Annotated in this window: 49 protein-coding genes and 2 tRNA genes (2 of these 51 cut by a window edge); 37 read left to right on the plus strand and 14 right to left on the minus strand. The window is 68.2% G+C overall.

The annotated features are described in order from the left end of the window. From tgt to secF, 4 genes are all read left to right on the plus strand, one after another. Window positions 1-902: the 3' portion of a tRNA guanosine(34) transglycosylase Tgt gene (tgt, locus tag CSC65_RS03480; protein ID WP_162408597.1), read on the plus strand. It extends 235 nt beyond the left edge of the window; 902 of the gene's 1137 nt are visible here — the last part of the coding sequence; its start codon lies beyond the left edge, outside the window; its stop codon occupies window positions 900-902. A gap of 120 nt (window positions 903-1022) precedes the next feature. After that, on the plus strand, window positions 1023-1364 hold the full coding sequence (gene yajC / locus CSC65_RS03485; RefSeq protein ID WP_162408598.1) for a preprotein translocase subunit YajC: 342 nt from the start codon (window positions 1023-1025) through the stop codon (window positions 1362-1364). A 58-nt stretch (window positions 1365-1422) separates the two neighbouring features. Further along, window positions 1423-3264: a protein translocase subunit SecD gene (gene secD, locus CSC65_RS03490; RefSeq protein WP_162408599.1), complete on the plus strand. Its 1842-nt coding sequence runs from the start codon at window positions 1423-1425 to the stop codon at window positions 3262-3264. Between the two features lie 18 nt (window positions 3265-3282). Beyond that, window positions 3283-4248, plus strand: coding sequence for a protein translocase subunit SecF (secF, locus tag CSC65_RS03495; protein WP_162408600.1), 966 nt, complete (start codon window positions 3283-3285; stop codon window positions 4246-4248). Window positions 4249-4367: 119 nt separating this feature from the next. Here secF and CSC65_RS03500 read toward each other — a convergent pair whose 3' ends face one another. Next, the gene (locus CSC65_RS03500; RefSeq protein ID WP_162408601.1) at window positions 4368-5192 is read right to left on the minus strand and encodes an inositol monophosphatase family protein; all 825 of its coding nucleotides are present in this window, start codon (window positions 5190-5192) and stop codon (window positions 4368-4370) included. A gap of 92 nt (window positions 5193-5284) precedes the next feature. Between CSC65_RS03500 and CSC65_RS03505 the strand changes: the two genes are divergently transcribed. The 3 genes from CSC65_RS03505 to CSC65_RS03515 all read left to right on the plus strand — a co-directional run bounded on the left by CSC65_RS03505 (window position 5285) and on the right by CSC65_RS03515 (window position 9179). Next, a complete protein-coding gene (locus CSC65_RS03505) occupies window positions 5285-6085 on the plus strand; it encodes an RNA methyltransferase (RefSeq protein WP_162408602.1) in 801 nt (266 codons plus the stop codon). Between the two features lie 98 nt (window positions 6086-6183). Continuing rightward, window positions 6184-7053 (plus strand): phosphate/phosphite/phosphonate ABC transporter substrate-binding protein, encoded by an 870-nt coding sequence (locus CSC65_RS03510; RefSeq protein ID WP_162408603.1) that lies wholly within the window; start codon window positions 6184-6186, stop codon window positions 7051-7053. Then, entirely contained in the window at window positions 7050-9179 is a 2130-nt protein-coding gene (locus CSC65_RS03515; RefSeq protein WP_162408604.1) for a putative bifunctional diguanylate cyclase/phosphodiesterase, read from the plus strand. The genes CSC65_RS03510 and CSC65_RS03515 overlap by 4 nt, the downstream gene beginning before the upstream one ends. A 7-nt stretch (window positions 9180-9186) precedes the next feature. On the opposite strand, the gene CSC65_RS03520 is transcribed toward CSC65_RS03515, so the two are convergent. Both CSC65_RS03520 and CSC65_RS03525 read right to left on the minus strand, forming a co-directional pair. Further along, window positions 9187-9852: an exopolysaccharide biosynthesis protein gene (locus CSC65_RS03520; RefSeq protein ID WP_162408605.1), complete on the minus strand. Its 666-nt coding sequence runs from the start codon at window positions 9850-9852 to the stop codon at window positions 9187-9189. Then, on the minus strand, window positions 9836-11155 hold the full coding sequence (locus CSC65_RS03525; RefSeq protein WP_162408606.1) for a hemolysin family protein: 1320 nt from the start codon (window positions 11153-11155) through the stop codon (window positions 9836-9838). The genes CSC65_RS03520 and CSC65_RS03525 overlap by 17 nt, the downstream gene beginning before the upstream one ends. A gap of 245 nt (window positions 11156-11400) precedes the next feature. Here CSC65_RS03525 and CSC65_RS03530 point away from each other — a divergent pair, with 245 nt between their 5' ends. Beyond that, complete coding sequence (locus CSC65_RS03530; RefSeq protein ID WP_162408607.1) at window positions 11401-12027, plus strand: DUF47 domain-containing protein; 627 nt, start codon at window positions 11401-11403, stop codon at window positions 12025-12027. Window positions 12028-12039: 12 nt separating this feature from the next. Beyond that, window positions 12040-13161 (plus strand): inorganic phosphate transporter, encoded by a 1122-nt coding sequence (locus CSC65_RS03535; protein ID WP_162408608.1) that lies wholly within the window; start codon window positions 12040-12042, stop codon window positions 13159-13161. Between the two features lie 105 nt (window positions 13162-13266). Here the strand turns inward: CSC65_RS03535 and CSC65_RS03540 are convergent, their stop codons facing one another. Then, on the minus strand, window positions 13267-13680 hold the full coding sequence (locus CSC65_RS03540; RefSeq protein WP_162408609.1) for a hypothetical protein: 414 nt from the start codon (window positions 13678-13680) through the stop codon (window positions 13267-13269). 39 nt (window positions 13681-13719) lie between these two features. Between CSC65_RS03540 and CSC65_RS03545 the strand changes: the two genes are divergently transcribed. Continuing rightward, window positions 13720-14067, plus strand: a complete 348-nt coding sequence (locus tag CSC65_RS03545; protein WP_162408610.1) for an MGMT family protein — start codon at window positions 13720-13722, stop codon at window positions 14065-14067. A gap of 121 nt (window positions 14068-14188) precedes the next feature. After that, window positions 14189-14863 (plus strand): rhomboid family intramembrane serine protease, encoded by a 675-nt coding sequence (locus CSC65_RS03550; protein WP_162408611.1) that lies wholly within the window; start codon window positions 14189-14191, stop codon window positions 14861-14863. Between the two features lie 162 nt (window positions 14864-15025). On the opposite strand, the gene CSC65_RS03555 is transcribed toward CSC65_RS03550, so the two are convergent. Further along, entirely contained in the window at window positions 15026-17029 is a 2004-nt protein-coding gene (locus CSC65_RS03555) for a M13 family metallopeptidase (protein ID WP_162408961.1), read from the minus strand. Between the two features lie 215 nt (window positions 17030-17244). Beyond that, a complete protein-coding gene (locus tag CSC65_RS03560) occupies window positions 17245-19311 on the minus strand; it encodes a M13 family metallopeptidase (protein WP_162408963.1) in 2067 nt (688 codons plus the stop codon). Window positions 19312-19480: 169 nt separating this feature from the next. Between CSC65_RS03560 and CSC65_RS03565 the strand changes: the two genes are divergently transcribed. Further along, window positions 19481-20866: an MBL fold metallo-hydrolase RNA specificity domain-containing protein gene (locus CSC65_RS03565; RefSeq protein WP_162408612.1), complete on the plus strand. Its 1386-nt coding sequence runs from the start codon at window positions 19481-19483 to the stop codon at window positions 20864-20866. Here the strand turns inward: CSC65_RS03565 and CSC65_RS03570 are convergent. Further along, a complete protein-coding gene (locus CSC65_RS03570; RefSeq protein WP_162408613.1) occupies window positions 20831-22399 on the minus strand; it encodes a CHASE2 domain-containing protein in 1569 nt (522 codons plus the stop codon). The two genes, CSC65_RS03565 and CSC65_RS03570, sit on opposite strands and share 36 nt — an antisense overlap. 148 nt (window positions 22400-22547) lie before the next feature. On the opposite strand from CSC65_RS03570, the gene CSC65_RS03575 reads away from it, so the two are divergent. Beyond that, window positions 22548-24149, plus strand: coding sequence for a phytoene desaturase family protein (locus CSC65_RS03575; RefSeq protein WP_162408614.1), 1602 nt, complete (start codon window positions 22548-22550; stop codon window positions 24147-24149). Between the two features lie 411 nt (window positions 24150-24560). On the opposite strand, the gene CSC65_RS03580 is transcribed toward CSC65_RS03575, so the two are convergent. From CSC65_RS03580 to CSC65_RS03605, 6 genes are all read right to left on the minus strand, one after another. Further along, complete coding sequence (locus CSC65_RS03580) at window positions 24561-28163, minus strand: M1 family aminopeptidase (protein WP_162408615.1); 3603 nt, start codon at window positions 28161-28163, stop codon at window positions 24561-24563. A 3-nt stretch (window positions 28164-28166) separates the two neighbouring features. Next, window positions 28167-29063: an ABC transporter ATP-binding protein gene (locus CSC65_RS03585; protein WP_162408616.1), complete on the minus strand. Its 897-nt coding sequence runs from the start codon at window positions 29061-29063 to the stop codon at window positions 28167-28169. A 120-nt stretch (window positions 29064-29183) separates the two neighbouring features. Further along, on the minus strand, window positions 29184-30251 hold the full coding sequence (locus CSC65_RS03590; RefSeq protein ID WP_162408617.1) for a serine hydrolase domain-containing protein: 1068 nt from the start codon (window positions 30249-30251) through the stop codon (window positions 29184-29186). Between the two features lie 40 nt (window positions 30252-30291). Continuing rightward, window positions 30292-32166, minus strand: a complete 1875-nt coding sequence (locus CSC65_RS03595; RefSeq protein WP_162408618.1) for a DUF885 domain-containing protein — start codon at window positions 32164-32166, stop codon at window positions 30292-30294. Between the two features lie 241 nt (window positions 32167-32407). Beyond that, a complete protein-coding gene (locus CSC65_RS03600) occupies window positions 32408-33190 on the minus strand; it encodes a queuosine precursor transporter (RefSeq protein WP_162408619.1) in 783 nt (260 codons plus the stop codon). Further along, entirely contained in the window at window positions 33187-33864 is a 678-nt protein-coding gene (locus CSC65_RS03605) for a DUF502 domain-containing protein (protein WP_162408620.1), read from the minus strand. The genes CSC65_RS03600 and CSC65_RS03605 overlap by 4 nt, the downstream gene beginning before the upstream one ends. 68 nt (window positions 33865-33932) lie before the next feature. On the opposite strand from CSC65_RS03605, the gene CSC65_RS03610 reads away from it, so the two are divergent. Beyond that, window positions 33933-35318, plus strand: coding sequence for a hypothetical protein (locus CSC65_RS03610; protein ID WP_162408621.1), 1386 nt, complete (start codon window positions 33933-33935; stop codon window positions 35316-35318). On the opposite strand, the gene CSC65_RS03615 is transcribed toward CSC65_RS03610, so the two are convergent. Continuing rightward, on the minus strand, window positions 35294-35773 hold the full coding sequence (locus CSC65_RS03615) for a DUF4442 domain-containing protein (protein WP_162408622.1): 480 nt from the start codon (window positions 35771-35773) through the stop codon (window positions 35294-35296). The two genes, CSC65_RS03610 and CSC65_RS03615, sit on opposite strands and share 25 nt — an antisense overlap. Window positions 35774-35929: 156 nt before the next feature. Here CSC65_RS03615 and accD point away from each other — a divergent pair, with 156 nt between their 5' ends. The 23 genes from accD to nusA form a co-directional block, all read left to right on the plus strand. After that, window positions 35930-36823, plus strand: a complete 894-nt coding sequence (gene accD / locus CSC65_RS03620; RefSeq protein WP_162408623.1) for an acetyl-CoA carboxylase, carboxyltransferase subunit beta — start codon at window positions 35930-35932, stop codon at window positions 36821-36823. Continuing rightward, on the plus strand, window positions 36820-38178 hold the full coding sequence (gene glmM, locus CSC65_RS03625; protein WP_162408624.1) for a phosphoglucosamine mutase: 1359 nt from the start codon (window positions 36820-36822) through the stop codon (window positions 38176-38178). Before accD ends, glmM begins: the two co-directional genes overlap by 4 nt. Window positions 38179-38275: 97 nt before the next feature. Then, window positions 38276-39229, plus strand: coding sequence for an isopenicillin N synthase family dioxygenase (locus tag CSC65_RS03630; RefSeq protein ID WP_162408625.1), 954 nt, complete (start codon window positions 38276-38278; stop codon window positions 39227-39229). A 97-nt stretch (window positions 39230-39326) separates the two neighbouring features. Continuing rightward, window positions 39327-40085, plus strand: a complete 759-nt coding sequence (tpiA, locus tag CSC65_RS03635) for a triose-phosphate isomerase (RefSeq protein ID WP_162408626.1) — start codon at window positions 39327-39329, stop codon at window positions 40083-40085. A gap of 32 nt (window positions 40086-40117) precedes the next feature. Further along, window positions 40118-40570: a preprotein translocase subunit SecG gene (secG, locus tag CSC65_RS03640; protein WP_162408627.1), complete on the plus strand. Its 453-nt coding sequence runs from the start codon at window positions 40118-40120 to the stop codon at window positions 40568-40570. 43 nt (window positions 40571-40613) lie between these two features. Beyond that, window positions 40614-40698 (plus strand) — tRNA-Leu (locus CSC65_RS03645). Between the two features lie 299 nt (window positions 40699-40997). Then, a complete protein-coding gene (locus CSC65_RS03650; protein WP_162408628.1) occupies window positions 40998-41354 on the plus strand; it encodes an NADH-quinone oxidoreductase subunit A in 357 nt (118 codons plus the stop codon). Beyond that, complete coding sequence (locus CSC65_RS03655; RefSeq protein WP_162408629.1) at window positions 41345-41920, plus strand: NuoB/complex I 20 kDa subunit family protein; 576 nt, start codon at window positions 41345-41347, stop codon at window positions 41918-41920. The genes CSC65_RS03650 and CSC65_RS03655 overlap by 10 nt, the downstream gene beginning before the upstream one ends. A gap of 32 nt (window positions 41921-41952) precedes the next feature. Continuing rightward, window positions 41953-42708, plus strand: a complete 756-nt coding sequence (locus CSC65_RS03660; protein ID WP_162408630.1) for an NADH-quinone oxidoreductase subunit C — start codon at window positions 41953-41955, stop codon at window positions 42706-42708. Between the two features lie 8 nt (window positions 42709-42716). Beyond that, complete coding sequence (locus CSC65_RS03665; RefSeq protein ID WP_162408965.1) at window positions 42717-44033, plus strand: NADH-quinone oxidoreductase subunit D; 1317 nt, start codon at window positions 42717-42719, stop codon at window positions 44031-44033. Beyond that, entirely contained in the window at window positions 44030-44557 is a 528-nt protein-coding gene (gene nuoE / locus CSC65_RS03670; protein WP_162408631.1) for an NADH-quinone oxidoreductase subunit NuoE, read from the plus strand. Before CSC65_RS03665 ends, nuoE begins: the two co-directional genes overlap by 4 nt. Before the next feature lie 11 nt (window positions 44558-44568). After that, the gene (nuoF, locus tag CSC65_RS03675; RefSeq protein ID WP_162408632.1) at window positions 44569-45939 is read left to right on the plus strand and encodes an NADH-quinone oxidoreductase subunit NuoF; all 1371 of its coding nucleotides are present in this window, start codon (window positions 44569-44571) and stop codon (window positions 45937-45939) included. Beyond that, entirely contained in the window at window positions 45936-48185 is a 2250-nt protein-coding gene (gene nuoG, locus CSC65_RS03680; protein ID WP_162408633.1) for an NADH-quinone oxidoreductase subunit NuoG, read from the plus strand. Before nuoF ends, nuoG begins: the two co-directional genes overlap by 4 nt. Then, window positions 48182-49273 (plus strand): NADH-quinone oxidoreductase subunit NuoH, encoded by a 1092-nt coding sequence (nuoH, locus tag CSC65_RS03685; protein WP_162408634.1) that lies wholly within the window; start codon window positions 48182-48184, stop codon window positions 49271-49273. The genes nuoG and nuoH overlap by 4 nt, the downstream gene beginning before the upstream one ends. A 3-nt stretch (window positions 49274-49276) precedes the next feature. Beyond that, the gene (gene nuoI / locus CSC65_RS03690; protein WP_162408635.1) at window positions 49277-49765 is read left to right on the plus strand and encodes an NADH-quinone oxidoreductase subunit NuoI; all 489 of its coding nucleotides are present in this window, start codon (window positions 49277-49279) and stop codon (window positions 49763-49765) included. Window positions 49766-49772: 7 nt separating this feature from the next. After that, entirely contained in the window at window positions 49773-50417 is a 645-nt protein-coding gene (locus tag CSC65_RS03695) for an NADH-quinone oxidoreductase subunit J (protein ID WP_162408636.1), read from the plus strand. Between the two features lie 2 nt (window positions 50418-50419). Beyond that, a complete protein-coding gene (nuoK, locus tag CSC65_RS03700; RefSeq protein WP_162408637.1) occupies window positions 50420-50731 on the plus strand; it encodes an NADH-quinone oxidoreductase subunit NuoK in 312 nt (103 codons plus the stop codon). A 247-nt stretch (window positions 50732-50978) separates the two neighbouring features. Beyond that, on the plus strand, window positions 50979-53129 hold the full coding sequence (gene nuoL, locus CSC65_RS03705) for an NADH-quinone oxidoreductase subunit L (protein ID WP_162408638.1): 2151 nt from the start codon (window positions 50979-50981) through the stop codon (window positions 53127-53129). Window positions 53130-53148: 19 nt separating this feature from the next. Then, window positions 53149-54660 carry an NADH-quinone oxidoreductase subunit M gene (locus CSC65_RS03710; protein ID WP_162408639.1) on the plus strand — a complete coding sequence of 504 codons (1512 nt, stop codon included), beginning with the start codon at window positions 53149-53151 and terminating at the stop codon, window positions 54658-54660. A gap of 12 nt (window positions 54661-54672) precedes the next feature. After that, complete coding sequence (nuoN, locus tag CSC65_RS03715) at window positions 54673-56121, plus strand: NADH-quinone oxidoreductase subunit NuoN (RefSeq protein WP_162408640.1); 1449 nt, start codon at window positions 54673-54675, stop codon at window positions 56119-56121. Between the two features lie 164 nt (window positions 56122-56285). Further along, window positions 56286-56362 (plus strand) — tRNA-Met (locus CSC65_RS03720). Window positions 56363-56582: 220 nt separating this feature from the next. Then, window positions 56583-57191, plus strand: a complete 609-nt coding sequence (rimP, locus tag CSC65_RS03725; RefSeq protein WP_162408641.1) for a ribosome maturation factor RimP — start codon at window positions 56583-56585, stop codon at window positions 57189-57191. Between the two features lie 7 nt (window positions 57192-57198). Continuing rightward, a protein-coding gene (nusA, locus tag CSC65_RS03730) for a transcription termination factor NusA (RefSeq protein ID WP_162408642.1) crosses the window boundary here: on the plus strand, window positions 57199-57368 show its beginning. Its footprint extends 1342 nt past the window's final position; 170 of the gene's 1512 nt are visible here — the first part of the coding sequence; its start codon is at window positions 57199-57201; its stop codon lies beyond the right edge, outside the window.

Genomic DNA, 57368 nt, shown 5'->3' on the forward strand with positions numbered 1-57368 from the left:
TGCACGGCTTCACCCGCTGGAACGGGCCGATCCTCACCGATTCGGGTGGTTTCCAGGTGTTCTCGCTGGCGCACCGGCGCAAGATCACCGAGCAGGGCGTGACCTTCGCTTCGCCGACGGATGGCGCCAAGGTGTTCCTGGGCCCGGAGGAGAGCATGCGCATCCAGCAGGTGCTCGACTCGGACGTGGTGATGATCTTCGACGAGTGCACGCCGTACCCGGCCACCGCGGACGTCGCCCGGCGTTCGATGGAGCTGAGCCTGCGCTGGGCGCAGCGTTCGCGCAACGCGCACGACGAACTGGGCAACGACGCCGCACTGTTCGGCATCGTCCAGGGCAGCGTCTATCCGGACCTGCGCAGCCGTTCGCTGGATGGCCTGCATGCGATCGGCTTCGACGGCTATGCGATCGGTGGCCTGGCGGTGGGCGAGCCCGAGCACGAGCGCAACGCCATGCTCGAACACCTGCATCCACGCCTGCCGGCCGACCGGCCACGCTACCTGATGGGCGTGGGCCGTCCCGAGGACCTGGTCGAAGGCGTGGCTCGCGGCGTGGACATGTTCGATTGCGTGATGCCGACCCGCAACGCCCGCAACGGGCACTTCTTCACTTCCTTCGGCACGGTCCGGATCCGCAACGCGAAGTACGAGCGCGACATGGACCCGATCGAGCCGGGCTGCGGCTGCGTGGCTTGCGCCGGTGGCTACACCCGCAGCTACCTGCGCCACCTGGACCGCTGCAACGAGATGCTGGCGCCGATGCTCGGCACCCTGCACAACCTCTGGTACTACCAGAAGCTGATGGCCGACATGCGCGCGGCGATCGAGGCAGGCCGGTTCCAGGCCTTCCGGACGGGGTTCTACGCGGCCCGCGGCGCTGCCGTGCCCGCCGATCCGGCCTGACCGGTAGCCCCCATGGGGAACCCCGGGCCGTAAAACCGGTCACAGGCAGGCCTTGCAACCGGCCCGGGTCGCCCCTATGGCATACTCCGCGGCTATTTTCCGCAAAACTGGACGATCCCGATGAGCTTCCTCGACCTCCTGATCCCGGCCGCCCATGCCCAGGCCGCCGGTGGCCAACCGCAGGGCGGCGGCTTCGGCATGCTGCTGTTCCCGATCATCCTGATCGCGATCATGTACTTCCTGATGATCCGCCCGCAGATGAAGCGGCAGAAGGAACACAAGGGCATGCTCGACAAACTGTCGCGCGGCGACGAGGTCATCACCTCGGGCGGCGTGGCCGGCACGGTCACCGACATCGGCGACAACTTCGTCACCGTCGAGATCGCCGACAACGTGCGCGTCCGCGTGCAGAAGGCGGCCATCGGCAACGTGCTGCCCAAGGGCACCCTGAAGTCCGCCTGATCCTCCCGTCCCACCGATGAGCGTGGTCCCGCGGGGCGGGACCGCGCGGGGTCCCGCAATGCTCGAATTTCCCCGCTGGAAGTACTTCGTCATCCTGCTGGTGCTGGCGCTCAGCGTGGTCTACGCGCTGCCCAACATCTACCAGAGTGACTACGCCGTACAGATCACCGGCAACCGTGGCGCGGCGCTGGATGATGCGCTGAAGACCCGGGTCGGTGGCTACCTCGAGGCCGCCGCCGTGCAGCCCAAGTCGGTGGCGGTGGAAGGCGACAGCCTGATGGTCCGCCTGGCCGACGCCAACGCGCAGACCCTGGCCGCGGACGCGTTGCGCAGCAACCTGGGCGAGAACTACACCGTCGCCCTGAACCTGGCCTCCAATGTGCCGCCGTGGCTGGACCGGATCGGCGCCGCTCCGATGGTGCTGGGCCTGGACCTTCAGGGCGGCGTGCACTTCGTGCTGCAGGTCGACCAGAAGGCCGCGCTGGAGAAGCGCGTCGATGCCTACGTGGAAGACGTGCGCGTGACCCTGCGCGACAACCGCATCCGCTACACCGCGGTCGACCGTCGCGCCGACCACAGCATCGCCATCACCCTGGCCTCCGACGCCGACCCGGCCAAGGCCCGCGAGCAGCTGGCCAAGGTGATGCCGACCCTGGCCGTGGAAGGCGCGGGCAGCCGTATGGTCGTGAGGATTCCGGAAGCCGAACTGGGTGCCATTTCCGAAGGTGCGCTGAAACAGAATATCGACACCCTGCGCAATCGCGTCAACGAGCTGGGCGTGGCCGAGCCGATCATCCAGCGCCAGGGCAACGACCGTATCGTCGTGCAGCTGCCCGGCGTGCAGGACACCGCGGCGGCCAAGCGCATGATCGGTGCTACCGCGACGCTCGAATGGCGCGCGGTGATCGACGGCAATGCCGCCGATGCTGTCGCCAGCGGTCGCGTGCCACCGGAAGCCAAGGTTTTCTACCGCCGCACCGGTGAGCCAGTTCTGCTGAGCAAGCGCGTGATTGTCACCGGGGATCAGATGCAGACCGCCTCGGCCATGGTTGACCAGAATGGCCAGCCGGGCGTCAGCGTGACCCTGAGCAACGTGGGCGGCGACCGCATGTTCGACTTCACCAGCGCCAACGTCGGCAAGCCGATGGCGGTGGTGTTCACCGAGCGCGTCCCGCAGGTGACCATGGTCAATGGTGAGGAGGTGCGCAGCTTCCGGGTCAGGGAAGAGGTGATCAACACCGCCACCATCCAAGGCGTATTCGGCAAGAATTTCCAGACCACCGGTCTTGAGAAGGCCGAGGCCGAGGACCTGGCCAAGCTGCTGCGCGCCGGCTCGCTGGCCGCGCCGATGGACTTCGTCGAAGAGCGCATCGTCGGCCCGAGCCTGGGCGCGGAGAACGTGGAGCGCGGCGTGACCGCGGTGCTGTACGCGTTCCTGTTCACCCTGGTGTTCTTCGGCGTGTACTACCGCATGTTCGGCCTGATCACCGGCGTGGCGCTGATGTTCAACCTGCTGATCGTGGTCGCGGTCATGTCGCTGTTCGGCGCAACCATGACCTTGCCGGGCTTCGCCGGCCTGGCCCTGTCGATCGGCCTGTCGGTGGACGCCAACGTGCTGATCAACGAGCGCATCCGCGAGGAACTGCGTGCCGGCGTGCCGCCGAAGACCTCGATCGTCACCGGTTACGACAAGGCCAGCGGCACCATCCTCGACGCCAACCTGACCGCGATCATCGCCGGCATCGCCCTGTACGCCTTCGGCACGGGCCCGCTGAAGGGCTTCGCCGTGACCCTGATGATCGGCATCCTGGCGTCGATGTTCACCGCCATCACCGTCTCGCGCGCGATCGTCACGCTGGTCTATGCCCGCCGCAAGAAGCTCAAGTCCCTGGCCATCTGACGGGAAGCAAACACACACATGAATATCTTCCCGCTGACCCTGATCCCGAACGACACCCGCATCGACTTCATGCGGATGCGCTGGGTGTCCCTGACCATCGCGGCGCTGCTGTTCGTCGCCTCGATCGGTACCGTCGTCGTCAATGGCTTCAACTACGCCCTGGACTTCACCGGCGGCACCGTGGTCGAGGTGCGGTTCGACCATGCGGTCGACATCGATGGCGTGCGCGAACGCCTGGCTTCGGCCGGTTACGAGGGCGCGCAGGTGCAGAGTTTCGGCAGCGGCAACGACCTGCTGGTCCGCCTGCAGCCGCGCGATGGCCAGACCACCACCGATGCCAACAACCGCACGGCGCAGGAGGTGCTTGCCGCCGCGTCCCTGCCCGACAACGCCGCGAACCTGCAGCGCACGGAGTTCGTTGGCCCGCAGGTGGGTGACGAGCTGGCCCGCAACGGCCTGTACGCGGCGCTGTTCGTGGTGGTGGGCTTCCTGATCTACATCGGCGCCCGCTTCGAGTGGAAGTTCGCGGTCGTGGCCACCGCGACCACGTTGTTCGACGTGCTGGTGACGGCGGCGTTCTTCTCCTGGACCGGCCGCGATTTCGACCTGACCGTACTCGCCGGCCTGCTGGCGGTGATGGGCTTCTCGATCAACGATACCATCGTGGTGTTCGACCGCGTCCGCGAGAATTTCCGCAGCCTGCGCGTCGAGCCGCTGGAAGTGATGAACCGCTCGATCAACCAGACCCTGTCGCGCACGATCATCACCTCGGTGGTGTTCTTCCTGTCGGTGCTGGCGCTTTACCTGTACGGCGGCGGCTCGCTGGAAGGCCTGGCCATGAGCCAGATGATCGGTGCGGTGATCGGCACGCTGTCCTCGATCTTCATCGCCTGCCCGCTGCTGACGGTAGGTTTCCTCAAGGTCACCAAGCAGGACCTGCTGCCCAAGGCCAAGGACGAAGAGGCGCTGGCGCGGCGCCCGTAACAGGGCCGCGGCAACGCCACAGAAAAGCCGCCCCTCGGGGCGGCTTTTTCTTTGACCGTGCCGCAGGTGCGGCAGGGATGGGAGGCCGGGATGCGGGCCGCGGGGGCGCCGCGCCTGGCTCAGTTGAACGCTGCGGCGTACCCGGTGTTCACCACCAGCTTCTGCAGTTCGCCGGCGACCTTCACGTTGCCGGCGATGATCTGCCGGGCTTCCGGGCCTCGCTCGTCCATGCGCGCGGTACCGGCGCCGCGGAAATCGCAGATGCGGCCACCGGCCTCGCGCACCAGCAGCACGCCGGCGGCGATGTCCCAGGCCTTCACCCCGGCCTCGAAGTAGGCGTCCATGCGGCCGCAGGCCACGTAGGCCAGGTCCAGCGCGGCCGAACCGGTGCGGCGCACGTCCTCGGCATGGACCAGCAGCGAATCCACGCACTTGAGCTGGGCGCTGGCGCGCGGGCGCTCGCGCGGCGGAAAGCCGGTGCCGACCACGGCGCCCGCCAGGTCCTTGCGGTCGGCCACGCGGATCTTCTTGTCATTGAGCACCGCGCCGGCGCCACGGCTGGCGGTAAACAGCTCGTTGCGCAGCGGGTCGAAGATCACTGCGTCGATCGGCTCGCCGTTGTCGACCAGGGCGATCGAGACGCAGTAGTGGGGGAAGCCACGCAGGTAGTTGCTGGTGCCGTCGAGCGGGTCGATCACCCACTGGAAGCGGCCCTGCCGGCCCGGCTGGTGGCCGCCTTCCTCGCCGAGCACGCCATAGTCCGGGTAGGCCCGGCGCAGTTCCTTGACGATCACCTTCTCGGCGTCGGCATCGACCTCGCTCGCGTAGTCCATGCGCTGCTTTTCGACCACGTTCAGCGCATCGAGGCGGTTGATGTGGCGGAGCAGGACGTTTCCGCCGAGGCGGGCGGCCTTGACCATGACGTTGACGGCGGGGGATTGCATGGCGAAAGCTCCCGGGAGGGCAGGGACGGAACGGGCGAAGGTAAAGAGCGGTCCGGCCCGCATGGCCGGTCGGGCAGTTTACCATCTGCACCATGCCTGCTCCTGTACCCCAATCGACTGCCGCCCCCGACCTCGCCGGGAACATCCGCATCGTGCTGGTCGGCACCCAGCACCCCGGCAACATCGGCGCGGCCGCACGCGCGATGAAGACCATGGGCCTGTCCCGGCTGGTCCTGGTCGCCCCCGAGAAGCCGCTCGACGATGACGCCCAGAGGCGTTCGGCCGGCGCCGAGGACCTGCTCCAGTCCGCACCGGTCCACGCGACCCTGGCCGAGGCCGTCGCCGATTGCCGGCTCGTGCTGGGCTGCACCGCGCGCAGCCGGCGGGTGCAGTTGGAGCAACTGGAGCCCGATGCGGCTGCCGGTCGCCTGCTCCAGTTCGCCGCTGCCGATACGGTGGCGCTGGTGTTCGGGCGCGAGCGCACCGGGCTGACGAACGAGGAGCTGCAGCTGTGCCACGCCTCGGTCCACATCCCTTCGGACCCGGCGTTCAGCTCGCTCAACCTGGCCGCGGCCGTGCAGGTGCTGGCCTACGAGCTGCGCCTGGCGCTGCTGGCGGCCGCCCCAGCGGACGCGGCCATCCCCCGGTCCGACGACCTGGGGGCCACGCATGAACAGGTCGAGGGCTTTTTCTCGCAGCTGGCCGAGACGCTGGACGCGATCGATTTCCACAAGGGCCGGAGCCCGGATTCGGCGATGCGCAAGCTGCGCCGCCTGTTCCTGCGCACCGACCTGACCGTGAACGAGGTCCGCCTGTTGCGCGGGGTCCTGGCCGATGCGCAGCGGATGGCACGGCTGGCCGGCGAGGGCGAGGGCGGACGTCTGTCGCCCTGAGCAGGTTTTCGCTAGGCTTTGGCATCGGAATCAGGGGGCGTGCGTTGTCCAGAGCTCGGAAGTGGATCCAGGCGGCGTGCTGTGCTGCCGTCGTGGCCATGGGCTTTCCGGCCCACGCTTCCGAGGACGCCCATGTCCTGGTGCTCGGCCGCATCAGCGACGACCCCAATGCCCATTACGCCCAGCTCAAGCCGCTGCTGGACTACGTCGTGCCGCGGATGCGCGACGTGGGCATCACCGAAGGGCGCGTGCTGATGGCACGCGACGCCCAGCAGATGGCCAGTTACCTGCGCCGCAACCGGGTCGACTGGGTCACCGAAACGGCCAGTACCGCCGTGCAGTTGCAGCAGCGCGTGGCGGCCCGGCCGCTGCTGCTGACCGAGCGCAACGGCGTCAGCAGCTACCGCACGGTGTTCTTCGTGCGGAAGGACCGCCCGATCAGCAGCCTGCGCGACCTGCGCGGCCATACCCTGGCCTTGCAGAGCACCGCCTCGACCAGCGCCTACATGGTGCCGATGACCGAACTGCTGGACGCCCATCTCTCGCCGGAAATCCTGCTGGCGCCTTCGGACGTGCCATCGGAGGACCGGGTCGGGTATGTCTTTGCGCGATCGGAACTCAATATCGCCTCCTGGGTGCACAAGGGCATGGTCGACGCCGGTGCGCTGAGCAGCGTGGACTGGGACGATCCCCAGCGCGTGCCGGACGCATTCCGCTCCGATTTCCGCGTCATCCACCAGAGCCATTCCTATCCGCGCGCGCTGGAGCTGGTGCGCGCGGGCATGGAGCCGCGGGTCGAGGCGAGGCTGCGCGAGGTCCTGTTGCAGGCCGCGGACGACCCGGCCGCACGCGATGCACTCAAGCTGTTCTTCAACACCTCGCGCTTCCTGGCCCTGGACCGGGACTCGGAGCGGGCGCTGGAAGTGCTGAAGAAGGGCGTGCAGCGCGTACGCGCGGAGGTCGAATGAAGCCCAGGTTCGGCCTGCAGGCGCGTTTCCTGGTGGCGATCACGCTCATGCTGGGCGTGGTGGTGCTGGTATTGGTGCTGCTGATGCAGCGCCAGCAGCAGATGCGCCAGGAGACCGAATCGATCAGTCGCGAAGCGGTCCACCGGCTGGTCGACACCTACCTGCGCGACCATGCCGCGTCGCTGGCACGCCGGGTCGCCGAGCGTCTCGCCAACCCCATGTACTACCGCGACCTGGATGCCATCGGCACCGTGGTGCGCGACAACTCGCGCGACAGCCTCGTCGACTACATCCGGGTGTACGACCTCGAGGGCCGGCTGGTGCACGACGGCTCGGTGGAGATCGCCGATTTCGGCAAGCGGATGGACGATCCGCTCGCCGCCCAGGCCATCGCCGCGGACGGCCTGCACGTGCAGGTCTCGCCGACGGTGGTGGACGCGTCGACGCCCGTCATGGTCGGCAGCGAACGGGTGGGCGGTGTCCGCGTGGGCCTGGACCTGCAGGTGGCCGGACGCTACGAGCAGAGGAACCTGTCCGAGCTGGGCGCGCTGATGGACGACCTCGCCAAGCGCCACCTGGGCTGGCTTGCGTTGCCGCTCGGCCTGCTGGCGCTGGTTTCGATCCTCGCCGCCTGGCACGTGCAGCGCACCCTGGTCCGGCCGATCCGCTGGCTGGCGGCATCCGCGCGGCGGATCGAATCGGGCGATTACACGGTCGAGCGCCTGCACAGCGCGCGCACCGATGAGATGGGCGACCTGGTCCGCACCTTCGGCCGGATGAGCGAGGCCGTAGCCCGGCATGACCGCGAAGTGCGGCGCATGGCCTATACCGACGCGCTGACCGGCCTGACCAACCGCCTGGCCTTCCGCGAGAGCCTGGACCACCGCTTGATGCTGCTGCGCGGCGCCGGCCGCCAGCTGGCCCTGCTGTTCGCCGACATCGACGACTTCAAGCGGGTCAACGACACCCTGGGCCATGAAGCCGGCGACGAGGCGCTGCTGCAGTTCGCCAACCGCATCCGCGAAGCCGTGGACAAGTACGGCGGAGACGACGCGCTGCTGGCGCGTTTCGGCGGCGACGAATTCGTGATCCTGATCCAGGAAGGCGACGTGCGCGCCGCCGCCACGCGCCTGGCCGAAGTGCTGGTGGCCGAATTGCGCCGGCCGCTGGACATCCAGGACCGGCAGGTGTTCCTCGGCACGTCGATCGGCATCACCCTGTTCCCCGAGGACGCCTCCAGCGCCAGCGCGCTGATGAAGAACGGCGACATCGCCATGTACCAGGCCAAGGTCGCGGGCAAGAACGGCCATCGCTTCTACAGCCGTGCCATGGACCACGCGGTCGAGCGCCGCGTGCACATGGAGCAGGAGCTGCGCGGTGCGTGGGAGCGCGGCGAGTTGAGCGTGGTCTACCAGCCGGTCTGCCGGACCAGCGACGGCCGCGTGGTCGGCGCGGAGGCCTTGCTGCGCTGGCAGCACCCGATGCTGGGCATGATCGCGCCGTCGGTGTTCATCGATGTCGCCGAGCAGAGCGGCCTGATCGAGGGCATCGGTCCGCGCGTGCTGCGCACCGCATGCACCGAGGCGATGCGCTGGGCCGGCATGGGCGACGGCAACGACCGCCTGTTCGTGTCGGTGAACGTGTCGCCACGGCAGTTGCGCAAGGGCGACCTGCCGGACATCGTCGCCGAGTGCCTGCGCGAGACCGGGTTGCCGGCGTCCTCGCTGCACCTCGAGCTGACCGAGACCGCGGTGATCAGCGACGAGCTGCAGGCCGCGGCGATGCTCGCGCGCCTGCACAGCACCGGGGTCAAGGTCTGGCTGGACGACTTCGGCACCGGCTTCTCGGGGCTGAGCCACCTGCGCCGCGTGCCGGTGGACGGGGTCAAGATCGACCGCAGCTTCGTGGCCGACCTGCAGCGCGACCCGGACGACCTCGCCCTGACCACGGCGATCATCGCCATGGCCCATTCGCTCGGGATCACGGTCGTGGCCGAGGGCGTGGAAAAGGAAGCGCAGTACAACCTGCTGTGCGAACGCGGCTGCGACCTGGTCCAGGGGTACTGGCTGAGCCATCCGATCAGCGCGACCGAATTCGCCCACCTGCTGGCGCGCCGCGGCCGCTGAGCGGACGCTAGAACAGCTGTTCCAGCCAGCGGCCGAGCACGACGACCAGCCGCTCCGACAACAGGCCCATCGACAGCAGCGAGGCGGTGGACACCAGCCACAGCGCGAGCAGCAGCGCGCCGTCGCGTTCCATCAGCGCCAGTGCAAACAGCAGCAGCGTGCCGGCGAACAGGTAGTTGGTCATCGGCACCGGCAGCGCCAGCAGCAGGCCCAGCGCCACCAGCAACAGGCCGGTGAAGGCGTTCGCCGCGCGGTTGCCGGTGAGTACCTGCAGGCGCGGCCGGACCAGATGTTCGAGCCGGGCCATCCAGGGCGTGATCCGGTTGCAGAATCGCGCCATCGTGCGGCGTCGCGGGCCGCGACGGCCGATGAAGCCGGGGACCCACGGCCGGCGCAGGCCGACCAGCAGCTGCAGGCCGATCAGCATCACCAGCGGGCCGCTGACAACACCGCCCGCGCCGGGAATCGGGATGAATCCCGGCAGGATCGACACGAACAGGAACATGCCGAAGGCGGTGCGGCCCAGTCCCTGCAGCAGCCCGTCGAGGGTCAGGACCTGGTCGGGGTCGCCATGGGTGAATGATTGCAGCAGCCGGGCGATGCCATTGCCCGATGGCCCGGACGGCGTCGAGCCGGAGGGTGGCCCTCCCGCCGGGTCAGTCGGCGAGTTCATCGCCGTGGTGTTGCGGCAGGCGGCGCAGCAGCAGCTTGTCCACGCGCGCGCCGTCCAGGTCGACCACCTCGATCCGCCAGCCGGCCCAGTCGAAGTGCTCGCCGACATGCGGAATCCGGCCGAAGTGCGCGATGCACATGCCTGCCAGGGTGTGGTAGTCGCCTTCTTCGGCGTCCGGCAGCGCCGCGCCGTCCATCAGTTCACGCAGGTCCTCGGTCGGCAGGGTGCCGCCGACCAGCAGCGAGCCGTCGTCGCGCGTCACCACCAGCGCGTCCTCGTCGGTGTTCTCGGTGGCCTGCAGCCGGCCGACGATCGCGCCCATCAGGTCGCTGATCGTGACCAGGCCCTGGATCTCGCCGTACTCGTCCACCACCAGCGCCACCGACTGCTGTTCCTCGCGGAAGATCTCCAGCAGCTTCATCGCATGGGTGGATTCGGACACGAACAACGGTGCGCGCAGGTTGCGGAACATGCCGTCGTCCGGCAGCGCGCCCGGCGCGTGGAGGAGCAGCGACTTGACCTCGAGGATGCCGGCCACGTCCTGGTCGTTGTCGCGATAGACCGGATAGCGCGAGAACTGGTGCTCGCGCATGGTTTCCAGGTTCTCCTCCGCCGGGACCCGGGTATCGAGCCAGGCGATACGGTTCCGCGGCGTCATCAGGCTGGCTGCGGTGCGGTCGCCCAGGCGGATGACCCGGTTGACCATGTCGCGTTCGTGCGCATCGATCACCCCCTGCTCGTGGCTCTCGGCCACCAGCATGCGGATCTCCTCTTCGCTGATCGTGCTGGCCTGGTCCTTGCCCAGGCCGATCAGGCGCAGGACCAGTCGCGTGGTGTGCGAAAGCAGCCACACGAACGGGAATGCGATCCTCGCCAGCCATCCCATGGGCATGGCGACGAAGCTGGCGATCTGCTCGGGCGCGGTGATCGCCACGCGCTTGGGCACCAGCTCGCCGAAGATGAGGGTGAGGAAGGTGATCAGGCCGACCGCGATGAACTTGCCGATGGTCTCGGCATACGGGTCCAGAGCGGGAAGGACGCGCTCGATCCAGCCGGCGATGGCCAGGCCGATGGCCTCGCCGCCGAACAGGCCGGTAAGCACGCCGATCAGGGTGATCCCGATCTGTACCGTGGACAGGAAGCTCTCGGGTTTCTCGGACAGCGCCAGCGCCTTGGCCGCGCGCTTGCTGGACTGGGCCAGCTGCTTGAGCCGGCTCTTGCGCGAGGTCATCACCGACATCTCCGACATCGCGAAGAAGCCGTTGAGCAGGACCAGGGCAAGCACGACCAGGAGTTCAGCCATGGGGAGGCACCCCGCGGCATGGCGATGGAACCAGGAGGCCGGTGGGCGCGGGACGCAAGCGGCTGCGGAGCGGGGAGGGAGGGTCGTCGTCCATAGGATGTGCCGTAGGCACGGGCGCATCTTAGCAGAGCCTCCCCGTGCGGGCCGCGTCACGGCCCCCAAGGGCCGGGTTCCCGGCCGGCTGTGCAGGCTGTCATAATTCCGCGGCATTTGGCCGCCCCTCCCGAGGCGGCGGACCTCCAATCATGTTCTCCCTGCAGACGATCTTCGGCTCCGGCAAGCAATTCTTCCTGCTCCTGGACGAAGCGGCCGAGGCTGCGCACGACAGCACCAAGGCCCTCTACCAGATGATGAAGGCCGCCGACCGGCAGCCGGCGCTGGATGCGTTCAAGCTGGCCCGCCAGCGCGAACGCACCGCATCGGAGAAGATCGGCAAGGCGCTGGTGGACAGTTTCATCACCCCGCTGGAGCGCGAGGACATCGAGGCGCTGGGTTCGGCGCTGTACAAGATCCCCAAGCAGGTCGAGAAGTTCGCCGACCGCTACTCGCTGGCGACCCAGCACCTGGCGCATATCGACTTCGCCCCGCGCGCCGCCATGCTCGAGCAGGCCGCCGGCGTGGTCGTGGACATGGTCCGCGAACTGCGCCACATGAACCTGGACCGGATGACCGCGCTCAACGAGAAGCTGCGCGCGATCGAGAACGAAGCGGACCGCCTGATGCTCGAGCTGTACCGCGACATCTATTCCGGCCGCCTGGACCACCTGCAGATGTTCCTGCTCAAGGAGTTCTTCGAGATCCTGGAAAAGGCGATCGACCGGTGCCGCGAGGCCGGGGTGGTCGCCTACCAGATCGTGCTCAAGAACAGCTGACGGACCGCCACGATGCTGACCCTCGTGCTGGTGGTGATCTTTGCCGCGCTCGTCTTCGAGTTCATCAACGGTTTCCACGACACCGCCAATTCCATCGCCACCGTGGTGGCGACCAAGGTGCTTTCCCCGGGCGCGGCGGTGTCGCTCGCGGCGGTGATGAACCTGGTCGGCGCGCTGACGGGGACCGCGGTGGCGGCGACGATCGCCACCGGCATCATCAACACCGAAGTCGTCGAAGCCTCCTCGCAGGTGATCCTGTGCGCGCTGCTGGGCGGCATCACCTGGAACCTGATCACCTGGTGGTTCGGCCTGCCGTCCTCCTCCTCGCACGCATTGATCGGCGGCCTGTGCGGCGCCGCGCTGGCGGCCGCGCACAACGACTGGGGCGCGTTGATCTGGTCCGAGCCGGTCGGCAACTGGGCCAAGAACAAGGGCCTGCTGTGGAAGGTGTTCCTGCCGATGATCACCTCGCCGGTGGCCGGCTTCCTGCTCGGCGTGACGATGATGGTGCTGCTGTGGGCGATCATCGCCGGCATGGCCCGCGCCGGCGGCGTGCTGCGGCGGCTGGCCCGGCCGCGCTGGGTCAATGCGTTCTTCGGCAAGGCGCAGATCCTGTCGGCCGGCTACATGGGCTTCGCCCACGGCCACAACGATGCGCAGAAGACCATGGGCATCATCGCCCTGACCCTGATGGGCGCAGAGGCGGCCGGTACCCTCGACAACCTGCCGGGGTGGCTCGCGTTCCTGCACCCAAGTGCCGGCGGCGACAAGGAAATCGCGCTGTGGATCGTGATCACCTGCGCCATCGTCATGGCACTCGGCACGGCGTCCGGCGGCTGGCGGATCATCAAGACGCTCGGCCACAAGATGGTCAAGCTGCACCCGATCCATGGCTTCGCCGCCGAGACCAGCTCGGCCACGGTGCTGACCGTGGCCGCGCACTTCGGCATGCCGGTGTCGACCACGCACAGCATCTCCACCGCGATCATGGGCGTGGGTTTCGCCAAGAATCCGCGCGCGCTCAAGCTGGGCGTCGTCGAGCGGATCATCTGGGCCTGGATCCTGACCATCCCGGCCGCGGCCGGCGTGGCCTACCTGATCTTCAGGGCCATCGAAGCGGCCGGCTTGACCTGATGGCCGCGGCGTAGAGCGGGCGAGGCCCGCTCTACGCTGAGTTCGCGTTACCCGTGGGAGCAGCGGGGCGGGCCCCGCTCCACAGGGCCATCGCTTGCGGGCCGGCTAGAGCAGGTCGCCTTCGGCCGACAGTGCGCGTTCCATGCGGTCGCCAAGGCCACCAATCTCGAAGACCAGGCGCTCGACCTCCGCCGGGGTGAGGCCGTCGTACGGGCGGTTCTCGCACAGCTGCAGGTAGGGCACGCCATCGAGTTCGCCGATGGCCAGGTAGCCGACGCTGCTCTGCCAGTTGAATACCAGCGCGCGCCGGGCATCGATCCCGGTGGTCGGTGCGATCACCGTGCTGACCCTCAGCAGGGGGCGCTGCTCGTCGTCCCCGTCCAGTTCGGACAGGAAAATCGACTGGTGCCGGCTGCCGCCCTCCAGCGAGAGCTCGACGCAGGCGACGTATGGATCCTGCATGGTCAGCCGGAAGCCGGCGGTCAGCAGGTGGCTGCGGATCTGTTCGAAATTGCGCATGTCCGTCCTTGTGATCCCCCACGGGTATGCTAGCGGCTGATGGCTGCCGCGTCTTCCAGCGAGGAATCCACACGTCGCATCCTCGCGGCGGTACGTGCGATTCCTGCAGGAAGCGTCGCCGGCTACGGCGAGGTGGCGCGGCGTGCCGGCCTGCCGGGACGCGCCCGGCTGGCTGCGCGGGTGCTGGCCGGCAACGAGGATCCCGCGCTGCCCTGGCACCGCGTGCTGCGCGCGGACGGGCGCATCGCGTTCCCCGAGGGCTCCAGCGGCTACCGCGAGCAGTGCCGGCGGCTGCGCGCCGAGGGCGTGCGCGTGGAGGCTGGCCGGGTACGACGGGCGAAAGGCCCGCGCGACCTGGACGAGGCGGTCTGGGGGCCGGAGCAATAGACCTGGTGCGGGCCGCGGAATGGATCGATCGATCTTCCGCGTCGCGCTGCAGGGCTCCCTGCGGCTGCAGGATGAGCGGGGGCGGCTATGATGGCCGGCCATTCCCATCGAGCCGCGACGCATGCTCTCGCGACTGCCTCCCGTCACCCAGGCCCTGCTGATCGCCAATGGCGCGCTGTTCCTGCTGCAGCAGGTGCTGGGCGACAGCACCTTCGCCGCCTTCATGCTCTGGCCACCGAGCGAAATGGGCTTCGATCCGTTCTCGCCGGGCCAGAATTTCCAACCCTGGCAGCTGCTGACCTACGGGTTCCTGCACGGCGGTTTCGGCCACCTGCTGTTCAACATGCTCGCGCTGTACATGTTCGGCGCGCCGCTGGAGGCGACCTGGGGGCCGCGTCGCTTCCTTGCCTACTACCTGATCTGCGTGGCCGGCGCCGGCCTGTGCCAGCTGGCGGTGGGCTGGTGGTCGGTCAGCCAGGGCGGTGGTGCGTATCCGACGCTGGGTGCGTCCGGTGGCGTGTTCGGCCTGCTGCTGGCCTACGGCATGCTGTTCCCCAACCAGCAGGTGATGCTGCTGTTCCCGCCGATCCCGATGAAGGCGCGCACCTTCGTGGTCGTGTTCGGCGCGCTTTCGCTGGTACTGGGCTTCACCGGCTGGCAGCCGGGAGTGGCCCATTTCGCCCACCTGGGCGGCATGCTGTTCGGCTGGCTGGTGATCCGCTACTGGCGTGGCCAGCCGCCGTTCCGCCGGCGCCGCCCGCCGGGAGGGCCGTCGCATCTGCGCCGGGTGAAGTAGGGCGGCATCGCCTCGGCGGGTGCGGCTGTGCGCCGCGTCGCGCCCTTTGTTTCGCCGAGCGGTGCAAGCGGGCCGGACCGGCTGCCGTGAACCGGTCGGGCAAAGAAAAAGGCGCGGGAATCCGCGCCTTTTTCCGTTCCGTTGCCGGAAGCCTGCGTCGACTCAGCGCCAGATCCGGACCTGTTCGGCCTCGGTGCGCTGCATCGGCTGGCCGGCCTTGCAGCTGTAGGCGGCGCCGAACGCCGGCAGGTTGGACAGCGGTACGTTGCTGCGCAGCTCGCCCGGCGCGTGGATCTCCGCCGCAAGGCGTTCAGCGGCGACGTTCTCCGAAACCTGCTGGCCCCACAGCCTGGACCAGGCGCCGAAAAAGGCCTGCTGGTCGGCGGGCTTGGCGCCGGGCTGGGCCTTGGCGTAGGCATCCCCGGCCAGCTCCAGGCCGGCCTGGTCGGACAGCGCCACGTCGCGCACCAGCGCACCGTTGACCTTGCCGCCCTTCACCCCGGGATAGGCGTGCGCCGAATACTGCGCGGCGACGCGGTCCCCCAGCGTGGTCCACGCGTTGGTGTCGGCCGGCGTCCACCAGTTGCCGAGCTCGCCCTTGGCATTGACCTGCGCGCCCTTGGCATCGATCGCGCGGCTGAGTTGCGTGCCGACCAGCGCACCGTAGCCGCCGTAGGCCACGGCGGTGTTGTCGACGTCGAACACCGGCGGCTGCAACACAGCGGCGGTGACGATCAGGCGGTTCTGGGCGATGTCGTAGACCAGCGCCGGCTGCTGCGGCAGCACGTCCCAGCGGCGGTCGGCGTTGCCCTTGCCGATCCGCTTCATCTCCTCGCGGTGGCGCCAGGTCGAGGCGATCAGCATGTTGCCGCCGAAGCTGCCGCGGCCCATCGGCTGCACCGTGTAGTCCAGGTTGCGACGCGGCGTGCCCACCTCGAGGGTGATCGCCTTGACCTTGTCGCGCGCCTCGGCCTTGGCCGCTTCACTGAGCCAGGTGTTGCGCTCGACGGCGGCCAGCAGGGCTTCGCGCACCTCGTCGGCGATCACCGCCGCGCGGCGGCGCTCTTCGGAGGTGAGGTAGCGGTTGGCGTACTCGTGACCGACCATCGGGCCGGCGGCGGTGTTGATCGCGTCCAGCACCTGCTGCCAGCGCGGTGCCGGCGCGGCGTGGCCGGCCAGCACCTGGCCGCGGAAGCCGAAGCTGGCATCGCGGAAGCTCCTGGACAGGTACGGCGCCATCGCGTCGCCCACGCGCCAGCGCAGGTAGGCCTTCCACTGCTCCGGCTTGACCCGGCCGACCATCGCGTCGAGCTCGGCGAACAGCTGCGGGTTGGCCAGCGAGACCAGGTCGTCCTTCACGCCTTGCGCTTCCAGGAACTGGCCCAGCTGCAGGTTGCGGTAGCGCTTGGTCGCGTCGGCGACCGACACCGGCGCGTAGTTGCCGAAGGGGTTGCTGAGGTCGGCCAACGACTTGGACTTGCGCGCGATCGCGGTCTCGATGTCGATCACCGCCTTGGCGTCGGCGTCCAGGCGCTCCTTCGGCGTGCCGGTCAGGGCCAGGATCTGCTTGACGTAGTCGCGGTAGCGGCCGAGCACGGCCTGGGTGTCGGCGTCATTGCGGGTGTAGAAGGCCGGGTCCGGCAGGCCCATGCCGCCCTGCATGAAGTAGCCGATGTGGCGGTCGAGCGCCTTCAGGTCCACGTCCGGGGCGAAGTTGAAGACCACCGGGATGCCGACCTGGTGCAGGGCGGCGATCGATGCCGGCACGTCCTTGGCCTTCTTGATCGCGTCGATGCGCGACAGCAGCGGCGCGATCGGGCGCGAGCCATCGGCCTCGACCGCGGCTTCGTCCAGGCCGCTGGCCCAGAAATCGCCGAGGCGGCTCTGCACTTCGCCCTGCGGCGATTTCATCGCCGCGTCGAGCAGCTGGCGCTGCTGCTGCAGGGCCAGGTCGGAGAGCTGGCCCAGTGCGCTGACGGCGCCGGCATCGGCGGGCAACGGGTTGGCCTTGAGCCAGCCGGCGTTGGCCTGGGAATAGAAGTCGGTGCACTGCTGGCTGACCGCGGGGGCCTTGGACTTCTTGCGCTGGGCGTCGGCATCGGCGGTGGAAACCAGGGCGACCAGACCGAGGCCAAGGGCGAGGACGAGCGGACGGGGCGTGGGCATCATCGGGACGGCGGCCTCGGGGGATTGGGTAGGCCGGAGTGTAGCAAGGCGGCCGGCGGCTCCCTCCACGGCGAACGGGACGGCATGCGCGAAACGTGACTGGCCAAGCGGTTCCCTGCCGGCCGGCATCGACCCTGGGGTGCCAGCGTCCGCCGGCGGAAAGAACGAGGCCCGGACATGCCGGGCCTCGAGGGTGTTGCATCGCGTCGGGACGCTTACCAGATGACGACCTTGGCGTCGCCTTCGCGGACCATCGGCTTGCCCGGCTCGCACTTGAACGCGGCGGCGAAGGCCGGCAGGTTCGAGGGTGCGCCGACCGCGCGGAACTGCGCCAGGGCGTGCTCGTCGGTGGCGATGCGGGTCTTCAGCTCTTCCGGGGTGAAGTTGCGGCGCCACACCGTGGCCCAGTTCAGGAAGAAGCGCTGGTCGCGGGTCAGGCCGTCGGTCATCGGGTCCGGCTGGCCGTCGGTGGCCTTCTTCATCGCGTCGTAGGCCGTGGCCAGCCCGCCCAGGTCGGCGATGTTCTCGCCCAGGGTGTGGCGGCCGTTGAGCTTCTGGCCGTCGGCGGTGGTGTAGCCGTCGAACTGGGCGATCAGCTTGTCGGTGCGGCCGGAGAAGCCCTTGGCGTCGGCATCGGTCCACCAGTTCTCGAACTTGCCGGTCGGCCCGAAGCGGCTGCCCTGGTCGTCGTAGCCGTGGGTCATCTCATGGCCGATCACCGCGCCGATACCGCCGTAATTGACCTCGTCGGATGCGGCCGGATCGAAGAACGGCGGCTGCAGGATCGCGGCCGGGAACACGATCTCGTTCTGCAGCGGGTTGTAGTACGCGTTGACCTGCTGCGGCGGCATGCCCCATTCGGTCTTGTCCACCGGCTGGCCGATCTTGGACAGGTTCCAGCGGTAGTTGAATTCCTGCGCCGCCAGCACGTTGCCGATGTAGCTGTCGCGGGCGGTGTCCAGGCCGCTCCATTCGCGCCACTTGTCCGGGTAGCCGATCTTGGTGGTGAACGCGGCCTGCTTGGTCAGCGCCTTGGCCTTGGTATCGGCGCTCATCCACTCCAGGTTCTCGATGCGCGACTTCAGCGCGGTGCCCAGGTTGGCCACCAGCGCTTCCATCTTCGCCTTCGAGTCGGCCGGGAACGCGACCTGCACGTACATCTGGCCCAGCGCTTCGCCGGCCTGCTGGTTGATCGCACCCAGCACGCGCTTCCAGCGCGGCTTCATTTCCTTCTGGCCGCGCAGGGTCTTGGAATAGAAGTTGAAGCTTTCCTGGGCGAAGGCGTCGCTCAGGTAGGGCGCGGCGCCGTCGACGGTGTGGAAGCGCAGGTAGGAGCGCCACACCGATGCATCGGTGTCGCCCAGGGCCTTGCTCACTTCCTGGTGGAACGCCGGGATGGCCAGCGAGAACTTCTCCGGCGCGGCCACGCCCTGCGATTCGAAGAACTTCGTCCACGGGAAGTTCGGCGCCAGCGCGTCGGCGTCGGCCAGGGTGACCGGGTGGTAGTACAGCGAAACGTCGCGCGACATCTCTTCGTTGGACTTGGAGACCTTGGCCAGGCGCGTCTCGAACGCCATCACGTCGGCCGCCTGCTTCTGCGCGTCCGCCGCGGCGACGCCGGACAGCTCGAGCACCTTGGCGATGTGCTTGACGTAGGCGTCGCGGATGTCCTTCTTGTCGGCGTCGAAGTAGTACTTGCTGTCGGGCAGGCCCAGGCCGCCCTGCATCGCGTAGGCGATGTTCAGGCCCGGCTTGTCGAAGTCGGCTTCGGCGCCGAAGCCGAACAGGAAGTTCTCGCCCTTCGCCGCGCTGGTGCGCAGGTATTCGGCCACGGCTGCACCGTCGGCCAGCGCGTCGATCGCGGCCAGGTGGCCGGCCAGCGGCTGGATGCCCTGGGCGTTGATCTTGGCCTCGTCCATGCCGGTGGCCCAGAGGTCGCCGACGATCTTCTTCACGCCGGTGGCGCCGGCATCGGCGGCAGCCTGTTCGACCAGCTGGTGCTGCACCGCGTTGGAGCGCTCGTCGAGCATCTCGAACGCGCCCCAGCTGGTGCGGTCGCTGGGGATCGGATTGGCGGCCAGCCACTTGTCGTTGGCGAAGCCGGCCAGGTCGACGCAGGCGTCCTTGGTCGTATCCAGGTCGGCCAGGGCGAAGCGGTTGACCGCCGGCAGGTTGCTTTCGTCCAGCTTGAATTCCGGGGCGGCCGGAGCCTGGGCGGTCGCGGCGTCTTCCTTCTTGGAGCAGGCAGCCAGCGCCACGGCAATGGCCAGCGGCAGCAGCAGGGTCTGTGACTTGCGGGTATTCACGTTGCGCGTTCTCCGACCCGGTGACGGGCGTGGTGGATGGCCCCGGACGGGGCAGTGGGCCGACTCTACGCCTGCGCCCTGAATGGGAGGACTGCCGGAGGTCATGCCGGGCACAATGGAACCGGAACTTTCCGGGAGGCGGGCCATGCAGGTCGAATTCCACGGCGCGGCCGGCGAGGTGACCGGCTCGATGCACCTGGTCCTCGCGGCCGGTCGCAGGGTGCTGCTGGATTGCGGGATGCTGCAGGGAAGACGCGAGCTGGAGGCGCAGAACGCCGCGCCATTCCCGTTCGAGCCGGCCTCGCTGGACGCCCTGGTCCTGAGCCACGCCCATATCGACCACATCGGCCGGGTGCCGCTGCTGGTGGCGCGGGGCTTCCGGGGGCCTATCTGGCTGCAGCAGGCCACCGCCGAGCTGTTGCCGGTGATGCTCGAGGACGCCGCCTCGCTGGCCGAATCCGACGCCGCGCGCGCCAACCGCCACCTCGACCCCGGGCAGCCGCCGCAGCAACCGCTGTTCACCCGCCAGGACGTCGCCTCCGTGCTGCCGTTGCTGCGGCCCCTGGACTACGACGCCCGCGCGACGATCCTGCCCGGCATCGAGCTGACCCTGCGCGACGCCGGGCATATCCTCGGTTCGAGCATCGTCGAGCTGTGGGCCACCGAGGAGGGCGCGAGCCGCAAGCTGGTGTTCTCGGGTGACCTGGGGCCGCGGGGCACGCCGATCCTGCGCGACCCCGCGGTGATCGAGGAGGCCGACCTGGTGGTGATGGAATCCACCTATGGCGACCGCAACCATCGCGATCGCCAGGCTACCGTCGACGAACTGGGCGAGGTGTTCGAACACGCCTGGCGCGAGCGTGGCAACGTGCTGATCCCGGCCTTCGCGGTCGGCCGCAGCCAGGAACTGCTGTACTGGTTCGCGCGCCACTGGGACGCGTGGAACCTGGCGCGCTGGCGGATCTTCCTGGACAGCCCGATGGCGGGGCGGGTGGTGCAGGTCTACGACCACCACCACGCGCTGTTCGACGAGCAGGCACAGGCGGTGTGGCGGCAGCGTCCTTCGCCGTTCCGCCTGCCGAACCTGCACATCACCGCCAGCACCGAGGAATCGATGGCGATCAATTCGATCCGCAGCGGCGCGATCGTGATCGCCGGGTCAGGCATGGCCAACGGCGGACGCATCCTGCATCACCTGCGGCACCGGCTGGGCCGGCGCGAGACCCATGTCGTGTTCGTCGGCTACCAGGCCGAGGGCACGCTGGGCCGGCGCCTGGTCGAACGCGCGCCGTGGGTGCGCATCCACGGCCAGGACCATCGGGTCAACGCGCAGATCCATACCGTCGGTGGCCTGTCGGCGCATGCCGACCAGCAGGGCCTGATCGAGTGGTACGGGCATTTCCGTGGCGCGCCGCCGCTGGTGCTGGTCCATGGCGAGGACCGTGCGCGCGAGGCGCTGGCCGGCGAAATCGGCGCGCGCCTTGGCGCGCAGGTGTCACTGGCGCGGCCCGGAATGCGTCGCACCGTGTGAGGGTGCGCCTGGCGCCGCTTGCTGGGCGGCGCTCCAGGACGCCGGTTGCGCGACCGTGGCGCCGGGATCGATCCATCCGGGGCAGTCGCAGGCGCTGGCGTCGCAGGCGTGCACGCGCCCCTGGATCGACAGGGGGGGCTGCCGGCTGGCGGCCTGCTGGCGCAGGTCTTCCAGGATGCTTTCTGCCGCGGTCGCCGGTGTTCCGGGCAGCAGCAGGGCGAAGCGGCCCTCCCCCAGGTAGGCGGCGACGTCGCCGGGCCGGCGAGCACGCGCGCCGAGCAACTGGGCGAACCGGCAGGCATCGGCTTCGCCGGCGTCGCGAGTGGGAGTCGTGCCGGCTTCCACCAGCAGCAGTGCGTGCGGCCTGGCGGCGTTGCGCGCGGCCTGCAGCGCCGCGTCCAGTTGCCGGCGCTTGGCCAGTCCCGGTATCGGCTGGCGCGCCCGCGCCCGCTGGCGGAGCACGGTCGTGGTCCATGCCAGGAGTGCGAAGGTGAACACGGCGAGCGTCCCGCCCGGTGCGAACCACCATTGGCGAGTCAGCAGCCAGCCGCACAGCGCGATGGTCGCGGCCACGCCGCCCAGCAGGGCGATCGGCATCCGCCAGTCGCGCCCACCGCCGGCCATGCCGACCAGCACGGTACCCCCGGCGAGCAGGAGCGACAGCAGCGCCTGCGCGATCCCGGGCAGGGGACGCGGCGTCTCGCCTTGCAGCAGCGCGGCAAGGGCTTGGGCTTGGTACTCGATCGGATACAGCGATGGGCTTCCGTACGGTCCCGGCACGGGCGACTGCAGCGCTGGATCCACCAGCCCGACCAGTACCCAGCGTCCCTGCAGGCGCTTCGCGTCGATCTGTCCCGCGAGGGCGTCGGCCGCGCGCAGCGTCGTGGGGGCCGCGTCGACCGGGCCGATGCGCCAGCGCTCCGGCGGCTTCCGGCCGCCGCGACCGTCCAGGCTTCCCGCCTGCACCAGCGCCAGGGGCAGCGATGTCCAGCGGATTCCATCGGTAGCCAGCACCTGGGACGGGTGCTGGCGGAGCCTGCCGTCGCGGTCAGGCTGCAGCAGCACGTGACCCAGGCGGGCCGCGTCGGCGAACTCGACCGGCGGCAGCAGCGCCCGCGGTGGCCCTTCCGCCTGTGGCACCAGGGCAACGCCGAGGACGACGCGGTGGTCGAACAACGTCCGCGCCAGGCGCGCATCCCCCTCGGAACCGCTGGAATCGCCGGCCTGGATCGGCAGGTCCAGGGCGACGCCGCGCACACCGTTCCCGTGCAGCCGATCGAGCAGGTCCGCCAGCCGACCGTTCGGCCAGGGCCACGGGTTGGCGCGGTCGATGCCCAGGACGACGGTCGACGTTGCGGGCAGCGGCGGGTGCAGCGAGGCCAGGCCGCGATGCACCACATCGTCCAGCGCCGCGCTCAGGCCGGTCGCGCCGAGCGCTGCCGCCAGCACGCCGGCACCCAGTGCGCCGACCCCTGCCACGCGTGCGCCGCTGCGCCTTCCCGTTTCGCCCACGAGGGTGCCGGTGGCGTTCATCGCGCGGTGCATCCCCGGGATGCCGCTTGCACGCGCAAGCCATCCGCCGCTGGATCGGATGCCTGGAGTTCTCGCGTTTCGGCCATGCCCATCCCCGGTCACCGGCCCCCTGCGCGGGCAGTATAGGCGCAGTGGTATACCTGTGCAGATGAAAAACCCCACGAAAATCCGTGACGTACTGCTCGTCGGCGGTGGCCACAACGGCCTGGTCTGCGCCACCTACCTGGCCCGTGCAGGGCTGGATGTCACCGTGCTCGAACGCCGCGGCGTGGTCGGTGGCGCGGCGGTCACCGAGGAATTCCACCCCGGCTTCCGCAACTCGGTGGCGTCGTACACCGTCTCGTTGCTGCAGCCGAAAGTGATCGCCGACCTGGACCTGCATGGCCATGGCCTGCGCATCGTCCAGCGCAGGTGCAACAACTTCCTGCCGTTGCCGGAGGGCGGGTACCTGCTGACCGGCGCCGGCCGGACCGCAGCGGAAGTGGCGAAGTTCTCGCGCCGCGATGCCGAGGCGCTGCCGGCGTACGAAGCGCGACTGGACGCCATCGCCGACGTGCTGCGCGCGCTGGCACTGCAGCCGCCGCCGAACGTGACCGATGGTGGCTGGTGGAAGGCGCTGCCGGAGCTGCTGCGCGGCGCGCGCCTGGGCCGGCGCCTGCATGCACTCGACGAGACCCTGCGCCAGGAACTGCTGGACCTGTTCTCGATCTCGGCGGCCGAGTACCTGGATCGCTGGTTCGAGAGCGCGCCGATCAAGGCGCTGTTCGGCTTCGACGGCGTGGTCGGCAACTACGCAAGCCCGTACGCACCGGGTTCGGCCTACGTTCTGTTGCACCACGTGTTCGGCGAGGTGAACGGGACCAAGGGCGCCTGGGGCCACGCGATCGGCGGCATGGGCGCGATCACCCAGGCGATGGCGCGCGCTGCAACGGCCGCGGGCGTGCAGATCCGTACCGGTGCCGCGGTGAGCGAGGTCGTCGTCGAGGGCGGGCGTGCCGTCGGCGTGGTGACCGATGCAGGCGAGACGCTGCGCGCGCGCGCAGTGGTGGCCAACGTCAATCCGAAGCTGCTCTACCAGCGCCTGCTGAAAGCCGATGCGGTGCCGGCCGCCACCGCAGAGCGCATGCGCAACTGGCGCTGCGGCTCGGGCACGTTCCGGATGAACGTGGCGCTGTCGCGGCTGCCGGACTTCAGCGCATTGCCGGGCGAGGGCGATCACCTCACCGCCGGGATCATCATGGCACCGTCGCTGGGTTACATGGACCGCGCCTGGCGCGACGCGCACGATCATGGCTGGTCGCGCGAGCCGATCGTGGAAATGCTGATTCCCTCGACGCTGGACGATTCGCTGGCCCCGCCGGGCATGCACGTGGCCAGCCTGTTCTGCCAGCACGTGGCGCCGGAGCTCTCCGGTGGGCGCAGCTGGGACGACCACCGCGAGGAAGTAGCCGACCTGATGATCGCGACGGTCGATCGCTATGCGCCGGGCTTCGCGGCCTCGGTGCTGGGAAGGCAGGCGCTCAGTCCTCTCGACCTGGAGCGCGTGTTCGGCCTGGTCGGCGGCGACATCTTCCATGGTGCGCTGAGCCTCAACCAGCTGTTTTCGGCGCGGCCGATGCTGGGGCAGGCGGGATATCGCGGAGCGATCCCGGGGCTTTACCTGTGCGGTTCGGGAACGCATCCTGGCGGGGGTGTCACCGGTGCGCCCGGGCACAACGCGGCGCAGGTGGTGATCGGGGATCTGCGCTGAGGTTTCGCGTTGTTCGAGGGTGTCGGATCGTTTGAGCGGAGTGCGGTGAGGTGGCTGGGCGGGTGCGACGCGATGCCCCCTGCCGCTCATGTCCCCCGGAACCGGCCGCAGGCCGGTTCCTCCTCCTTTACTTCCCGTCAGGGGGCATCACGCCACACCCTCCGATCGCGGCAGCGCTTCCTTTGAGAGGGGGGCGACTGCTTTGTGGCGGGTCCGGAGTAGGTTGCGCGTAGGGATGCGGAACATCATCGGCAAGCCTCGCATTGTCAGGCAGGTCGAGCCCTGGGTGGGTGGCTCCGGGGCCCATGCACCGAAAAAGCGGCCAGCCGCCTCACGGAGTGCTCCAGCCACCCAGAACATCGAACGCTTGAAGTCCGCGCCTCCCCTGAACGAGGGGAGGCGCGCGGCGCATCACTGCAGCAGCGTCGTCTTCTTGCGGTTGTCGCCGGAGTTGCGGTCGATCAGCTTGTTGTAGGGGTCGATGCCGGCTTCGTAGGGCAGCTCGTCCACCACCAGCTCCAAGGTGGTCTCGGCGGCGGTGACGTGGTGCTTGCGCAGGTACAGCACCTTCTCGTCGGACTCCTTGCCGCCTTCGGGACGGGCGAACACGCCGATGTCCACCATCACGTCGACCGGCTCCTGGGTCTCCTTGCCCTTGCCGTCGGTGGACAGCTTTTCGGCGTGGAGCTTCAGCGTCACCACGTACTTGCCATCCTCGCGCTTTCGGACTTCGCTGCTGGTGACGCGGTGGTCCCAGAACACGATCCGCTCGAACAGGTCGCGGATGAACGCATGGTCCTTCGCGTCGGTGCGTGCGTAGAGCAGGTCGAGGAAGTCGCGGGTAGTGGGGTAGGGCGGACCCTTGAATCCCCATTGCTGGACGAACTCGGCGAGCACCGCGTTGAGTTTCTCCTCGCCGATCGCATCGCGCAGCGCGTAGAAGACCACCGAGCCCTTGTTGTAGTGGATGTACTGCTGGTTCTCGTTGAGCGCCAGCGGCTGCTCCTCGACCCGCTCGGTGGCGCGGCTCATCAGGTAGCGATCCAGTTCGTACTTCAGGAACCGGCGCATCTGCCGCGGACCGTATTCCTTCTCCATCACCATCAGCGCCGAGTACTGGGCCAGCGATTCGGACAGCATCGTCGCGCCCTGCACGTTGGCGCCGATGATCTGGTGCGCCCACCACTGGTGCGCGGCCTCGTGGGCGGTGACGTAGAAGACGTAGTCGATGTCCTCCTTGTCGCGCAGGTCGGCGATGAAGCCGATGGACTCCGAGTACGGGATGGTGCCGGCGAAGGCCTGGGCGAACGACTGGTAGCCGGGGAACTCCAGGATCCGGAACTGGCGGAACTGGTAGGGCGAGAAGTGGCGGCTGTAGTAGTCCAGCGATTTCTTGGTCGAGTCGATCATCCGCGGCACGTTCCAGGCGTGCGTGGGATGGTGGTAGACCTCGATCGCGACGTCGTTCCAGCGGTCGCGTGCCACCTGCCAGTCGGCCGACAGCCAAGAGAAGAACGGCAGCAGCTGCGCCTCGGACTTGTAGTGGTAGTAGCGGCGGCCGTCCTGCTCCCATTCGCGCTGCAGGTAGCCCGGTGCCAGTGCGATCTGGCCACTGCTGGTCGAGACCGTGGTCTCGAAGTCGACCCAGTCGCCGGTGGTGGTCAGGTAGTTCGATCCCCGCGCGGCGACATCGTCGATCGGATTCATCCGCGGCAGCACCGGCAGGTCGTGCTTGCGCCGGTCGTTGCGGTCCTGCAACTGGGCGCGTTCGTTGTAGCCGAACTGGGGCAGGGCGGCGTAGTTGTTGAAGAACGTGCCGTTGTAGACCACCGATGTGCCTCCACCATTCATCGGGAAGCCGTGCGGGACGCTGGACAGCTCGAACTCGAAGTCCAGCGAGGCGCCCGGTGCCAGCGGCGTGGCGAGCCGGTAGATCGCGTAGCCGTTGACGTCGTCCTTCTTGACCACCGTATGCGGCCCGAACTCGAGCTTGCGCATCTCCACGTCGGTGTTGGTGGCTACGTGCAGCTCGGCGATCGGCTTGTCAGTACGGTTCTCGAGCCGGTAGGCGCCACGGATCTCGACGCGGCGCTCTTCCGGGAAGATGTCCACGTCGGCACGGATCGCGGCGATGCGCGGCTGCGGCAGGTCCTTGTACTGGCGGTAGGCCTTCTCGTAGTCGGCCGCGCGCTGCTCGGCCACGTCGCCGGGCACGTAGTCGTTGAGGACGTTGGTGTTGTAGAAGATCCAGCCGCCCAACCCGGCGAACAGCAGCAGGGACGCCGCCAGCGTCGCCAGCGCCGGTCCGCGCAGCCTCGCTCTCGCCTGGCGCAGGCGGTCGCGCAGGCCCAGCGAGGTTCCGCGTGGCCAGAACAGCAGCGCCACCACCAGCAGCGCGACCGCGAACGCGGCCCAGTAGCCGCGCAGCAGCAGGTGCGGGCCGATGAAATGGCCGTAGCCGTTCATGTCCGAATACGGATCGGGCGTGGCCGCGTTGTAGCGGTACAGCAGGTGGTCCAGGTCGAGCATGCCCATCGCCGCGCGTGCGACCAGATACACGATCATCAGCAGGTAGCCGATGAACTTGTTGCCGCTCACCGCCTGCAGGAATACCGCCAGCGCCGCCATCAGCGCGAACGGGATCACCGCCAGCGCCAGGCCCTTGAGATACAGCAGCGGCTCGAGCGCGGTGTAGCCGTGCCCCACCTGCCAGCCGGCGGTGAACAGCATGCCGGCGAACAGGAACGCGGCGACCAGTCCGGTCAGCGCGGTCATCTTCGAGGCCAGCGGGATCCAGTCGGGCAGGGCGTAGGCATCGGTCGCCTCGGCCACGCGCAGGCTGCGCTCGCGCCAGACCAGTTCGCCGGCATAGAAGGTGACGATAATGACCAGGAACAGGCCCATGCCGCCGTCGATCGCCGACAGCATCCGGCGGGTGACCGGGTACAGCTCGGTGCCGTACATGCTGGCGCCGAACTTGAGCACCGAGAAGATCATCAGCAGGCCCAGCACCAGCATCACCAGGAACGGTGCGCCGGTCAGCGCGCCACGCAGGTCGAAGGCGGCCAGCTGGCGATACTGGGTCCAGCGCGCCGACGCGCCCTGGCGCAGCGTCACCGCCGGAAGCGACAGCGGCGCACCGGCCGCCGCCACGCCCGGCAGCGCGGGGGCGGCCTCGGCCGTCACCGCCTTGCGCCGGCGGCGGATGACGATGCCCTCGCGGTCGGCACGGAACAGGCCGAACGTGGTCCACATCAGCAGCACGGTCACGCCCAGCCACAGTGCGCGATTGCCCAGCAGCAGGCCGGTGAGCGCGGGCAGCTGCTGGTTGTATTGGGCGCTGGACCAGTAGCGGATGTGTTCGCCGACCGCGGTGGTGCCGGATGGATCCAGCAGCGCGCCGATCCAGCGCGAATCCAGGTCCTGGGTCAGGAAGCCGGCCACCGTCCACAGCACGAAGAACGCGATCACGCCGATGTAGGTGTAGAGCATCGAGCGGGTCAGGGTGGCCAGCAGGAACAGCAGCGCCGACAGGAACAGCAGGTTCGGCAGCACCAGCACGCCGAATGCCCAGGCGTAGGCGCCCCACGGCGTCGGTCCGAGCCGCGCCTGGTCCAGCCACGGCATCAGGCTGCCCACCCACAGGCCCAGTGCCGCCGCCAGCAGGATCGCCAGGCTGGCCATGAAGCCGCCGCCGAAGCGGCCGAGCAGGTAATCGCGCTTGCGCATCGGCGTGGCGAAGAACAGTTCTGCGGTGCGCTGCTCGAAGTCGCGCAAGGCAATGCCGGCGACGAAGATCGTGGTCAGCAGTACCGACAGCACGCTGAAGCTGCCGAGCAGTGAAATCACCACCGCCGGGGCGTTGCGCATGATGTTGCCCACGCCGCCGCCGAAGCTGACGTTGTCCGAAGCCATGCTGCCGAAGGCCAGCAGGCCGAACACGAGCATGACGATCCAGAACACGCCGTTGCGCAGCAGCAGGCGGCGCTCGAAGGAGAGGAGATGGCGCAGCATGGGTCAGGCCACCTGCGCGGAGGCGGAGACCAGCGCGACCTTGCGCAGTTCGCCGAAGTACACGTCCTCCAGGTTGGCCGCGACCGCGGCGAAGCCGTCGCCCGGCTCGCCATCGGCCAGCACGTGCACGACCGGCTGTCCGCCGACCAGGCGGGAGGACAGCACCGCGTGCTGCTGGATCACCTCGGCAAGCTCGGCCTTGTCCACGCGCTTGCGCCAGATCCGGCCTTCCAGCGAGCGGATCGCCTCGCGCGGCTCGCCGGCCAGGCGCACCTGGCCGGACGCGATGATCGCCATGCGCGGGCACAGGTCGGTCACGTCCTCGACGATGTGGGTGGACAGGATCACCACCGTGTTCTCGCCGATCTCGGCCAGCAGGTTGAGGAAGCGGTTGCGTTCCTCCGGGTCCAGGCCGGCGGTGGGCTCGTCGACGATGATCAGCGACGGCTGGCCGATCAGCGCCTGGGCGATCCCGAAGCGCTGGCGCATGCCGCCGGAGAAGGTGCCCAGCTTGCGCTTGCGCACGTTCCACAGGTTGACCTGGCGCAGCAGGGCTTCGACCAGCGCCTTGCGCTCGCCGCGCGCGGTCACGCCCTTGAGCACGGCGAAGTGGTCGAGCATGGCCTCGGCCGAGACCTTCGGATACACGCCGAATTCCTGCGGCAGGTAGCCGAGCCGGCGCCGCGCCTCGGTCTTGTCCTTCAGCACGTCCAGGCCGTCGAGGGACACGCTGCCGCTGTCGGCGTCCTGCAGCGTGGCGATGGTCCGCATCAGGGTCGACTTGCCGGCGCCGTTGGGGCCGAGCAGGCCGAACATGCCGCGCGGGATGTCCAGGGTGACGTCCTTGAGGGCCTGCACGCCGTTGGCGTAGGTCTTGGACAGCGAGCGGATCTCGAGCATGCGGTACATCCTCCGATGATGAAGGCCCGATCCTGAGGGTCCGGGCGGCGGGGCGCTATCGGCTGCAAGTCATGGTCCGCCGCTTCCCCGGCGCGCCATGACGGTATCGGTTCAATGCGATCAGGGTGCCGGGGCGCGGAACATCTTTGAAATCGCCAGGGCCAGCGGGTAGGGCTCCGGCTCGTTGCGGTTGCTCAGAACGATGACGGTCAGCCGCTGCGCGGGCCAGCGCACGATGACGTTGCGGAAGCCGATGCTCTCCCCGCTGTGCCACGCGCTGTCGCCATTGAGGCGCCATCCGAACCCGTAGTGCGGCACGTCCGGCTCACCGGTCGGGGTGGCCGGGGAGAACATCAGTGCGCGCGACTGCAGCTGCAGCAGGCGGTCGTCGTACAGCGCCGCGTCCCAGCGGGCGAGGTCGTCGATCGAGGAATAGATCCCGCCATCGCCGAGTACCGCGCTGGTCTGGCTCTGGTCGGTGCGGGTCCAGTCGCCGGATGCGGACCCATCGGCGCGGCTGTGGCCGTAGGCGCGGTCGCTGACCGTGTCGATGCCGTCCTGGTGGGCGACGGTGTGGTCCATGCCCAGCGGCTGGAAGATGCGTTCGTGCAGGAAGCGGGCGAAGTCGCGGCCCGAAGCCTTGCCGACTACCAGCGCCAGCAGCGCATAGCCGCTGTTGCTGTAGCGGTACTCGCTGCCCGGCGTGAAATAGGTGCGGTCCTGGCCCTCGAGGATCCGCAGCACGTCGGCGTCGCGCAGCTGGCCCTGGAACCCGGCCGGGACATGGTCTTCGTAATCGACCAGGCCGGAGGTATGGCTGAGCAACTGGCGCAGGGTGACCGCATCGGCGGCCGGTGGCAGCGACGGCAGCCAGCGCCGGACCGGATCGTCCAGCGAGAGCGCGCCATCCTCGGCCAGCAGCAGGATCGATGCGGCGGTGAACTGCTTGGTCACCGAGGCGAGCCGGTAGTTGGTCGCGGGCGTGGCCGCGATGCCCGCCTCCAGGTCGGCCATGCCGTATCCGCGTCGAAGCAGCGGTTCGCCATCGCGCAGGACCAGCACCGAGGCGCCGGGCACGTGGCCGGCGTAGTCTTGCATCAGCGCGTCGACGGCGCTTGCAGGATCGTTCAAGGGTGCGGTGGCGCCGGACAGCACGGCCATGGCCAGCAGCGGAAGCAGCGAAGGCATCGGATCGGTTTCCCCGGAGAACGCGCGCGATGCCGGCAGGTTAACCCGGCGTGGCCTGGGGCGCAGCGCCCTGCTGGCTCGTTATCCATGCGTCGACCTTGGCCTCGAGCACGTCCAGCGGAACCGAGCCGTCCTTGAGCACTTCGGCGTGGAACTGGCGCACATCGAAACGCGGGCCCAGTGCCGCTTGCGCCTTGCGGCGCAGCTCCATGATCTTCAGTTCGCCGATCTTGTAGGCCAGCGCCTGGCCCGGAATGGCCATGTAACGCTCGGTCTCCGACACCGCCTCGACCTGGCTGGTGGCCGAGTTCTCCAGCATGTAGGCGATCACCTGTTCGCGGGTCCAGCCCTTGCTGTGCAGGCCGGTGTCCACCACCAGCCGGATCGCCCGCCACAGTTCGTTCTGCAGGTAGCCGAAGTACGAATAGGGATCCTCGTACAGGCCCAGGTCGCGGCCGAGCGACTCGGCATACAGGCCCCAGCCCTCGGTGAACGCGGTCTCGCCGCCGAAGCGGCGGAACGCGGGCAGGCCGGTCAGTTCCTGCTGCAGGGCCAGCTGGAAGTGGTGGCCGGGAATGGCTTCGTGAAGGAACAGGTCCTCCGCGTCCCAGGTCTTGCGCGTCGGCAGGTCGTAGGTATTGACGTAGAACACGCCCGGGCGACTTCCGTCCTCGCTGGGGCGCATGTAGGAACCACCGGCGGCGGATTGCGCGCGGTACGCCTCGACCGGGCGGATCTCGAAGCCGGCCTTGGGCAGCAGCGAGAACTGCCCCGGAACCTTCGCCATCACCTTCGATTCCAGCCCCCGGTAATAGGCCAGCAGCGCATCTTCGTCGGCGAACTGGAAGCGCTTGTCCTGCTGCATGAAGCGGAAGAACTTCTGCATGTTGCCGCGGAACTTCACCTGCTTCATCACCTTGCGGATCTCGTCGTGGATCCGCGCCACCTCGTCCAGGCCGATCTGGTGGATCTGCTCCGGCGTCAGGTCGGTGGTGGTGCTCTGCCGGGCATTGTGCGCGTACCACGCCGCGCCGTCCGGCAGCGCGCCCATGCCCGCCGTGGTCCGCGTGGCGGGCAGGTAGCGCGTGGCGACGAATCCGCGCAGTCGCCGGTACGACGGCATCAGCCTGTACTCGATCAGCTGCTTGTAGTCGGCGCTCAGCCGTGCCCGGTCCGCCTCGGAAAAGTCGGCCGGCATGTTCCGGATCGGATTCCAGAACAAGGTCTCCTCGGCGGTCGGCTTGATCAGCGCGTCCAGCTGCGGCAGTACCTTCTCCATCAGCGGTCGCGGCTGGACCACGCCGCGGGCCATGCCTTCCTCCATGTTGGCGATGGCCTGCTCGAACAGGACAGGCACCTGCGCGCCGCGCTTGAGCCAGTTGTCGTAGTCCTTGACCGTCTTGAACGGCTGCGCGCTGCTGCCCGAGCCGAGCATGGCCACCAGCGTGGCCGGATTGTTGAACTGGCTGACCGGCAGCATCCAGCCGGGGTAGCGTTCGCCGTCCAGCGCATCGCGCGCATTGCGCACGAAGATCCGGTAGCTGAGCAGGTCCTGGCCTTCCAGCCCGTCCTCGCCGACGGCCTCGACCTTGGCCAGCCAGTCGGCGGCGAAGTCATGGCTGCGCTTGCGGAAATCGGCGGACAGGTAGTTCGGCAGCTGGTCGTTCCAGCGCGGATCGCCCTGGAAGGTGGCCTGCAATGGATTGAGCTTGAGCGAGGCGTCCCAGTATCCGGCGTAGAGCCGCTGCAGCTGCTCGGCCTTGGTCTCGACTTTCTTGGCCGGCTTGGCCTTGGCTTTCGCCGGGCTTGTCGCGGCGGGGCGCTGCGTCTTCTTCTTCGCGGCGGCCGCATTCGGCGGCAGGACGAGGGCGAGGGCGACGGGCAGGGCCAGCCAGCGGAAGCGGGCGAGGGACATGGGCGACTCCGGCGAACGTGAGCACCGGAGAGTGCCCGATCCGGCCGATATCGGCCAGCCCGCGTCGCTGCGCCATTCACGCGCGCGACGCACGCAACGACGGCGGCTTCAGGTTCCCGGTGGCGACGTCATCGCGCGAAGGAAACGATGGATCGCTTCGGGTGGCCAACGTGCTGCAGCGCACATTTGCCGACGTTTCCATGAGCCGCGATGTGGCTTCGCGGCCTGGCCGGCCGTTGGATCACGGGGCGGCGGCGTGTTCGCGCAGCTGTCGCGCCCGGTCCGCGCCGAGGTAGCCGGTGATGATGCGCCGCATCATGTAAAGCAGCGGGATCAAGGCGATCGCCGCGAGCATCTTCCATGCGTAGTTGAGCGTGCTCACCGCCAGGAACAGCGAGGTCGGCCACTTCTGCGGGCCGAGCACGAACGCGATCCAGATCACCACGAAGCTGTCCACCAGCTGCGAGACGGCGGTCGATCCGGTCGCCCTCAGCCAGACATGCCGTTCGCCGGTGGCGCGGCGGATGCGGTGGAACACGGCCACGTCGATCATCTGCCCCAGCAGGAACGCGACCAGCGAGCCGGCGATCGTCCACAGGCCCTGGCCGAACACCGCGGCGAAGGCGAGCTGGTAGTCCGCCACGCCCTGCGCCTGCGCCGCGCCGCGCCACCAGGGCGCGGGCGCCAGTTCGATCGCGGCGAAGGCGAACACGAAGCCGTACAGGATCAGCCCCACCGCCAGCCACGAGATGAACCTGACCCCGCGACGGCCGAAGAACTCGTTGATGGTGTCGGTCATGATGAACACCACTGGCCACAACAGCGTGCCTGCGGTGAAGTTCAGCGAGCCGGCCTGGCCGAACAGGTTCCACTCGAACGGCGCGACGCCGAGTGTGTCCTCGAGCGCGAAGATCTTGACCCCGATGAATTCGGCCAGGGCGGCGTTGACGCAGAAGAACGCGGCCAGGGCGATGTAGAGGCGGACCGCGCGGTCGTCAAGCAGGCGCGCGGCCGGCGAACTCACTTGCGCTCGCCCGCCCGGGTGAACGGCATCGTGTCCGGTGCCACCGCGCCACCGGAGATGATGAAACCCATCGCCTGGTCCACGGTCCAGTCGGTCGGGGTCAACAGTTCGACCGGGACCACTTCGAGGTAGCCCGAGGTCGGGTTGGGCGTGGTCGGCACGTAGACCGCCGCCAGTTCACGGCCGGTGCCCTCTTCCTTCAGCACGCGGGTGACCAGGCCGATGGCCTTCATTTCGCGATGCGGGAAGTCGATCAGGACCACGCGCTGGGTGCTGCCCGGCTTGGTCTGCAGGATGTCCAGCAGCTTGCGCACGCTGGTGTAGACCATGTTGGCCAGCGGCACCTTGGCCATGAACGCTTCGAACCAGCCAAGCAGGCGCTGGCCGATCACCCGCCGCGCCAGCACGCCCACGCCCAGGATCACCAGCAGCGTGGCGACCATGGCGATGGTGTTCTGCACCCACAGCGCCTTGCCCCAGCTCATGTAGTTGGGGAAGGAGTCGGCGATGTTCTCCGAGAGCGGCACCACCCACGGCGCGCTGATGCTCGACAGCAGCACGAACACGAACTTGATGACGACCCAGGTCAGCCAGATCGGCAGCAGGGTCAGCAGACCGGTCACGAACAGTCGTTGCAGCGAGGCGCGCTGCGGCGCTTGGAGGTCGGGGGACATGGGCCGAATTGTACCGCCAGCGACGGTTATGCTGGCGGCCGGCACGGGGGCGTGTCCTGGGGGGAAAGATGGTCCGTCTGTTCAAGGGGCTGCTGCTGGCGGCCGCGGCGCTGGTGCTGTTCGTGGCCGCGGTCTGGCTGGTGTCGCGGGCGATGGGGCCTTCGAAGGCCGAACGCGAGGCGCTGGCACTGGTCGACGCGCCACCACCGGCGGGCGGGAAAGACGGATTCGCCGCGCTGTGGGCGCTCGGCTACGACATACCGGCTTCCGAGCAGGGGCGCGTGCTTGCCGACGATATCCGCAGCCTGGCAGCGCTGTCGCCGCTGGACCTGTCCGCCGGCGGTGGAGCCAGCGCGTGGCGCAGCGCGCGCGAGGCGTGGCCGCGGCTGGGCCAGGCCCGCGACGCCGATCCGGCCTGGTGCGGCCTGCGCGACGCCGGGTGCCTGGAGCGCGTGCGTGCCGCGCCCGACGATTACGCGCGCCTGCTCGGGCATCACGCGCGCCTGCTCGAGCAGGTCGGGGTTCTGTCGGCCTACGACCGTTTCAGCAGCCCGCTGCCCGCGCGGATGGACGCGCCGTTCCCGGAGTTCCAGTGGCTGACCCGCACGCTCACGCGCGACGCCTCGCAGTTCGCCCAGGGGGAGACCGCCGTGGGGCTGGCGGGAGCCTGTGCGGGTGTATCGCAGGGGCGCACGTTGATCGCCGCCGGCGACAGTCTGATCGGCAGCATGATCGGTGCGGCCCTGGTCCAGGGCAACGCGACTTTGCTGGCGGAAATGCTCGCGGAATTGCCGCGTGACCACGCGCTGCCGGCGACGTGCGATGCGGCGTTCGCATTGCCGCTCGGGGTGGAAGAGGCGGCCTGCAGGGCCCTGCTGGCGGAAGGTCGGTTCGCCACCGCCGGGCTGCGTAGCCAGATCACGCCGGCCATCGCGGCCGACGTCGCCCACATGGACTTGCCCACGTGGGGGGCGCGGCTGCTTTTCGACCCCGAGCGCACCGCTGCGCGCAATGCGCCGAAATTCGCCTGGTACTGCAGCGCGCAGGCCCGCGAGTTGATTGCGCAGGACCGCCCGTTACGCGACCCCGCACCGCCGCCCTCGCGCTGGTCGCTGGCGTGCGCCTCCAACCCGATCGGCTGCATCCTCGCCGACATTGCCGCGCCGGCCTACGTCGACTACGGCTTGCGCCTGCAGGATGCCGACGCCCGCCTGCGTACCACGGCCGCGCTGTTGTGGCTGCGCGGACGCGAGGGCGCTATCGACCAGGAGGCGCTGGCGCAGGTGCCGGCGCCGATGCGCAGCCCGGCACGCCCGCTGCAACTCGACCTGGAGGCCGGCACGCTCGGGACCGCGCTGCATGCGAAGCCGCGAACGGAGGAGGGTGGCCTCGATGGCGCCTGGTCGGTGCCGCTGCCCGCCAGCCGGCTTCAGTCCGCCGTCACGTCGCCCTGATCGGGGCGGCGGTCCGGCTTGCGCCGCACGTAGACCTGCTTGCGGACCCGCGCCACCACCTCGCCGTCGGCGTCGACGACCTCGTTCTCGAACCAGCGCAGGTACTTGGCGCCATCGGCGGTGGCCTGGCGGATCTCCTCCAGCACCGCGTCGTCGATGTCGAAGCGGGTCGAGACCGTGCCACGGCCGGGCTTCACGAAGTCGATCGCCCCCGACTGATCCCACACGTAGTAGTCGCGGCCCAGCAAAGGCATCAGCAGCAGCATCCAGAACGGGTCGGTCATCGCGAACAGGCTGCCGCCGAAATGGGTGCGCACGTAGTTGCGGTTCCAGGGCCGCATCCGCAGCTCGACCCGGGCGTGCCGCCAGTCCGGCGAGATCGCGGCCACGTGGATTCCGGTGAACAGGAAGGGCGGCCACAGGTTCATGCCGTGGCGCAGGGTGGAGGCTTTCATTCGCACGCGGGGAGGATGTCGCGGGGGGAGGTGGGCGAGCCTACCATACGAGCTAGTACGGACCCGGGGTGGCCAGGCACCACCGTGGGGCACGTGAGCTAGACTGTCGCCCTTTTCCGGCCGGCGACGGCCCCAGAACGGAACCGACCCTTTCGAATGAGCTGGCTCAGCAAACTGATGCCCTCCGGCATCCGCACCGACAATGCCGCCAACCGCAAGCGCAGCGTCCCCGAGGGCCTGTGGGAGAAGTGCGACCGCTGCGGCGCAGTGCTCTACCGGCCCGAGCTCGAGGAGAACCTGGAGGTCTGCCCCAAGTGCGACTTCCACATGGCGATCCGGGCCCGCGCCCGGCTGGCCTCGCTGTTCGACCCGGGCAGCACGTCCGAGATCGCCGCCACCCTGGCACCCATCGACGTGCTCAAGTTCAAGGACCAGAAGCGCTACGCCGAGCGGATCAAGGCCACCCAGAAGTCGACCGGCGAGTACGACGCGCTGGTAGCGATGCAGGGCCTGCTCAAGGGCCGTGCGCTGGTGGCCAGCTCGTTCGATTTCGCCTACATGGGCGGCTCGATGGGTTCGGTGGTGGGCGAGAAGTTCACCCTTGCCGCCGAGAAGGCGCTGGAGATCGGCTCGCCCTTCGTCAATTTCTCCGCCAGCGGCGGCGCGCGCATGCAGGAGAGCCTGTTCTCGCTGATGCAGATGGCCAAGACCTCCGCGGCGCTGGGCCGGCTGCGCGCGGCGGGGCTGCCCTACATCTCGGTACTGACCCATCCGACCACCGGCGGCGTGTCGGCTTCGTTCGCGATGCTGGGCGACATCAACATCGCCGAGCCGGAGGCCCTGATCGGCTTCGCCGGCCCGCGCGTGATCGAGCAGACCGTGCGCGAGAAGCTGCCCGAAGGCTTCCAGCGTTCCGAATTCCTGCTCGAACACGGTGCCATCGACCAGATCTGCGACCGGCGCGAGCTGCGCGACCGCCTGGCCGACCTGCTGGCGATGATGATGCGCCAGCCGCATCCGGTGGACAGCGACACGCTGGACGCGGCATGAGCACGGCCCGCCGTTATTTCGGCACCGACGGCATCCGCGGCCGGGTCGGCGAGGGCGCGATCTCGGCCGATTTCGTGCTGCGCCTGGGCAATGCCCTGGGCCGCGTACTGGCCGCCTCGCGACCGGGCCGGCGCACGGTGGTGATCGGCAAGGACACGCGCATTTCCGGCTACATGTTCGAGGCCGCGCTGGAGGCCGGACTGGTCGCCGCCGGCGTCGACGTGCAGCTGCTGGGCCCGATGCCCACGCCTGCGGTCGCGTTCCTGACCCGCACCCTGGGCGCCGACGGCGGCATCGTTATCAGCGCCTCGCACAATCCGCACTACGACAACGGCATCAAGTTCTTCTCGGCCGAGGGCGAGAAGCTCGACGATGCCACCGAACTGGCGATCGAGGCCGCGCTGGACGGCGATTTCGTCACGGTCGACTCGGAGAAGCTGGGCAAGGCGGTGCGCGCGCGCGACGCGGTCGGCCGCTACATCGAGTTCTGCAAGGCTTCGGTGCCACGTGGCTTCGATCTGCGCGGGCTGAAGGTCGTGCTCGACTGCGCCCACGGCGCCACATACCACATCGCTCCGTTGCTGTTCCGCGAGCTGGGTGCGGACGTCGTGGCCATCGGTGCTGCGCCGGACGGCCTGAACATCAATGCCGGCGTCGGTTCGATGCATATCGACAACCTCGCCGCCAAGGTGCGCGAGACCGGCTCGGACCTCGGCATCGCCTTCGACGGCGACGGTGACCGCGTGCTGATGGCCGACGATCAGGGCAACCCGGTCGATGGCGATGGCCTGCTGTACGTACTGGCCAAGGCCTGGCAGGCCAGCGGGCGCCTGCGCGGGACGGTGGTCGGCACCCTGATGACCAATTACGGGCTGGAGAAAGCGCTGGCCGAGGCCGGGATCCCGTTCCAGCGGGTCAAGGTCGGCGACCGCTATGTGCACCAGGCGCTGGTCGAGGGTGGCGGCACGCTCGGCGGCGAAGCTTCGGGTCACCTGCTATGCCTGGACCGCGCGACCACGGGCGATGCGATCGTCAGCGCGCTGCAGGTGCTGGACGTGCTCAAGCGCGACGGGCAGGGCCTGCGCCAGGCGCTGGAAGGCTTGTCGATGCTGCCGCAGAAGACGATCAACGTGCGCCTGGACGGGGCCTCGGCTAAGGCGCTGGTCGACGCCGATGGCGTACGCCGTGCACTGCAGGACGTGCAGGCTGCGGTACAGGGCAGGGGCAGGGCGTTCCTGCGTCCGTCCGGCACCGAGCCGGTGGTGCGGGTCACGGTCGAGGCCGATGACGCCGGACTGATGCAGGACAACCTGGACCGCTTGGCTGCGGCGGTCCGCGCCGCCGCCGCGGCCTGACACCAGCGAGAACGCGTGCGCGACCGCGCACGCGACCGAAGAACCAACAGGGCGCGGCGTGGTCGAATCGCTGGCGCCCAGATTCCGGAGTACCCAGATGGCTGCACGCATCCCCACCCTCGACATCACCCGGTTCACCGCGCCTTCCAGCGAAGCCGATCGCGAAGCATTCATCGCCGAGCTCGGCGCCGCCTATCGCGAGTGGGGCTTCGCGGGGATCCGCAACCACGGCATCGCGCAGGCGCGGATCGACGCGGCCTACGACGACTTCAAGCGCTTCTTCGCCCTGCCCGAGGAGGTCAAGAAGCAGTACCACGTGCCCGGCGGTGGCGGTGCGCGCGGCTATACCCCGTTCGGGGTGGAGACGGCCAAGGGCGCCAAGCACTTCGACCTGAAGGAGTTCTGGCACATAGGCCGCGAGATCCCGGACGACTCCAGGTACCGCGCGGTGATGCAGCCGAACCTGTGGCCCGAAGAGGTGCCCGGCTTCCGCGAGCACGGTTACGGTTTGTACGAAGACCTCGATCGCCTGGGTTCGCGCGTGCTGTCGGCGCTGGCCCTGCACATCGGGCTGGCCGAAGACTGGTTCGCCGACAAGACCGACTTCGGCAACTCGATCCTGCGGCCGATCCATTATCCGCCGATCACGGCCGACGACGTCCCCAACGTGCGCGCCGGCGCGCACGAGGACATCAACCTGATCACCCTGCTGGTCGGGGCCAGTGCCTCGGGCCTGGAAGTGCTGTCGCGCAAGGGCGAGTGGGTGCCGTTCACCGCCGATGCCGACACCATCGTGGTCAACATCGGCGACATGCTGCAGCGCCTGACCAACCACGTGTACCCGTCCACGACGCATCGCGTGGTCAATCCGCCGGCCGAGCAGGCGCGCAAGCCGCGCTACTCGGTGCCGTTCTTCCTGCACCCCAACCCCGATTTCCTGATCGACGTGCTGCCGTCCACGGTCAGCGCCGACAACCCGAGCCGCTATCCCGAGCCGATCACCGCGCAGGGCTACCTCGAGGAGCGACTGCGCGAGATCAAGCTCAAGTAACCGGTCGCGGCGGACCGCTCCATGCCTTCGCGGGTGGGCGGCCCATCGTGCCGTACGCGGTATCCTGTCGCGAAATACCGGCTATCAGGGGTGGGGAATGCGTCGCAGGATCGTGGCAGGCAACTGGAAACTGCATGGAACGCGCGCCTTCGCCACCGCGCTGGTCGGGCAGATCGCCGCCGAGGCGCCCGTTCCGGGCGTGGAGCTGGTGGTGCTGCCGCCGCTGCCGTACCTGGGCGACATGATCGAGGATTTCGAGGGTACGCCGCTGGTTTTCGGTGCCCAGGACGTCAGCAGCAACGAGCAGGGTGCCTACACCGGGGAGGTCTCGGCCTCCATGCTGGTCGACGTGGGCGCCCGCTATGGCCTGTGCGGACATTCCGAGCGGCGCCAGTACCACCAGGAGAGCAGCGAGCTGGTCGCGCGCAAGGTCCGTGCCGCGCTCAACGCCGGCCTGCGCCCGATCCTGTGCGTGGGCGAGCGGCTGGAGGAGCGCGACGCCGGACAGGCCGAGGCGGTGATCGCCAGCCAGCTGCAGCCGGTCCTGGACCTGGTCGGGGTGGAAGGTTTCGCCGGCGCGGTGGTGGCCTACGAGCCGGTCTGGGCCATCGGCACCGGCCGGACGGCCAGTCCCGACCAGGCGCAGGCCATGCACGCCTTCATCCGTCGCCAGATCGCCGGGCACGATGCTAGAATTGCCGATTCCCTGCCAATCCTCTACGGCGGCAGCGTGAAGCCCGACAACGCAGGCGCGCTGTTTTCGCAGCCGGACGTGGATGGCGGGCTGATCGGTGGCGCCTCGCTGGTGGCTGCGGACTTCCTGGCCATTGCCCGGGCGGCCGCGACGGCCTCCTGAGCGAATAGAGCAAGATTCGAGACGAAACCAAGATGCTGATGCTGATCCTCAACGTGGTGTACGTGCTGGTGGCGATCGCGATGATCGCGCTGATCCTGCTCCAGCGCGGCGCCGGTGCGGCCGCCGGTTCGGGCTTCGGTGCGGGGGCCTCGGGCACCGTGTTCGGCGCCCGTGGCGCGTCCAACTTCCTTTCCAAGAGCACCAAGTGGCTGGCGATCGTGTTCTTCGGTATCAGCCTGTTCATGGCCTGGTACGCCAGCCACAGCGCCCGCCCGGTCGCGCAGCAGAGCTTGGGCCTGATGGCCGAGCCCGCGGCGCCGGCGCAGGGTGCGCTGGCGCCGGGTGAGATGCCGGTGCCGCCGCCTGCTCCGGCGACCGAGGTGCCTTCCGCTGCTCCGGCCGCTCCGGCGCCCGCCCCGGCCGACACCGGTACCGTGCCGGCGCCCCAGGTCGAGCCGACGGAGACTGCGCCACCCGCGCAGTAAGGCGTACAATGCGCCGCGCTGTGCAGCCGGCGCGCAAGTTTTAGCCCAGGTGGCGGAATTGGTAGACGCACTACCTTGAGGTGGTAGCGACTTAGGTCGTAGGGGTTCGAGTCCCCTCTTGGGCACCACATGAAATGACCGGCGCGCGACGCGTGCCGGGAGTCGGCAAGGCCAAGGCCCGCGTGAAGCGGGCTTTTTTCTTGGTTTTGCGGCGCTGCGACACGGGCGCAAGCGTTTACTACACAGCCGGCCAACGGCTACAATTCCGCTGCTGTGCGCAATCGCGACGGACGGCGCGGAAAGCGACGTCTAATGCATCGCAGGGACGCTTGTGCGGACCTGCGACAGGAAGCAGCAGGTGCTCCGCGGCCTTCGCGGAAACAGACCCAAGCCCGGTGCGCCGGGCAGAGGCAAGAGAGAACCGCACGTGCTGGCCCAATACCTGCCGACCCTGTTGTTCCTGATCGTCGCCACCGGCATCGGCGTGGCGCTGATAATCGTCGGCCACGTACTCGGGCCGCGTCGCCCGGACCCCAGGAAGCTGTCGCCCTACGAGTGCGGCTTCGAGGCGTTCGAAGACGCGCGCATGAAGTTCGACGTGCGCTACTACCTCATCGCGATCCAGTTCATCGTCTTCGACCTGGAAATCATCTTCATCGTGCCGTGGACCCTCGTGTTCCAGGAACTGGGGCCGCGTGCGCTGGTCACCATGGGCCTGTTCGTCGGGATGCTGTTCCTCGGTTTCGTCTACGTCTGGAAGAAGGGAGCTCTCGAATGGGAGTGATCCAAACCATCGATCGCCTGATGACCAACCCGATCCCGGAAGGGCGGGTCGACGACATCCTGCGGCCCGAGGGCGACAACCCGCTGCTCGAGAAGGGCTACATGACCACCAGCGTCGACGCGCTGGTGAACTGGGCGCGCACCGGCTCGATGTGGCCGATGACCTTTGGCCTGGCCTGCTGCGCGGTCGAGATGATGCATGCCGGCGCGGCGCGCCTGGACCTGGACCGGTACGGCGTGGTGTTCCGCCCGTCGCCGCGCCAGTCCGACGTGATGATCGTGGCCGGCACCCTGGTCAACAAGATGGCCCCGGCGTTGCGCAAGGTCTACGACCAGATGCCCGACCCGAAGTGGGTGATCTCGATGGGCAGCTGCGCCAATGGCGGCGGCTACTACCACTATTCGTACTCGGTGGTGCGCGGCTGCGACCGCGTGGTGCCGGTGGACATCTACGTGCCGGGTTGCCCGCCGACCGCCGAAGCGCTGGTCTACGGGATCCTGCAGCTGCAGAAGAAGATCTGGCGCACGCAGACCGTCGCCAAGAAAACCAACACGATCGACCGCTGAACCCACGCCCCTTCCGGAATACGCCAAGCCCCATGGCCGAGCCAGCAGCCTCCTTCGCCCAACGACTGCGCGACCGTTTTTCGGCCGCTGTGGTGACCGTGGCCGAACCCCGTGGCGAGATCACCCTCGAGGCCGCCGGCCCGGACTGGCTGGCGACCTGCCAGGCGCTGCGCGACGAGTTCGGCTTCGAGCAGCTGGTCGCGGTCAGCGGCATCGACTACCTGTCCTACGGCAGCGACGAGTGGGACACCGACGGCGTCTCGAACGGCGGCTTCAGCCGCGGCGTCGAAGGCCAGGGCAGCGGCCGCTTCGGCTGGGGCGAGCAGCCCAGCCAGGAAGAGGAAGGCCGGATCGCGTCCATCGCTTCGATCCCGCAGCGTCGTTTCGCCGCAGTCGTGCACCTGATCTCCTATGCGAACAACCTGCGCCTGCGCCTGCGCTGCTTCGCCGCGGACGACGCGCTGCCGGTGGTGCCGTCGGTCACCGGCATCTGGCCGGGCGCCAACTGGTTCGAGCGCGAGGCGTTCGACCTGTACGGCATCGTCTTCGAAGGCCACCCGGACCTGCGCAGGATCCTGACCGACTACGGTTTCGTCGGCCATCCGTTCCGCAAGGACTTCCCGCTGATCGGCAACGTCGAAGTGCGTTACGACGAGGAGCGCAAGCGCGTGGTGTACGAGCCGGTCACCTCGGTCGAACCGCGCGTGGGCGTACCGCGGGTGATCCGCGACGACGCGCGTTACCAGACCGCAGCCGGCGAAGCCGCGCAGCGGGAGGCCGCCAAGTGAGCGCCCAGATGACCCCGGATACCACGATCCACCAGGCGGGCGGCACCTTCGCCAGCAATCCCGCCGAGGCCCGGCAGGAGATCCGCAACTACACCATGAACTTCGGCCCGCAGCATCCGGCCGCGCATGGCGTGCTGCGCCTGATCCTGGAGATGGACGGCGAGACCATCGTCCGCGCCGACCCGCACGTGGGCCTGCTGCACCGGGGTACCGAGAAGCTGGCCGAGTCCAAGCCGTTCAACCAGTCGATCGGTTACATGGATCGCCTGGATTACTGCTCGATGATGTGCAACGAGCACGCGTACGTGCGTGCCATCGAGACCCTGCTGGGGATCGAGGCGCCGGAGCGCGCGCAGTACATCCGCACCATGTTCGACGAGGTCACCCGGATCCTGAACCACCTGATGTGGCTCGGTTCCAACGCGCTGGACCTGGGCGCGATGGCGGTGTTCCTGTACGCGTTCCGCGAACGCGAAGAGCTGATGGACGTCTACGAGGCGGTCAGCGGCGCGCGCATGCACGCGACCTACTACCGTCCGGGCGGCGTGTACCGCGACCTGCCGGACCACATGCCCAAGTACAAGGAATCCCCCTGGCGCAAGGGCGCCAAGCTCAAGCGCTTCAACGAGGCGCGCGAGGGATCGATGCTCGACTACCTCGAGCACTTCACCCGCGAGTTCCCCAAGCGTGTCGACGAGTACGAGACCCTGCTCACCGACAACCGTATCTGGAAGCAGCGCACCGTCGGCATCGGCGTGATCAGCCCGGAGCAGGCCAAGGCCTGGAGCATGACCGGGGTGATGCTGCGCGGCTCGGGCATCGCCTGGGACCTGCGCAAGAAGCAGCCGTACGCCAAGTACGACACGGTGGATTTCGACATCCCGCTGGGCACCCACGGTGACTGCTACGACCGTTACCTGGTCCGCGTCGCCGAGATGCGCCAGTCCAACCGGATCGTCGCCCAGTGCGTGAAGTGGCTCAAGGCCAACCCCGGCCCGGTCATGGTCCAGAACTTCAAGGTCGCCCCTCCCAAGCGTGAGGAGATGAAGGACGACATGGAAGCGCTGATCCACCACTTCAAGCTGTTCTCCGAAGGCTACTGCGTGCCGGCCGGCGAGACCTACGCCGCGGTCGAGGCGCCCAAGGGCGAATTCGGTTGCTACCTGGTCTCCGACGGCGCCAACAAGCCGTTCCGCGTGCACCTGCGCGCACCCGGCTTCGCGCACCTGTCCTCGATGGACGAGATCGTGCGCGGCCACATGCTGGCCGACGTCGTGGCCATGATCGGTACTTATGACCTTGTGTTTGGTGAGGTGGATCGATGAAGGCCACCGGTAACTTCGAGAACGCGCGCCACGTCGACCCGATGGTCGTCCTCAGCGACGAGACCCGCGCGCACATCGACCACTGGCTGACCAAGTTCCCGCCGGACCGCAAGCGTTCGGCAGTGCTGCAGGGGCTGCACGCCGCGCAGGAGCAGAACGGCGGCTGGCTGACCGACGAGCTGATCGCCGGCGTGGCCAAGTACCTGGACCTGCCGCCGGTGTGGGCCTACGAAGTCGCGACCTTCTATTCGATGTTCGAGACCGAGAAGGTCGGCCGCAACAACGTGGCTTTCTGCACCAACATCAGCTGCTGGCTCAACGGCGCCGAACAGCTCGTCGCGCATGCCGAGAAGAAGCTCGGCTGCCGGCTGGGCGAGTCGACCGCCGACGGCCGCGTCTTCCTCAAGCGCGAGGAAGAATGCGTGGCCGCGTGCTGCGGCGCCCCGGTGGTCGTGATCAACGGCCATTACCACGAGAAGCTCACCGCCGAGAAGGTGGACGAGCTGATCGACGGACTGAAGTGAGGCCACGGAAGATGGCGCACCACACCAAGATTTCAGAGGGCTACGGCCCGGTCGGCCCGGCCCCGAAGGAGCACCAGGCGGTCTACACGACGCTGCACTTCGACAAGCCGTGGTCGTACGAGAACTACCTCAAGACCGGTGGCTACCAGGCGCTGCGGAAGATCATCTCCGAGAAGATCCCGCCGGCCGACGTGGTCGAGATGGTCAAGCAGTCCGGCCTGCGCGGCCGTGGCGGCGCAGGCTTCCCGACCGGCCTGAAGTGGAGCTTCATGCCCAAGGGCGACATGCAGAAGTACATCCTCTGCAACTCGGACGAATCCGAGCCGGGCACCGCCAAGGACCGCGACATCCTGCGCTACAACCCGCACGCGGTGATCGAGGGCATGGCGATCGCCTGCTACGCCACCGGTTCGACCGTGGGCTACAACTACCTGCGCGGCGAGTTCCACCACGAGCCGTTCGAGCATCTCGAGGAAGCCACTGCCGAGGCTTACGCCAATGGCTGGCTGGGCAAGAACATCCTCGGCTCCGGCGTGGACATCGACCTGTACAACGCGCTCGGCGCGGGCGCCTACATCTGCGGCGAAGAGACCGCGCTGATGGAGTCGCTGGAAGGCAAGAAGGGGCAGCCGCGCTTCAAGCCGCCGTTCCCGGCCAATTTCGGCCTGTACGGCAAGCCGACCACGATCAACAACACCGAGACCTACGCCTCGGTGCCGGCGATCATCCGCAACGGCGCCGAGTGGTTCATGAACCTGGGCAAGCCCAACAACGGCGGCTGCAAGATCTTCTCGGTCTCCGGCCATGTCGCCAAGCCGGGCAACCACGAGATCCGCCTGGGCACGCCGTTCGCGGAACTGCTGGAGCTGTGCGGTGGCATGCGGCCGGGCCGCAAGATCAAGGCGGTGATCCCGGGCGGTTCCTCGATGCCGGTGCTGCCGGGCGAGACCATGATGGCCCTGACCATGGACTACGACGCGATCCAGAAGGCCGGTTCGGGCCTGGGCTCGGGCGCGGTCGTGGTGATGGACGACACCGCGTGCATGGTCCGCGCCTGCCAGCGCATCGCGCGCTTCTATTTCAAGGAAAGCTGCGGCCAGTGCACGCCGTGCCGGGAAGGCACCGGCTGGATGTATCGCATGCTGACCCGCGTGGTCGAACACAAGGCGACCCTCGAGGACCTGCAGACGCTGCGCGCGGCAGCCGGCCAGATCGAGGGGCACACCATCTGCGCCTTCGGCGAAGCCGCCGCGTGGCCGGTGCAGGGTTTCCTGCGCCACTTCTGGCACGAATTCGAATACGCGATCGTGAACAAGCGTTTCCTCGTCGACGACGAGCGCGACGGCAAGGTGGTCCGTTCCAACCTGGAGGTGGCCGCGTGAGTGCGCAGCCCGTCAACCCGAACCTGCCGCCGGACCACGTCACCGTCTTCATCGACGGCGTCGAGATGGCCGCGCCCAAGGGGTCGATGATCATCCAGGCCGCGGACAAGGCCGGCATTCCGATCCCGCGTTTCTGCTACCACGACAAGCTGGCAGTGGCCGCGAACTGCCGCATGTGCCTGGTCGATACCGAAGTGGGCGGCCGCTCGGCGCCGAAGCCGTCGCCGGCCTGCGCAACCCCGGTAATGGACGGCCTGAAGGTCTTCACGCGCAACGAGAAGGCGCTCAAGGCCCAGCGCAATGTCATGGAATTCCTGCTGATCAACCACCCGCTGGATTGCCCGGTCTGCGACCAGGGCGGCGAGTGCGAGTTGCAGGACGTGTCGCTGGGTTACGGACGCTCGGTCAGCCGTTACGTGGAGCGCAAGCGCGCGGTGCCCGACGAGGACATCGGCCCGCTGGTCGCCACCGAGATGACCCGCTGCATCCATTGCACCCGCTGCGTGCGGTTCACCGGCGAGATCGCCGGCACCTACGAGCTGGGCGGCATGTACCGTGGCGAGAACCTGCAGATCGGCACCTACGACGGCAAGCCGCTGACGACCGAGCTGTCCGGCAATGTCGTCGACGTGTGCCCGGTCGGCGCGCTGACCAACAAGGTGTTCCAGTTCCGCGCGCGTCCATGGGAGCTGGTGGCGAAGGAATCGCTCGGCTACCACGACGCGATGGGTTCGAACCTGTACCTGCACGTGCGCCGGGGCGAAGTGCTGCGCACGGTGCCGCGCGACAACGAAGCGGTCAACGAGTGCTGGCTGTCCGACCGCGACCGCTATTCGCACCAGGGCCTGTACGCGGCCGACCGTGCCACCGTGCCGATGCGCAAGGTGGACGGGCAATGGCGCGAAGTTTCCTGGGCCGAAGGCCTGGCCGCGGCGAGCGACATCCTGCGCGCCCACGCCGGTGATGCATTGGGCGTGCTCGCCCATCCGGCGACGTCGAACGAGGAAGGCGGCCTGCTGGCGTTGCTGGCCGGCGAGCTGGGCAGCGGCAACCTCGACCACCGCATCGGCAACCGCGACTTCTCCGATGGCGCCGTGGCCGAGCCGTTCGCCGTGCCGCTGGCCGAAGTCGGCCAGGCCGACGTGGTCGTGCTGGTCGGCAGCAACCTCCGTCACGAACTGCCGCTGCTGCATGCACGCCTGCGCCAGGCGCAGGTCAAGCGCAACGCCCGCATCCACGCGATCAATCCGGTCGACTTCGATTTCACCTTCGCCCTGGCCGGCAAGCACCTGGTGCCGCCGTCGCGCTTCGCCGACGTGCTGGGCGACACCGCTCTGCGCGACGCCGCCAAGGCCGCGACCCGTGCGGTGGTGATCGTCGGTTCGATCGCCGAGAACCATCCGCAGGCCGCCGCGATCCGCGCTGCCGCGCGCGATTTCGCTGCTGCCACCGGCGCCTCGCTGTGCCGCATCCCGCAGGGCGCCAACGCCGTGGGCCTGGCACGCGCCGGCGTACTGCCGACTGCGCGCGACGTCGACGGCATGTTCGCCGAACCCCGCGGTGCCTACATTTTGTACGGCATCGAACCGGGCCTGGACTTCGCCGATACCGCTGCTGCCTTGAAGGCCTTGAACGCCGCGCAGGTCGTGGCTTTCAGCCACTTCGCCTGCGAGTCCACCCGCGCGGTCGCCGACGTGATCCTGCCGGTAGGCGCACTGCCCGAAGTGGAAGCGACCCTGACCAACCTCGACGGCATCGAACAGCCGGCGCGCGCCGGTGGCAAGCTGCCCGGCCAGGCCCGCGAGGGCTGGCGCGTGTTGCGTGCGCTGGGCGGTGAACTGGGACTGTCGGGCTTCGGATTCACCGACCTGGCGGGCGCACGCGCGCTGCTCGAGGGCGGTCGAAAAGTGGAAGTCCGGGCCGGTCGCGCCGGCGTCGCCGGCAATGCCGGCCTGGAGCTGGCGCTGGTTCCGGCGATCTATCGCACCGATGCGGTCGTGCGTCGTGCGCCGGCACTGCAGGCGCACCCGCTCAGCCTGGAGCCACGCATCGTGCTCAACCCGGACGATGCGGTCGCCGCCGGCCTGGCCGACGGAACCGTCGCCAAGGTCAGGGGCAGCGACGGCACCGCGACCCTTCCGGTGGTTGTGGATCCGGGCGTCGCCGCGGGCGTGGCATGGATCGAAGGCGGCCACGGCGCCACCGCGCCGCTGGGCGCGGGCCGGGTCGAGGTGGTGAAGCCATGAACGAACTGCTGATCAACGCGGTCGGTCCACTGCGCGAATGGTTCTTCGGGCTCGGCGAACTTGGCCCGGCGCTGTGGATCGTGCTCAAGATCCTGGTGATCGCCATGCCGGTGATCATCTCGGTCGCGTTCTACGTGGTGTGGGAGCGCAAGCTGATCGGCTGGATGCATGCGCGCCACGGGCCGATGTACGTGGGCATGGGCATCTTCCAGGCCTTCGCTGACGTGTTCAAGCTGCTGTTCAAGGAAGTCATCCAGCCCAGCAGCGCGCACCGGGTGATGTTCCTGATCGCCCCGTTGATCGTGCTGGGGCCGGCGTTCGCGGCATGGGCGGTGGTGCCTTTCGACTACCAGCTGGTGCTGTCCAACGCCAATGCCGGCCTGCTGTACCTGCTGGCGATGACGTCGCTGGGTGTGTACGGCGTGATCATCGCGGGCTGGGCCTCGAACTCGAAGTATGCGTTCCTCGGCGCGATGCGTTCAGCCGCCCAGGTCGTCAGCTACGAGATCGCGATGGGCTTTGCCCTGGTCGGCGTGCTCATCGCCGCCGGCAGCCTCAACCTCACCGACATCGTGATGGCGCAGGCCGGCGACGCGGGCTTCTTCGAGTGGTTCTGGTTGCCGCTGATGCCGCTGTTCGTCGTCTATTGGGTGTCGGGCGTGGCCGAGACCAACCGCGCGCCGTTCGACGTGGTCGAGGGCGAGTCGGAGATCGTGGCCGGCCACATGGTGGAGTATTCGGGTTCGGCGTTCGCGCTGTTCTTCCTCGCCGAATACGCCAACATGATCCTGGTCAGCTTCCTGATCGCGTTGTTCTTCCTCGGTGGCTGGCTGAGCCCGCTGCAGGGCTGGGTGACCGGTGACGTGTCGCCCTGGATCGACTGGATCTGGAAGGGGGGCTGGCCGTGGCTGCTGGCCAAGGCGTTCTTCTTCGCCAGCGCCTATATCTGGTTCCGCGCGAGCTTCCCGCGCTACCGCTACGACCAGATCATGCGCCTGGGCTGGAAGGTCTTCATTCCGATCACCATCGCCTGGATCGCGGTTACCGCGCTGCTGGTGTTCTACGGCGTGTTCGAGAAGGGCGCCTGACCGATGAGCAAAGTCGTCCATTACTTCAAGAGCCTGATGCTGCTGGAGCTGCTCCGGGGCCTGGGCCTGACCCTGCGCTACCTGTTCCGTCCCAAGTACACGCTGATGTACCCGATGGAAAAGTTCCCGCAGTCGCCGCGCTTCCGTGGCCTGCACGCGTTGCGCCGCTACCCGAACGGCGAGGAACGCTGCATCGCCTGCAAGCTGTGCGAGGCGGTCTGCCCGGCGCTGGCCATCACCATCGATTCGACCAGGCGCGAGGACGGCACCCGCCGCACCACGCGCTACGACATCGACCTGTTCAAGTGCATCTACTGCGGCTTCTGCGAGGAAAGCTGCCCGGTGGATTCGATCGTGGAGACGCACGTGCTGGAGTACCACTTCGAGAAGCGCGGCGAGAACATCGTCACCAAGCCGCAGCTGCTGGCCATTGGCGACCGCCTTGAGGCGGAGATCGCCGAACGCCGCGCGGCCGACGCCGCTTACCGCTGAGGCCACGATGGACTGGATCAAGATCGCCTTCTACGCCTTCGCCGCCACCGCGGTCGTTTCCGCCGGTGCCGTGATCAGCGTGCGCAACCCGGTCAACGCGGTGCTGTGCCTCATCCTCACCTTCTTCTCCGTCGCCTGCGTCTGGCTGCTGGTCGGTGCCGAGTTCCTCGGCGTGGCGCTGATCCTGGTCTACGTGGGTGCGGTGATGGTCCTGTTCCTGTTCGTGGTGATGATGCTGGACATCGACGTGGCCGCGCTGCGCGAGGGCTGGGTGAAATTCCTGCCGGTGGGCATGGTGGTCGCGGTGGTCATGCTGGTGCAGGTGCTCACCCTGCTCGGTGTGCGTGCCCGTGCCGCGGCGCCGTTCCCGGAGAACGCAGCGTCGATCGCCGCCGATGCCTCGAACACCAAGTGGCTGGCCGGCTACCTGTTCACCGATTTCATCCTGCCCTTCGAGTTCGCCGCAGTGATCCTGACCGTCGCCGTGGTCGCGGCGGTGATGATCACCCTGCGCAAGCGCACCGGCATCAAGACCCAGAACCCGGCCGAACAGTCGCGGGTCAAGGCGTCCGACCGCTTGCGCATGGTTTCGATGCCGGCCGAGAAGCCGGCGCCGCCCGCCTCGGCGGCCGAAGGGGAGGGTCAGGCATGATCATGGCCGGCATTACCCTCGGACACCTGCTGGCATTGGGCGCGGTGCTGTTCTGCATCAGCATGGCCGGCATCTTCCTCAACCGTAAGAACGTCATCGTCCTGCTGATGTCGATCGAGCTGATGCTGCTGTCGGTCAACATCAACTTCATCGCCTTCTCGCGCGAGCTGGGCGATGCGGCGGGGCAGATCTTTGTCTTCTTCATCCTGACGGTGGCCGCTGCCGAGGCGGCCATCGGCCTGGCCATCCTCGTCGCGCTGTTCCGCACCCGCGGCACGATCAACGTCGGCGAGGTGGATACGCTCAAGGGCTGAGTCCCCGCGAGCCACCGGCTCGCGTGACCCAGCGCCCGGCCATGGATGGGCGGGCAGGGTTCCCCGGAACCCGCGTGGGGCCGCCATGGATGGCGGGAATCAGTGATTGCGTGGCGCTCCGGCTTCCGGAGCGATGCATCCGGCAAGGCAACGCGCCGGCGAGAATTTGGAAGTTGCGGCATGCGCAGGCGAAGGACCCCGGTCCCGCGTCGCACCGACAGGCACGTACTGGATTAGACGGCACACCATGATGATCTCCAAAACCCACCTGCTGCTGATCGTGCTGGCCCCGTTGCTGGGCAGCATCGTGGCTGGCCTGTTCGGCCGCCAGGTCGGCCGCAAGGGCGCCCAGTACGTCACCATCCTCGGCGTGGCCGCCAGCTGCGCGCTGTCGATCTACGTCCTGTACCAGCTGGTGGCGGGCGGCGCGTCGCCGTTCAACCAGAACGTCTACACGTTCTTCGAGGTCGGCAGCTATTCGGCCCATGTCGGCTTCATGGTCGACCGCCTGACCGCGATGATGATGGTGGTGGTCACCTTCGTCTCGCTGCTGGTCCACATCTACACCATCGGCTACATGGCCGAGGACCCGGGTTACCAGCGCTTCTTCAGCTACATCTCGCTGTTCACCTTCAGCATGCTGATGCTGGTGATGAGCAACAACTTCCTGCAGCTGTTCTTCGGCTGGGAAGCGGTGGGCCTGGTGTCGTACCTGCTGATCGGCTTCTGGTTCAAGCGGCCGAGCGCGGTGTTCGCCAACATGAAGGCGTTCCTGGTCAACCGGGTGGGCGACTTCGGATTCCTGCTCGGCATCGCCGGGGTGATGCTGTGGTTCGGCACGCTGGATTACGCGACCGTGTTCGCCAATGCGCCGATGATCGCGGGCCAGCATGTCCAGATCTTCAGCGGGCACCCGTGGAGCATCGCGACCATCATCTGCATCTGCCTGTTTATCGGTGCGATGGGCAAGTCGGCGCAGGTGCCGCTCCACGTGTGGCTTCCGGACTCGATGGAAGGCCCGACCCCGATCTCGGCGCTGATCCACGCCGCGACGATGGTGACCGCCGGCATCTTCATGGTGGCGCGCATGTCGCCGCTGTTCGAACTGTCCGACACCGCGCTGCTCTTCATCCTGTTCATTGGCGCCACGACCGCGTTCTTCATGGGCCTGATCGGCATCGTCCAGAACGACATCAAGCGCGTGGTCGCCTATTCGACCCTGTCGCAGCTCGGCTACATGACCGTGGCGCTGGGCGTTTCGGCGTACTCGGGCGCGGTGTACCACCTGATGACCCACGCCTTCTTCAAGGCGCTGCTGTTCCTGGCGGCCGGTTCGGTGATCATCGGCATGCACCACGAGCAGGACATGCGCAGGATGGGCGGGCTGCGCAAGTACATGCCGATCACCTACTGGACCAGTGTGATCGGCACCCTGGCCCTGGTCGGCACGCCGTTCTTCTCCGGCTTCTATTCGAAGGACACGATCATCGAGGCGGCCGCGCTGCACGCGCACGAGACCCACCACTGGATCGCGACGTACGCCTACTGGGCGGTACTGGGTGGCGTGATCGTGACCAGCTTCTACAGCTTCCGCCTGCTGTTCATGGCCTTCCATGGCAAGGAACGGTTCCGCGACGCGCACGCCGGTCACGGCCACGACGACCATGCCCATGCCGAGCATGCGCACGGCGACCACGTCCAGGGCGATGTCGCCCATGCGGATGGCAGCCACGGCCACGACGACCATGGGAACCACGGTGCGCACGAGCCGCACGAGTCGCCGTGGGTGGTCACGGTGCCGCTGATCCTGCTGGCGATCCCGTCGGTGCTGATCGGCTTCTTCACCGCCGGTCCGATGCTGTTCGGCACCACCTGGGGCGGAGACCACCATGCAGCGGCCATTCCCGGCCAGCTGGTGACCTTCTTCACGGGTGCCATCGATTTCACCGACCCTGCGCGCGACACCATCGCCCGGGTCGGCGAAGAGTTCTGGCACGGCCCGGTCAAGTACGCGACCCACGGCATGATGATGCCCGCCTTCTGGCTGACGGTCGCCGGCTTCCTGCTGGCCGCGCTGTTCTACCTGTGGAAGCCGGACCTGGCCGGTCGCGCGCGTCGCACCTTCGCGCCGGTGGTGCGGATCCTCGAGGAGAAGTACGGCTTCGACCACCTCTGGATCAAGGGCTTCGCCGGCGGCGGCGTCAAGCTGGGTCGCGTTTCGCGCTGGATCGACAGCACCCTGATCGACGGGGTCATCGTCAACGGCAGCGCGCGCGTGGTCGACCTCGCCGCGTCGCTGTTGCGCCGCACCCAAACCGGTTACCTCTACCACTACGCCTTCGCGATGATCATCGGCCTGATTGCACTCCTGGCCGTCCTCATGCGGTTCTGGCGCTGACTGTACGGAAGAACGAGACGTGGCGAACACGCACCTGCTTAGTGTCCTGATCTGGCTGCCGGTCCTCGGCGGCGCGCTGATCCTCGCCCTGGGCAACGCCCGGGCGTCGGCGGCGCGCTGGGCGTCGCTGGCGGTGGCCCTGGTCACCTTCCTGCTGAGCCTGGGATTGCTGACCGGCTTCGACTACGCAAATCCGGGCATGCAGTTCGTCGAACAGCACGCCTGGATCCCGTCCTACGGCATCCACTACAACCTGGGCGTGGACGGCATCGCGATCGCGCTGATCCTGCTGACGACCCTGGTCGGCGTGCTGGCGCTGATCGGCGCCTGGGGCGTGGTCAACAAGCGCGTGAACCAGTACGTAGCCTCGTTCCTGGTCCTGCAGGGCGTGACCGTGGGCATCTTCGCGGCGACCGACGCGATCCTGTTCTACGTGTTCTTCGAGGCCATGCTGATCCCGATGTTCCTGATCATCGGCGTCTGGGGCGGGCCGCGGCGCATCTATGCGGCGATGAAGTTCTTCCTCTACACCTTCCTCGGCTCGGTGCTGATGCTGGTGGCGCTGGTCTACCTGTACCTGAAGGGTGGCAGCTTCCAGCTCGCCGACCTGTATGCGCTGCCGCTCACCGCCAAGGAGCAGACCTGGATCTTCTTCGCCTTCATGATCGCCTTCGCGGTCAAGGTGCCGATGTTCCCGGTCCACACCTGGCTGCCGGATGCGCACGTCGAGGCCCCGACCGCCGGTTCGGTGATCCTGGCCGCGATCGCGCTGAAGATCGGCGGCTACGGTTTCCTGCGCTTCAACCTGCCGATCACCCCCGACGCGGGCCACGAATGGGCCTGGCTGGTGATCACGCTGTCGCTGATCGCGGTGGTCTATGTCGGCCTGGTGGCGCTGGTCCAGGACGACATGAAGAAGCTGGTCGCGTATTCGTCCGTGGCGCACATGGGCTTCGTCACCCTGGGCACCTTCATCGCCTTCACCCTGGTCCGCGACTTCGGCTCGCTCGATGCCGCGCGGCTGGGCCTGCAGGGCGCCATGGTCCAGATGGTCTCGCACGGCTTCGTCTCCGGCGCGATGTTCACCTGCATAGGCGTGCTCTACGACCGCATGCACACCCGCCGGATCGCCGACTACGGCGGCGTGGCCAACGTGATGCCCTGGTTCGCCGCGTTCTCGATGCTGTTCTTCATGGCCAATGCCGGCCTGCCGGGCACGAGCGGTTTCGTCGGCGAGTTCATGGTGATCCTGGCCAGCTTCCAGAAGCACCCGATGATCGCGTTCCTGGCCGCCACCACCCTGGTGATCACCGCCGCGTACACGCTGTGGCTCTACAAGCGGGTGTTCTTCGGCGAAGTGGGTAACGCGCACGTGGCCGAAATGAAGGACATCAATGGCCGCGAGATCCTGGTCCTGGGCGTGTTCGCCGCCGGTACTTTGCTGCTGGGCGTGTGGCCCAAGCCGCTTACCGACCTGATGGAACCGTCGATCGCGCAACTGGCGATGCAGATCGCCAACAGCAAGCTGTAAGGATTCCAGAAGATGACCACAACTCCCGCGATGCCGTCCGCCGCCGAGCTCCTGCCACTGCTGCCGGAGCTGGTGATGGTCGGCGGCGCCTTTGCCCTGCTGATCATCGACCTGTTCATCGATGCCAGGCACAAGGTCTGGACGCATTTCCTGTCGGTGCTGGTGCTGGTGGTGGTGCTGGCGATGCTGGCCACCGGCACGGGCGGGCAGGGCGTGGTGTTCAATGGCATGTTCGTGCGCGACACCGCCGCCGACGTGATGAAGCTGGCGATCGTGCTGATGAGCGGCCTGACCCTGGTCTACGGCTGGAGTTACCTGCGCGAACGCAAGCTGTACCAGGGCGAGATCCCGGTGCTGGTGCTGTTCGCCACCGCGGGCATGATGATGCTGGTCTCGGCCGGCAGCCTGGTGATGGTCTACCTGGGCCTGGAGCTGCTGGCGCTGTGCTCGTACGCCCTGGTCGCCGCCGACCGCGACAACGGCAAGGCTACCGAGGCGGCGATGAAGTACATCGTGCTCGGTTCGCTGGCCTCGGGCCTGCTGCTGTACGGCATGTCCCTGGTCTATGGCGCGACCGGCAGCCTGCATCTGGATGCGATCAACGCCGCCATCGGCGGTTCCGACGAGCGCACCCTGCTGCTCACCGGCACGGTGTTCATGGTCGCCGGCGTGGCCTTCAAGCTCGGCGCGGCGCCGTTCCACATGTGGCTGCCGGACGTGTACCAGGGCGCCACCGCACCGGTCGCGCTGTTCGTGAGCTCGGCGCCGAAGCTGGCCGCGTTCGGCATGGCCTACCGCCTGCTCGAGGTGGGCGTGGGCCCGCTGGCCGACGAATGGAAGTGGCTGCTGGCCGGACTGGCCGCCGCTTCGCTGGTGATCGGCAACCTGATGGCCATCGCCCAGACCAACCTCAAGCGCATGCTGGCGTACTCCACCGTCTCGCACATCGGCTTCCTGCTGATGGGCCTGGCCGGCGGCGACGAGCGCGGCTACGCGGCGGCGCTGTTCTACGCGATCGCCTACGCGCTGATGTCCACCGCGGCCTTCGGCGCGATCATCGCGCTGTCGCGGCAGGGTTTCGAAGCCGAGAACATCGACGACTTCAAGGGCCTCAACGCCCGCAGCCCGTGGATGGCGGGGCTGGTGCTCTGCATCATGGCCTCGCTGGCTGGCGTGCCGCCGTTCCTGGGCTTCTGGACCAAGTTGGCCGTGCTCGGCGCGGCGGTGCAGGGCGGGATGCTGTGGCTGGCCCTGCTGGGCGTGCTGTGTGCGGTCATCGGCGCGTTCTACTACCTGCGCGTGATCAAGGTCATGTACTTCGACGAGCCCGTAGGCGCGCCGCTGCCGGCGCACAACGACCGCGTGCTGGGCGTGGTGCTGGGGGTCAACTCGCTCGGCCTGCTGGCGCTGGGCCTGGCCTGGAACCCGATCATGGTGTGGTGCCAGCGGGCGTTCGTGTAAGTCCGCTGCGGATGGCCCGTCGGGGGCGGTGGCGCCTGCAAGGGTTTCTGTGCGAAACCCGGCGACCGTGCCGGGGTGTTACTCCAGGGCAATACGATTATTTGCATCGGGTGAGTGACAGGGCTTGCAATAGTCCGCGTTAATCACCATAATTCCGCTTCTGCTGCGGGGTGGAGCAGTCTGGCAGCTCGTCGGGCTCATAACCCGAAGGTCGCAGGTTCAAATCCTGCCCCCGCTACCATGTTTCGCGGTTCCGTTTTCCGGTTCACTGTATGGATACGGACCCGCAAGCCTGGGCTTGCAACGACGCATGTTCCCGTCGTTGCGCCGATTCCAGCATCATCGGATGGGAAGCCCAGATAGGGCTCCTGTCGGACACGGGGCCCGGTCGGGCCCTTTGTCGTTTCCGGGGCCCGGAAAAGTCGTCGCCGTTCCGTTTCCGCGTTCGAGAAACCGCCGCAATGAGCGAGAAGCACAGCGAAATCACCGAGCTGCTGGGCCCGACCATCGAGTCGCTGGGCCTGGAGCTGCTGGGCATCGAATACCTGCCGGCCCCTGGCGGCGCGACGTTGCGCCTGTACATCGATGTTCCGGCAGGCGAGGGCGGCGAGCCCGAGCGGACGGTGACCATTGAAGACTGCGAGTCGGTCAGTCGCGAGGTTTCGGCGCAGCTGGACGTGGCCGATCCGATCTCCAGCAACTACACGCTGGAAGTGTCCTCGCCGGGCCTGGACCGGCCGCTGTTCACCGCCGCGCAGTTCGCCCGTTTCGTTGGCGAAGAAGCCAAGGTCGGCCTGAAGCTGCCGCAGGATGGCCGTCGCCGCCTGCAGGGCCGGATCCTGCGGGTCGAGGCCGGCAACGTGGTGTTCGGCCTGGACGGCGTCGAGTTCGTCGTCGCGGCCGACAACATCGACAAGGCGCGCCTGGTGCCCGACTGGGCGGCCATGGGCCTGGCGCCGAACAAGAATTCGCCCTCGAAGGGCAAGCCCGCCAAGGGGCAGGGCAGCAGCACGAACACTGGCAAGCAACCCTCCACCAAGCCGGCGGCCGGCAAGCCGCACGCGGAGTAAAGACAAGATGAGCAAGGAACTTCTTCTGGTAGTGGATGCGGTCGCCAACGAGAAGGGCGTGCCGCGCGACGTGATCTTCGACGCGCTGGAGGCCGCGCTGGCTTCCGCCGCCAAGAAGCGCTACCTGGACCAGGACGTGGTCGCCCGCGTGGCGATCGACCGCAAGGACGGCAGCTA

Source organism: Pseudoxanthomonas daejeonensis, assembly GCF_010093205.1.
GTDB lineage: Bacteria > Pseudomonadota > Gammaproteobacteria > Xanthomonadales > Xanthomonadaceae > Pseudoxanthomonas > Pseudoxanthomonas daejeonensis.

Coding starts and splice junctions, on each gene's coding strand:
- yajC (WP_162408598.1), top strand. CDS start 1,023: ATGAGCTTCCTCGACCTCCTGATCCCGGCCGCCCATGCCCAGGCCGCC.
- secD (WP_162408599.1), top strand. CDS start 1,423: ATGCTCGAATTTCCCCGCTGGAAGTACTTCGTCATCCTGCTGGTGCTG.
- secF (WP_162408600.1), top strand. CDS start 3,283: ATGAATATCTTCCCGCTGACCCTGATCCCGAACGACACCCGCATCGAC.
- CSC65_RS03500 (WP_162408601.1), bottom strand. CDS start 5,192: ATGCAATCCCCCGCCGTCAACGTCATGGTCAAGGCCGCCCGCCTCGGC.
- CSC65_RS03505 (WP_162408602.1), top strand. CDS start 5,285: ATGCCTGCTCCTGTACCCCAATCGACTGCCGCCCCCGACCTCGCCGGG.
- CSC65_RS03510 (WP_162408603.1), top strand. CDS start 6,184: ATGGGCTTTCCGGCCCACGCTTCCGAGGACGCCCATGTCCTGGTGCTC.
- CSC65_RS03515 (WP_162408604.1), top strand. CDS start 7,050: ATGAAGCCCAGGTTCGGCCTGCAGGCGCGTTTCCTGGTGGCGATCACG.
- CSC65_RS03520 (WP_162408605.1), bottom strand. CDS start 9,852: ATGAACTCGCCGACTGACCCGGCGGGAGGGCCACCCTCCGGCTCGACG.
- CSC65_RS03525 (WP_162408606.1), bottom strand. CDS start 11,155: ATGGCTGAACTCCTGGTCGTGCTTGCCCTGGTCCTGCTCAACGGCTTC.
- CSC65_RS03530 (WP_162408607.1), top strand. CDS start 11,401: ATGTTCTCCCTGCAGACGATCTTCGGCTCCGGCAAGCAATTCTTCCTG.
- CSC65_RS03535 (WP_162408608.1), top strand. CDS start 12,040: ATGCTGACCCTCGTGCTGGTGGTGATCTTTGCCGCGCTCGTCTTCGAG.
- CSC65_RS03540 (WP_162408609.1), bottom strand. CDS start 13,680: ATGCGCAATTTCGAACAGATCCGCAGCCACCTGCTGACCGCCGGCTTC.
- CSC65_RS03545 (WP_162408610.1), top strand. CDS start 13,720: ATGGCTGCCGCGTCTTCCAGCGAGGAATCCACACGTCGCATCCTCGCG.
- CSC65_RS03550 (WP_162408611.1), top strand. CDS start 14,189: ATGCTCTCGCGACTGCCTCCCGTCACCCAGGCCCTGCTGATCGCCAAT.
- CSC65_RS03555 (WP_162408961.1), bottom strand. CDS start 17,029: ATGCCCACGCCCCGTCCGCTCGTCCTCGCCCTTGGCCTCGGTCTGGTC.
- CSC65_RS03565 (WP_162408612.1), top strand. CDS start 19,481: ATGCAGGTCGAATTCCACGGCGCGGCCGGCGAGGTGACCGGCTCGATG.
- CSC65_RS03570 (WP_162408613.1), bottom strand. CDS start 22,399: ATGAACGCCACCGGCACCCTCGTGGGCGAAACGGGAAGGCGCAGCGGC.
- CSC65_RS03575 (WP_162408614.1), top strand. CDS start 22,548: ATGAAAAACCCCACGAAAATCCGTGACGTACTGCTCGTCGGCGGTGGC.
- CSC65_RS03580 (WP_162408615.1), bottom strand. CDS start 28,163: ATGCTGCGCCATCTCCTCTCCTTCGAGCGCCGCCTGCTGCTGCGCAAC.
- CSC65_RS03585 (WP_162408616.1), bottom strand. CDS start 29,063: ATGCTCGAGATCCGCTCGCTGTCCAAGACCTACGCCAACGGCGTGCAG.
- CSC65_RS03590 (WP_162408617.1), bottom strand. CDS start 30,251: ATGCCTTCGCTGCTTCCGCTGCTGGCCATGGCCGTGCTGTCCGGCGCC.
- CSC65_RS03595 (WP_162408618.1), bottom strand. CDS start 32,166: ATGTCCCTCGCCCGCTTCCGCTGGCTGGCCCTGCCCGTCGCCCTCGCC.
- CSC65_RS03605 (WP_162408620.1), bottom strand. CDS start 33,864: ATGTCCCCCGACCTCCAAGCGCCGCAGCGCGCCTCGCTGCAACGACTG.
- CSC65_RS03610 (WP_162408621.1), top strand. CDS start 33,933: ATGGTCCGTCTGTTCAAGGGGCTGCTGCTGGCGGCCGCGGCGCTGGTG.
- CSC65_RS03615 (WP_162408622.1), bottom strand. CDS start 35,773: ATGAAAGCCTCCACCCTGCGCCACGGCATGAACCTGTGGCCGCCCTTC.
- accD (WP_162408623.1), top strand. CDS start 35,930: ATGAGCTGGCTCAGCAAACTGATGCCCTCCGGCATCCGCACCGACAAT.
- glmM (WP_162408624.1), top strand. CDS start 36,820: ATGAGCACGGCCCGCCGTTATTTCGGCACCGACGGCATCCGCGGCCGG.
- CSC65_RS03630 (WP_162408625.1), top strand. CDS start 38,276: ATGGCTGCACGCATCCCCACCCTCGACATCACCCGGTTCACCGCGCCT.
- tpiA (WP_162408626.1), top strand. CDS start 39,327: ATGCGTCGCAGGATCGTGGCAGGCAACTGGAAACTGCATGGAACGCGC.
- secG (WP_162408627.1), top strand. CDS start 40,118: ATGCTGATGCTGATCCTCAACGTGGTGTACGTGCTGGTGGCGATCGCG.
- CSC65_RS03655 (WP_162408629.1), top strand. CDS start 41,345: ATGGGAGTGATCCAAACCATCGATCGCCTGATGACCAACCCGATCCCG.
- CSC65_RS03660 (WP_162408630.1), top strand. CDS start 41,953: ATGGCCGAGCCAGCAGCCTCCTTCGCCCAACGACTGCGCGACCGTTTT.
- CSC65_RS03665 (WP_162408965.1), top strand. CDS start 42,717: ATGACCCCGGATACCACGATCCACCAGGCGGGCGGCACCTTCGCCAGC.
- nuoE (WP_162408631.1), top strand. CDS start 44,030: ATGAAGGCCACCGGTAACTTCGAGAACGCGCGCCACGTCGACCCGATG.
- nuoF (WP_162408632.1), top strand. CDS start 44,569: ATGGCGCACCACACCAAGATTTCAGAGGGCTACGGCCCGGTCGGCCCG.
- nuoH (WP_162408634.1), top strand. CDS start 48,182: ATGAACGAACTGCTGATCAACGCGGTCGGTCCACTGCGCGAATGGTTC.
- nuoI (WP_162408635.1), top strand. CDS start 49,277: ATGAGCAAAGTCGTCCATTACTTCAAGAGCCTGATGCTGCTGGAGCTG.
- CSC65_RS03695 (WP_162408636.1), top strand. CDS start 49,773: ATGGACTGGATCAAGATCGCCTTCTACGCCTTCGCCGCCACCGCGGTC.
- nuoK (WP_162408637.1), top strand. CDS start 50,420: ATGGCCGGCATTACCCTCGGACACCTGCTGGCATTGGGCGCGGTGCTG.
- nuoL (WP_162408638.1), top strand. CDS start 50,979: ATGATGATCTCCAAAACCCACCTGCTGCTGATCGTGCTGGCCCCGTTG.
- nuoN (WP_162408640.1), top strand. CDS start 54,673: ATGACCACAACTCCCGCGATGCCGTCCGCCGCCGAGCTCCTGCCACTG.
- rimP (WP_162408641.1), top strand. CDS start 56,583: ATGAGCGAGAAGCACAGCGAAATCACCGAGCTGCTGGGCCCGACCATC.